Source organism: Colwellia sp. SU-HH01172 (assembly GCF_057553355.1).
In genome coordinates, this window is record NZ_BAAJMB010000006.1 from 1 (window position 1) to 57,671 (window position 57,671).

Consider the following 57,671-nt stretch of genomic DNA (forward strand, 5'->3'; position numbering starts at 1 on the left):
AACTATTAGTCTAATTAACGGACTAATAATAAGGCTATGAGCTTTAAATTAGCCGCTATATTTTCCATCGGTTAAAATTCTTATGTATAAAAACACAGGAGATAATATTGTATTTATACTCTATATTGATTTGCACATAAGAATAATAAAATGTAAATGAAGTTAATTTACGCAGAGAGCATAACAAATGAAAAGACTTATCATCTTGTTAATGCTTGCTGGCATTAGTAATGCAGCCATGGCAAAGGATGTTGCCGAGTATAAACAGGAACGTTTAATTGCCAAAATATTAAACCAACAAGTTAAAAAGCATAGAAGTATACAAAGTAGCGTTCATTCAATCCTTTCACGCTATCCTGAAAAAGTTGATATCGTTATGGCCGTCGCCTTAGATCGGTACCCAGAAAAATATCGACAAATCATGTTAGGTGCATTATCTGCAGAGCCAGTATTAGCATGTGACGTTATTGAACATGCGATTAAAGCCGATGTTGCACCAAGTAGTGAGTTAGTAAAAATTGCTATCAAGGCTGAGCCGGCTTACGCCCAAGAAATTGTTAATACCGCGGTACAGTACAGCCCGAGCCAACTTGAGGATATAGTCAGAGTTGCAATACGCACTGAACCTTACGATATGAGTAATATTGTTAATAATACTGCTGCAAGCTACCCGTCGAAAATGTTAAATATTCTTACCGCCGCATTAACTGCAATTCCAGAGCAAGCAACTAATATAGTAAAAGACATATTAGCCCTATTTCCTTCTGAAGCAGATAGTGTCGTTGCTACAGCAGTTACGCAAAGCGATGATAGTTATAACAATGGGATAGTCAATGCTGCTATAGACTCAGGCGTTGATAGAGATTCGGCAATAGCAGCAGCTATTGCTGGTGGTGCGAAGAAAGAAACTTTAGCCAAGCTAGATAACTAAACAACCACTTCAAAAGGCAGATAATAAAAAGCCCAACAATTATGTTGGGCTTTTTACTTTAATGATTCACTTAATAAATATCAGTAAACTTTAATCAGCTTTGTTCACGTTCAATGGCGCGATAGGCAATATCAGTTCTGTACTCAACACCTGGCCACGAAATTTCTGCCAGTAATTCATAAGCGGCTTGTTGGGCTTGAGTAACATTGTCACCCATCGCCGTTGCACACAACACTCGACCGCCAGCAGTAACAACAGCACCATCTTTTTCCGCAGTACCTGCATGAAAGGTTTTGCGATCATCCGCTTTATTTTTTTCAAGCCCTGAAATAACATCACCTTTTGGATAACTAGCCGGGTAGCCTGCAGCCGCTAGCACTACACCAACAGCTGGGCGCGGATCAAAATCAATGGTCGCTTGATCTAATTCACCGCGACATGCCATTAAACATAATTCAACCAGATCTGAATTCAAGCGCATCATAATAGGCTGAGTTTCAGGGTCACCAAAACGGCAATTGTATTCAATCACTTTTGGCGTACCATCAGCGTCAATCATTAAACCGGCGTATAAGAAACCAGTATAAGGCGCCCCTTCTTTAGCCATGCCTTCAACAGTAGGCAGAATAACTTCATTCATTGCTCGTTGATGAATTTCAGCTGTAACTACAGGTGCTGGAGAATAAGCTCCCATGCCGCCAGTATTTGGTCCTTGATCACCATTGTATGCACGTTTGTGATCTTGGCTGGTGGCAAACGCTAAAACATTTTTACCATCAACCATGACAATAAAACTTGCTTCTTCACCTTCTAGGAACTCTTCAATAACAACGCGATGGCCAGCATCACCAAACGCATTACCTGCTAACATATCTTTAATAGCGTCTTCTGCTTCGGCTAAGGTCATTGCAACAATAACGCCTTTGCCTGCCGCTAAGCCATCGGCTTTAACAACAATTGGAGCACCCATTTCACGTACATACGCAATTGCTGGTTCAATTTCAGTAAAGTTTTGATATGCACCTGTTGGAATATTGTTACGTGCTAAGAAGTCTTTGGTAAAAGATTTTGAGCCTTCCAATTGCGCCGCTTTTGCACTTGGTCCAAAAATCATCAAGCCCTCTGCTTGAAAAGCATCAACAACACCATCTACTAGTGGTTGCTCTGGGCCGACAATCGTTAATGCCACGTCATTGCTTTTCGCAAAATCTACTAAAGCGGAAATATCACCTACTGAAATAGCGACATTTTCCAGCTTTGCTTCTGTTGCTGTGCCTGCATTGCCTGGGGCAACAAAGACTTTTGTTACTGTCTCTGATTGTGCTGCTTTCCATGCTAACGCATGCTCTCGACCACCACTACCAATTACCAAAACATTCATTAACTTAATTTCCTAATTTACACACGCTGCTATATAGAAATGCTATATAGCAGCTCAGTTAGTTTATTTTACAAACTTTAAGGTCATGCGATCGCTTTCGCCAATCGCCATATATTTTGCTTTATCTTGCTCACCTAAACGTAACACTGGCGGTAACGTCCAAACACCTTTAGGATGAACAGCCGTATCTTTCGAATTAGCATTTATTTCACTCGTTGCTGCTAACGTGAAACCCGCAGCTTTTGCTTGCTCGATAGTTTTACTTTGCGAAACATACCCCATGGCTTTTTTCGCATCAACACCTTCAGGTAAGCGATGCTCAACAACACCTAGCACACCACCCTTTTTCAACGCTTTATATGCGTCTTTAAACGCTTGCTCTACGCCAGCATCACGCCAGTTATGCAAGTTACGAAAAGTTAGCACTAAATCAGCACTTCCAGCAGGGGCAAGCTCACTGGCTTGACGTGGTACAAAGTTAGTCAATTCAACTTCACTGAAAACCTCATTGCTTGCCATTTTTTTTACTAATTGCTTTCGTGATTTACTGTAATAGTTATCTTCGTTAGTATCTGGATAGTGAGCACCATATAACTTACCTTTGCCTTTTACAGCAGGTGCCAAAATTTCAGTATACCAACCGCCACCTGGGGTAATTTCAACAACTGTCATCGACGGCTCAAAACCAAAAAATTCTAAGGTTTCTTTTGGATGACGAAATTGATCACGCGCTTTATTTTTATCAGATCTATGATCACCGGCAATGGCTTGTTCAAGTTGCCCATGCTGATGCGCAGTTGCTATACCTGAACATAATAATGTTGCAGAGATGATAGAAGCGGTAAAAACTTTTTTGAGTGTTTGAGCTGTTGTATGCATTGTTATCTTCCATTAACTAGTTATTTTTTTAAACGCTAGTTATAGCAGATTTTCTCAAGATGTTCAGCGTTGATAGATTTATCTTATCGACAAAAATTAGCGCTTGAACTTATCTAAACATTTCTAAATGTTACACGACGAAGAATACCGAGTCGCTGCACTTATGGGATAAATCAAAGTGCCCAGTATAGTTGGGCACTTTTAACCATCACCGTTAATTAGTGACGGAAATGACGCATGCCAGTAAATACCATGGCAATATTGTGCTCGTCAGCCGCCGCAATAACTTCATTATCACGCATTGAACCACCCGGTTGAATAACAGCAGTTATACCGGCTTCAGCGGCAGCGTCTAAACCATCACGGAATGGAAAGAAGGCATCAGATGCCATCACAGAACCTGCAACTTCTAAGCTCTCATCGGCTGCTTTAATGCCAGCAACTTTAGCTGAATATACACGGCTCATTTGGCCAGCACCAACACCTATGGTCATGCTATTTTTAACATAAACAATCGCGTTTGATTTCACATATTTCGCTACTTTCCAGCAAAATTGTAAATCACGCATTTCTTCTTCTGTAGGTTGACGCTTAGTAACAACTTTTAAATCGCTTGCTACAACTTTACCTTGGTCACGATCTTGTACTAATAACCCACCGTTAACACGTTTGTAGTCTAAACCTGTTGTTTGCGTTGACCACTGGCCACACTCAAGTAAACGCACATTAGGTTTAGCAGCAACAATTTGCGCTGCCGCATCAGAAATACTAGGTGCAATAATCACTTCAACAAATTGACGAGAAACTATCGCTTCAGCCGTATCGGCATCCAATTCACGGTTAAAGGCAATAATGCCACCAAAGGCTGATGTTGGGTCAGTTTTAAAAGCTTGTTCATAAGCCGATAAAATACTGTCACCAATAGCAACACCACAAGGGTTGGCATGTTTTACAATCACACATGCGGCTTCATCAAATTCTTTAACACATTCTAAAGCGGCATCGGTATCAGCAATATTATTATAAGATAGTGCTTTCCCTTGAATTTGCTTAGCTGTTGAAACAGACGCTTCTTCAGGATTCGCTTCAACATAAAAAGCCGCGTCTTGGTGTGAATTTTCACCGTAGCGTAAGTCTTGTGTTTTAATAAACTGGCTATTAAAAGTGCGCGGGAATTTATTTTTCTCTTCGAAGTTCACTTCGCTTGCTTCACTGCCATGTGCAGATAACATTTTTCCAAAGTAGTTAGCGATCATACCGTCGTAGCTTGCCGTATGCTCATAAGCAGCAATCGCAAGATCAAAACGAGTATTAAATGTTAGTGAGTCGCTATTAGCATCCATTTCAGCCAAAACACGACCATAATCTTTAGCATTAACAACAATAGTAACGTCTTTATGATTCTTGGCTGCTGCGCGTACCATAGTTGGACCACCAATATCGATGTTTTCTACAGCATCTTCTAAGCTACAGCCTTCTTTGGCAACAGTATTAGCAAATGGGTATAGGTTGACAACCACCATATCAATCGCGCTAATATTATTTTCTTCCATTACGGCTTCATCGACACCACGACGCGCTAAAATACCGCCATGAATTTTAGGGTGAAGTGTTTTTACACGACCGTCCATAATTTCAGGGTGACCTGTGTACTGTGATGCTTCAATAACTTTAATGCCATTTTCAGCAAGTAGCTTTGCAGTACCGCCGGTTGATAAAATTTCGACATTCTTCTGAGCTAAACGTTGAGCAAATTCTACAATACCAGTTTTATCTGAAACACTTAACAGTGCACGTTTGATTGGGCGTGGTGTATCCATGGTTTTTCTAATTACCTATAATTAAAATGATTGTCTGGCCTATGACACATGTCCGTGGCAGTGAGCTTAGCTCATTATCGCTTCCATTATCTTCGATACGCGATATTTCTATCTGAACTGAAAGTTGACTATTTGGATAACTTTTACAGTCCTAATAACAAAAAAGCACCCGAGGGTGCTTTTATCTGACAGGAAAACCTGTCGTAATTCTTAGTTCATACCGTATTTTTTTAACTTCTTACGTAAAGTACCACGGTTGATGCCTAGCAAGTTTGCAGCGCGGGTTTGATTGCCACGAGTGTATTGCATGACTTCTTCAAGCATTGGCGCTTCAATTTCTGAAAGCACAAGGTCGTACATATCGTCAACGTCATTACCGTTTAACTGAGACAAGTAGTTTTTAATGGCTACTTTTGCTTGTGTGCGTAAAGGCGAGGCCTTTGTCTGAGTTTGTAGATCACCAGTAATAAATGGAGAGGAAATATTTTGTTCAAACATAAAGTTCAGACTCTTTCTAAAGTTAAATTATCAAAATACATAGTTAATGCATCAAGCTGTTCTGAAACAGACTCAAGCGCATTAAAAATAGAACGAAACGATTTTCCTTGTTCATGCGTTTGCATGTACCAAGAAACATGTTTACGGGCAAAACGTACACCCATAAAGTCACCGTAAAATTTGTGCAATTCCTTTACATGCTCAATTAAAATTGAACGTACTTCATCCGTTGAAGGTGCAGACAAATGTCTACCAGTTTTCAAAAAATGGTTAATTTCTCGAAAAATCCAAGGTTTCCCTTGGGCACCACGACCAACCATAATAGCGTCAGCCCCAGTGTAATTTAGTACTTGTTCCGCTTTTTCAGCACAAGTAATATCACCATTAGCAACAATAGGAATACTCACCGCATGCTTAATTGCTCGAATGGTATCGTACTCGGCATTACCTTTATAAAAGTCATTGCGTGTTCTACCGTGAACAGCAAGTGACTGAATGCCGTTATGCTCAGCAATGTGAGCAATTTCAATGCCATTGCGAGTGTTTTCACACCAGCCAGTTCGAATTTTCAACGTCACTGGAATATCAACCGCATCAACAACAGACTTTACAATCTGTTCTACTAATGCGGGTTCTTTCAGTAATGCTGAACCTGCTAACTTCTTATTTACCTTTTTCGCCGGGCAGCCCATATTGATATCAATAATTTGGGCTCCTTGCTCAGCATTAAACCGAGCAGCAAAAGCAAGCTCATCTGGATCCGAACCGGCAATTTGCACCGAACGAATACCAGCTTCTTCACTATGCAGCATACGGCGTTGAGATTTTCCGGTATTCCACACTTTCGGATTTGAAGACATCATTTCTGATACTGCCAAACCTGCCCCCATTTGACAGCACAATTGCCGAAATGGTTGATCAGTAATTCCCGCCATGGGTGCAAGCATAGTATTGCTTGCTAGTGTGTATGGACCTATCTTCACGCTGCTGCTTTTTTGAGCTACTAGTCAAAAGGGCGCTAAGTTTACGTGTTTTTTTTCAGATTGAAAAGGATATAAATTGAACAAAACGCGCTTTTTTTCACGTTTTTTATATTGACATTTTATAAAATGTTGATGAGAACAGTTTTTGTACAATTTGATAACAAAAACTGTTCGTTTTTTAAGACATATATCACTTTTAGTTTCGAATACCTGACAAGCGTACCCACTCATCTTTCACAGCCACCGGATCCATTTGACAAAATTGACCGTAAATTTCTTGCAATTGTTGAGCCTGTTCTTCTAATACACCCGATAAAGCAAGCAAGCCGTCTTGTGCAACATACTCTATAATCACAGGCGCAAGTTCACGCAGTGGACCCGCCAAAATGTTAGCGACAACAATATCCGCTTTAAACTCAGGTTGATCTTTCGGGAGAAATAATTCCAAGCGATCTTGACAGTTATTACGTTTGGCATTCTCTAAACTTGCTTGCAAAGCTTGTGGGTCAATATCGATACCAATGACTTTCTTGGCGCCTAACTTTAAAGCGGCAAGAGATAAAATGCCCGAACCGCAACCAAAATCAACCACAGTTTTACCGGTGAGGTCTAAACCATCAAGCCAAGTTAAACACAGAGCTGTAGTTGGGTGTGTGCCAGTACCAAATGCTAAGCCTGGGTCTAACATCACATTTACGGCATCAGGCTCAGGTACATCTCGCCAACTTGGACAAATCCATAAACGTTGGCCAAATTTCATCGGATGAAAGTTATCCATCCATTCACGTTCCCAATCTTTATCCTCAAGCTGTTCAAGCTTGTATGACATATTTTCTTTATCTGGATGAATACTTCTTAAATAATTCAGCACTTTATCCATATCATGGCTAGCATCATATAAGCCCATCACCACAGTATTGTTCCAGTAAATAACTTCATCACCCGGTAAAGGCTCATAAATGGGCGTGTCTTTGGCATCAATAAAGGTTACCGCTTGTGCACCACAAGCACTTAACCAATCACTATATTTTTCAGCAGTTTCTTCATCTGCACTTAACCTAAGTTGGATCCAAGGCATGTTTTTTCTCGTTAGAAATTTTTGCCTAGTTTATCATTCAAAAGCGCGACAACCTACCCAATTGACCATATACTAAAATAAAATCTGTGCTAGAGACTCCTGCAATATCTAATAATAGTTATGCTGAAATACTTTACTTCACATATTCCAATGAGGTTTTAAAAAATGCTAAAAATAACCTTATTTATCTTAAGCTGTTTTTCAACAAGTGTTTTCTCACAGCAATTTCAAATCGTCAGTGAAGAAGTCCCTCCGCTGCAAATGCTAGATGCCGAAAAGCATCCCAAGGGCGCTATGGTTGAAATTGTCAGTGCTATGCTGAAAAAAGCGCAGCTAGTTGCTGATATTAAAATCTACCCTTGGGCTCGCAGTTACCAACTCGCGTTAAATGAAAAAAACACCCTAATATTTTCATTATTTAGAGATAAGAAAAGAGAAGATAAATTTCAATGGATTGGTAAGCTTTATACACTCAAATCTTACCTAGCAACACTAAAGTCCCGATCTGATATAAAAATTGATAGTTTAACGAAAGCGAAAAACTATAGTGTAGGTACTATTCGTGGCGATCTGGCAGAGAGCTTTTTACTAGAGAACAACTTTACTTTAAACGACAACTTATTCGTTAGTAGTAAATATAATGTGCTATGGGAACTATTATATAGTGGCCGCATTGATGCCGCGTTTACCAATAGTGTGCTTTGGCGCTATGAAATTGAAGCCATAGGGCTAGATCCGGACAAACTGCAACTTAATTATCAAGTACCAAACTTTGCCAGTGAACTCTATATTGCCGCAAGCTTAACTACAGATAAAAACATCGTCGACGCGTTATCAAAATCGTTAGATGAAATAAAAGCCGACGGCAGCTATCAACGCATTTTGGAAAAATGGCAGCTGTAAAATTCGGTACGTAAAATAGCGGGAGTTTATATTCACTATTTTTATTAAATAGCAATAACACAAAGCATGTTTTGGTATTGTAAAACTAACACAATAAAACACTACCAAGGATAGATATGCTAGATTTATTACCCGACTTATTTGACCAACACCCACAACAGCTTGAGCTAGCCACTAGCATTTTTAATGATTATGGCGGAAAAAAAATATTCTATGGGGAAATGGTTACGGTTAGCTGCTTCAATGACAATTCAAAAGTTAAAGAGCTGGTCGGACAAAATGGCGTAGGCAAAGTGATGGTCGTTGACGGTAAAGCCAGTACAACTCGTGCCCTACTCGGCGACATGCTTGCCGAGCAAGCAGTTAAAAATGGTTGGCAGGCGATCATTATTAATGGCTGTATTCGTGATGCCGGCACCATTGCAACATTACCGTTAGGGGTTAAAGCACTCGGTTGTTGTCCGATTAAGACTGAAAAATTAGGCCAAGGGGAAACAAACACTGCTTTAACGTTTGCAGGCCTTACTTTTAATCCAGGTCAATATATTTATGGTGATAGTAATGGCTTAGCCATCAGTAAAACACTATTATCCATATAACAAATACAGCTTCGGCGATATAACTTTCACTCAAGCTGTTTGCATGACTAAACGTTAGAGAACAATAACAATGAAATATTTTCCTATCTATCTAGATGCCAAACATATTAATGCGATGATTGTCGGTGGTGGCGAAGTGGCTGCCCGTAAAATAGACTTGTTATTAAAATCGACCACGAACATTTCAATTATGTCGGAAACTCTCAATAGCAGTGTTGAACGTTTGGTCAATCAACACCAGCTTAAGTGGCTTAAACATAACTATCAACCAGGTCATCTCAACAATATCAATATTGTTATTGCCGCAACCGATTGCAGCGAAGTCAATAGTGCCGTAGCTGAAGAAAGCAGTGCATTAAAATTGCTGACTAATGTCGTCGACCAACCTGAACTCTGCAGTTATATCACCCCGGCAATTATTGACCGCAGCCCGATGATTATTTCAATGTCGAGCTCAGGAAGTGCACCCATTTTATTACGCATGCTACGTGAGCAAATAGAAAAAACCTTACCTAATGGCTATGGAAAACTCGCTGACTTCTCATTTAAGTTTCGCGACCATGTTAAAGCACGAGTAAAAAGTATGCGTGACCGACGAACATTTTGGGAACGTACCTTACGTGGCAATATCGGACAAGCTATTTTAGATGGCCAAACAACAATGGCAGAGCAACAACTTATTGCCAGTTTAAAAGAACAAACTGTACAAGCCAGTGGTGAAATAGTATTTATTCATAGTTTAGATGGTAATCCAGATAATTTAACTTTAAAGGCACACCGTGAAATGCAGTTTGCCGACGCGGTATTTTACGATCAAGAAGTGAATATCGACCTTATTGAGTACATTCGCCGAGACGCCAATAAATATCCTCAAGATATTGCTTCAAGTATTTTAATTAACTTTCAACACGCTTTGGAGCTTGCAGAAAAAGGTGACAAAGTAATTTACTTACTTAATGGCAATGTTGAGATCCCAAAAAATGCCGCTTTTACACAAAGTAAAGTAGTAAAAAAACATATTTATAGTGGCAGCTAAAAACTAGTAATTTTTGGCTCTTACTTAACATAACTCTATGATGCTTATGCCACTAATGCCATTGTTATTAGTAATAATACTAGGCTAACAATATATACTTGGTTTCCTATAGAGTTGGTCGTGCTTAGGTCATTATCATGTTTCATTGCTGACTCCATATTTATGATTTATGATTTATGTTTACTTATGAATAGCAATATAGAGTCAAGCTCAGTGAACTAAGTTCGGCACTTTACGCAACTTTACACTCATTGTCCCTTCGCTGCTTAGGAGTGCATACAGCTAATTAAAAAATCACATAAAAATCATCTGCTTAGTTCTTCTTTTCCTCTTTCCCCCTAATAGCTTACAGTGCAGAATAAAACGTTTCATTAATGTATTAACTTGATCGGAAATTCTTGATAGTAGCCATCACTGGTCAATATCGCAATTCGCTCAGATGTAAGAAATGCAACCTGTAAAACCGATGCTCGGCCAATTTTTTCTGCTAACCATTCCGCCATTAACTCACCATCATTAACTCGCCACAGCATAATTTTTTGTTTAGGCGATCCCGTTAAAAAGTATTGCTGATCAGATGAAAATGCCGAATGGTTTATTTCAAGAAACTTAAGATTAGTTTGCAACTCACTTATCTCAGCAGCCTCCTTACGAGCAAATGACCAAAAAGCCCGATCATTTATCGAATCAATGGTGAAGCCTAAATCGCCGTTTTCATCAATATCTAGATGATTAACACGAGTTCTATGTTCGAATGTTCTAAGCTTGTCGCCACTCTCAGTACGCCAAAGCACCGCAGTTTTATCACTTGAGCCGGTAAAAGCTAAGCTACCATCACTAGCTAGAGCAACAGCATTAATATCTAACCTATGTGGTTGGAAAACATTTATCCTGCCTGTTTGAGTATTAATAATACTCGCTTGGCCACTTCTATAACCTAACAATAAAATGCTGCCATCACTAGAAATGGCAATATCGTTAATAATATTATTGTCGGCATACCATTCGTTTACCTGTTGTATTTTGCCATTTTCAACTAAACGATATAATCGAACACTCATTTGGTTGGAGGTATAAAAATATTCCTTACTAGATGATATGCCAAGCAATGCAATATTTTCAGCGCCAGAAGCAGTAATGCATGGTGCTAGTTTTTGATGTTGCTGATTTTCCCAAAGGCAAACCTGCTCAGGCTCGGCAATTAAAGAAAATTGACCATCATCAGAAATTGCCGCCGCCGTTATCGTTGTTTGTGAGTAACGATAAGTTTTAGTCGCGTTTGAGCTTTGTACTTGGCTCGGTGAGCATGCGCTGATAACAACTCCCAAGCAAAACACAGCAATTAATCGAGCAAACAAAAGTCGGCTCAGCACAATTCCCTTAACCTGTTTTTTCATATCTAAATTCAGCATAGCTTTCCTTTATTTGCTCTATTTATCATTTTGTTCTGAGGTTACATCGGTACTTGCAGCATCTTGTTGCGCTTGCTTTAACTTGTTATGCACTAAGTAGCTTACCGGTAGAATCATATACAAAAATGTGAGCAAGCCGATTGCCATAATAGGGCCGATTTGTGTGGCGATAAAATGGTTGCTGTTAATATGAACAAGTGCCCAAATATAAGGAAGAACAACTAAAGCATAGCCCCAGCAAGCCATTTTACGGGGGCTAAAAGGAGATTTTCTGTCGAGGTAAACCAGCAGTGAAATACTAAAAATGGCAATAATTAACGAAGGACTATCAATGAGAAACCAAACCTCGTCAATTTGCGCAATATAATCACTTAGGTTCGACCAAAAGGCACCATCAAAAAATGCCATATGCGCCTGTCCTGTTAACAAGGTTTGCCAAAAGCCAGGGGCATACTCGGATAAGTTATCAGCGTAAGATAACCAAGCAATTAAGGCCAACACCATTAAAAATAGCACTAAAGGTAAAACAATATTTAACTTGCGAATAAAACTTGCTGAGTTAAAAGTTTTATTGAAATATATCAAGCTAGTCTGCATCGCTTGCTGCCAAAACCAGCGATTCGCTGCTTTTGTATTATCTTTAGCTCGCTCACTAAATTCTTCCAGTAAGTCGCCAAGGATCATATCAAGTACTTTACTGGGGAGTATCCAAGCTAATAGCATCATCGCGAAAGTCGGCGGAGTTACTGGGCTAGAAGCAATAAATTTCTCGCTATTATTGTTCATTTTTTACCGCCCTCCAATTAGGGTAAATGGCGTTGCCATATTGCTATTTTTTAATGCTACGTCTTGCCATAGCGCATCCATTGCTGTCCGAGCACGTTTAAGTGCAATTTGCCCTTGTGGTGTCACTTTAAAGAACCGTTTAGCTCGCCCACCTCGTTCAGCCGTTGCTTCTCCAAGCTTACTGCTAACCATACCCTTTTTTTCTAATCGTTCTAAAGTTGAATAAATGGCACCAATAGCGACATTACGATTAATTTCGTTATCCAATAATTGTCTAATTTTAGCCCCATAAGCTTGATCATTTAAGCGCACAAGCGCCAACATTGCCATTTGCTCAAATTCACCAAGAAACTTTTCTTTTTCTGTCATTATCAGCCTCCTCAACAATGAACTACATTGTAGATAATTAAATTAAACTTGCAATTTATTTCTACTACAAAATAGTTTTAATAAAATTTATTGGCGTAAAAATAACTAAGTAAATGCTAGCACCTTACTGGAAAAATAATCTTAACCATTTGAAGATTAATAAATTATTTTTAAAATCCATTAATCTCATTGTCGAAATTTTGATTACCAACCCCCAATATCAATAGACAGCATTTGAATTTAATACACTTTCCTTAATAAATTTACTTGCTATTTTTTTACCTAACCACTACGATCGCAATCGATAATCATTCGCATTTAGATTTCTATTAGTGTTGTAACCAAATAATGTATATAAAAGCTAGCCTATCGGCCTTGGTTTTTGCTTTGCCTATTACGTCAATAGCGCAAACATCACCAAACTCAGATCAAGAAGAACGTATTGTTGTCACTGGAACCCGTACAGCAAAACTATTAACTAACTCACCTGTTTTAGTGGATGTTATAGACGGTGATATTGTTGCTAAAGTAAGCCAGGGCACTTTGGCGCAAGCGCTAAACTACATACCTGGTGTTGTGGTAAAGCGTAGTGTTAAAGACGGCTACAACATACAAATGCAAGGATTCGATGGCGATCATGTTTTGGTGTTAATTGATGGTCAACCTATCATTAGTCCTACAGGCTCTTCTGCCGATTTAGACCAAATTCCAGCCGATAATATTGAACAAATTGAAGTCATTCGCGGTGCCGCTTCTGTTATGTATGGTAGTTCCGCTATGGGTGGTGTTATCAACATTATTACCCGTAAAAGCGATGAGTCGGCATTAAAGTTTGACTATGATCTTAGCCAATATCAGGGCAATACTATTGAAGATGGCGACCTTAATCACACCATTAAAGTTTACGCAAATGAAAACATTAATGGTTGGCAAACGCAGCTAAATGCTTTAGTGATTGACGATCAAGGCTTTGATTACAACAGCAACACCGTCAGTCAAGATGCTGCCAGTGTTGACAAAAAGTTTATTACCTTAGGTACTAGCAAAGACCAGGGTAGCATCGCCACTGATATTAAATATCAATGGTTAGATGAAAAGAAATTACGAGATAGTTCTGCAATACCAGGTCAGAGTGAAATTATTTATTATCAAACTGACTTAACTAAACATCAACTAGACCTTGGTTTAAAAGGCACTAAAGCCAAAAAAGAACCTTGGCAAATTAACTTCAGATATATTGATCATCAAGAAACTAGTGGTCAATCAAATAGCTTGCGTGACACTCATATCCTAATGTCTGAAATTAATGGTCAAACGGTTTTTCAACTAGATAACATTGAATTAGTCACTGGCGGGGTTATCCATGCTGACAAGCTAGATCAGGACAAGCCAGCCGATGGTGTTATTGAGATTAACAATAAAGGTCGTGAGAGCGCCGAAGTATTCGCGCAAGGCAATTGGATAAAAAAAGACTATCAAATATTAGCGGGTATGCGCAGCCAATATGACTCAGATTTTGGTTGGCATAATGCGGTGCGTTTAAGCACCATGAAAAATATTAACTTAACTGATGTAACGCTGCAATGGCGAGCCGGTCTAGGACAAAGTTACCGAGTGCCAAACCTAAAAGAGCGCTTCTATGTATTTGATCATAGCGCACTAGGTTACATGGTATTAGGTAATGAAAACCTTAAGCCAGAAACCGCCGATTCTTTTAATTCAAGCTTAACCATTAACACCAGTTTTGCTGACAACAGTATCGATTTTAGCAGCGATATTAGTGTTCACTATTCAGAAACAGACGATTTAATTGACTCGGTAATCGACCCACAGCAGTCAGAAGAAACTGGCTTATCTATCTACCAGTATCAAAATATTAGCCAAGCAAAAATTCACGGCTTTGATGTTAGTACCGAACTTACCTTTAGCCAATGGCAAATGCAGTTAAATTATAGCTACTTAACCAGTGAAGATCAGGATAAGGAACGCTTATTTTCGCGTCCACGCCATCAAGTGAAATTCAATATTAATTACGACATTGATGCTTATGACATCGAACTTATTGCCTATGCCGTTTATCAAGCAGGTGAAGCTGTACCTGATAGTTATCAAGGTGTAGAAAATAATGAATACACCACCTTTAATGCGGTACTTAATCAAGCGATAACTAACCAATTATCGTGGCGAATAGGTGTCGATAATATTTTTGATGAACACAAAAGCTCATCGGCAAATAGCCAAAATTTATTTGATGCAAGACCTGTTAGCAGCCGCACCATTAGTGCCGGTATTAGCTACCAATTTTAAGAGAATCTCGGAGAAAAACATGAACAATAATTTATCAACGCCATTTAAATTAACCAGCTTAGCACTATGCGTATTATTAACCGCATGTGGCGGTGGCAGCAGCTCGAGCAATGACACAACACCTGAGCCGACACCAGAACCAACACCGACAGCACCAACACAGGGCACCATAATTGGTCCTCACAGCACAGGTAGCGTTAGTGAACCAGTATTCGTTTATTACGACTTAGATGGCAGCGCGGTTGTTGAATTAACCGAAGAACAAGCAGAAACAGATACCGTGTGGGATATTGCCTTTAAACGTAGCGGTATTTACTTAAACCAGCATAGCGACAATGCAATAACCGCTTATGCTACGGGTAATAACAGTGATTTTTTTGATGCCGATGGCAAAGCAATTGCCGCTAGCTTTATCGCTGCAACCGCTGAAACTGAGCTGACTGATTATTTAGCCATAAAAACCAGTGATATTCCAAGCGATGAAACTAAGTTTGTTGGTGATATCACTTCAAACATTATTGAAGGGTTTTACGACTATAACTCTACTACTCATGTCGTTACTGCTGCCGACAGCAAATACTTTATTGCTAACTCTGACGATGCTTTTACTAAATTTAGAGCAACAAGTATCACCACAGCTGGCAGAGGTATCGGCCAAATTACCTTGCAAACGGCATATCAAAGCAGCAGCGATGCCGCATTTGCTGCAGAGCAAGAGCTTACTATTGACGCAGCATTAACTTGCTCGGGTGACGTAACACACGTTTATGTAGATTTTGATAGCAATCAAGAAGTTACTATGGCTGACGAATGGGATGTTAACTTGCCATGCGCGGCAGATAAAACTGGTGCTGATTTCACCATTAACATTGCCGACGATGCTCAAGCTATGCATGATTTTGACAATAGCTATGACGCTATCGACCCAACAGCCGTTGCTTATTATGGCTTCCAAGCCAATAGCTATTCAGTAAAAGCTTTTGATGCGACACCTTGGTATCAATATGGTTTAAATGGTGGTCACTTATTATGGTCACAGTTTGATGTTTACCTAATCAAAACACCAACAAAAACCCATAAAGTGCAAATCACTAGTTATTACGACGCAGACGGTGTTTCAGGAAACATCAGCTTTAGAGCTGATGAAGTTAATGAACTTGCTGGCGAAGGTGCATAAATACCTTAACTAAAATATCAGGCTCAAGGCATCACCTCTCCCGTGCTTTGGGCTTGATTTTTCTTTAATACTAATAACATATTAGGAAAACATTATGATCGCCCAGATCGAACAAACCATGTACCAACTGTCTGACTTTTTTATGGCACCGGTACTTTGTCTCATTGCACTACTTTTTGTTTATTCACTGTTTGCCACTGGCCAATTTTTTAGCCAAAGCATGCAGCGCCGCCGTCATTACAAATCATTCTTACAATTACTCAATAGCAAACTAGGCAGTAATCAAGCATTGAAATTAAATGGCTACCCTATGGCAACGCTTGCCAATGAAGTACCTAATATTAGCCAAGACCAACTTGATGTTGCGGCATTAAAAGAGCTAGAAGGTGTGCGAAATGTCAGTCGTCTTGCGCCAATGCTAGGCTTAATTGCCACTATGATCCCAATGGGACCAGCATTAAAGAGTTTAGCTGACGGCAATATACAAGGTATTAGTGAAAATCTTATTGTTGCCTTCTCAGCCGTGATATTTGGTTTGATCATCGCTTCAATTACCTTTTGGATAGCCTCAGTTAAAAAGCGTTGGATGGTAGAGGAACTTGTCGCCATTATGCCGCTACTTAACCATCAACCCGTTGACAACCAGCAAACAGCTGAAAATAGCACAGCGGCAGAATCAGCTTTGCCAATACAAGCCTTGGAGAAAGATTATGAGGCTGCTTGATGAAGACGAAGGCATTAACCCAGCATTATCCGTGGTCAATTTAGTTGATGTGTTTTTGGTACTGGTTGCTGCATTACTCATTGCCATTGCGCAAAACCCGTTAAACCCATTTCTCGCTGAAGATGTCACCGTCATCAAAAATGAAGGTAAAGATAATATGGAAATTATCGTGAAAAAGGGCAATACCATCGAAAGCTTTAAAAGTGATGGCAAAACCGGTTCGGGTACCGGCAAAAAAGCGGGCACTGCCTATGAAATGGCAGACGGCAGCATGATTTACGTAAAAGAATAGCGATAATATCCAATGAACAACTCTTTAATGAAAATTTCCATATTATTATTTGGCCTGTTTACCTTAGTCGGTAACGTGTTTGCTGAAAACAAAAATAGTAATAAAGAACAAATAGTCGATGAAAACAGCCAAAGTGTGCTGTTCGTTAGCACCGCTCACACCAATACCGCCAAAATTACCTTGTTAAAAAAGGTGGCTGAAGAGAAAAGTAATCAAACTTGGCAGATTGCGCAAAAGTCAGCAAAATCTTTACTGACAACAGCCAACAAAGCTGGCGCTCTAACGGCACTTTTCAACCAATATGATTTAGTCATTCTTGATGCGGTATCAGTACGAGAAGCCAGCGCGGCCTTTGATAACTATGCAAGTGAAATTGCCAAAGTAAACACCAGTGTTGTTGCCTTTAGTTACTTACAAAACCAAAACCTCAATAAAGGCTTAACTAGTGAGAATGCTAGTACCTTACAAGACTATTGGATGAATGCCGGACGTCGTAACCTCGACAATATGCTTAGTTTTATTTCAGCCAATATTGTCTCAGACAAGCCAAGTACATCAACAACAGCTAAGGTTCCCGCACCAATTATTTTTCCACAACAAGGCATTTACCACCCGTCACTACCTAACTTGATCATTAACGATTTAGTGGAATACAAAAAACTGCGCCCAGCCAAACCACAACAAGCTAAAATAGCGGTACTGTTACAACGAGCATTAATTGAGTCTGAGCAAACCCAGTTAATTGATGCCACCATTGCGCAATTAGAGGCCAAAGGTGCTTATGTTGTGCCCTTCTTCTTTGAATTAAGCCCAGTTAGTGGCGACTATAGCCAACTATTGCAAATCCCAAGCACTGAACAAGCTGCAGACAGCCAAGCCATAAGTGATCAAAACTTAGCCATGAAAACCGATGTTGATTTAATCATCAGCTTTCGCAATATTCATTGGGCAAACAAACGTAAAGTCGAATTTGAAAAATTCGCAGTGCCTGTGATGCATGCTATGACTTACTATTCTGGTGATAAAGCCGCATGGGAAAAAGACATGCAAGGCGTTAGTGCCAATATGATGTCATTCACCTTAGTACTGCCTGAAAACGCCGGCGTAGTCGATCCTATGATAGTCGCGGCTATGAATATGACTGATCAAAATGTTGAAATTATTGACTATCAACTTGAGCATTTAGTCAATAAAGCCATCAACGTGGTGAACTTAAAATATAAAGCTAATCAAGATAAAAAAGTGACGGTATTTGTTTGGGGCGACAAAGACGTGGGTGCGTCTTTTATGAATATTCCTGAAAGTATTGAAGCCATTAGTCAGCGCTTAACCAATGAAGGCTATCAAACTGCTGAGCGTGATGCCGAGTATTTTGTTGCTAACGCGAAAAAAATCCTCAACCCTTTCTATCGTGATTATCAGTTAACGGAATTATTAGACAATGATTTAGCTGAACTAATGCCCATTGATCAGTACCTAACCTGGTTCAATGCCCTACCCGCTGAATTAACCCAAAAAATAAACGATCACTGGGGTAAGCCACAAGATAACTTTATGGCGGTAGAGAAAGATGGTAAACACTATTTCATTTTGCCGCGCATTCGTAATGGCAATATGTTAATTATGCGCCAGCCTCCGCGTTCAGATAATAAGAATGACGAGAACATGATTTATCATCAAGGCCTTGTGCCGATTAACCATTTCTATCTTGCCGCTTATTATTATGCCCGCGAATACTGGCAGTCAGACGCGATTGTGCATTTAGGCACCCACGGCTCACAAGAATACCTAGGCGGGAAAGAACGTGGATTATCCATTTATGACCAAGGCAATTTAGCGGTCTGGGATACCCCTGTGGTTTACCCATTTATTGTTGATGATGTTGGTGAAGCCATGCAAACCAAACGTCGTGGCCGAGCAACCGTTATTTCACATATGACACCACCTTTCGCTGCTGCAGGTTTAGAAGGTGAAATCCGCAATTTACATGAATTGATGCACCAATATAAACAGCTTGATCAAGGTGGCGTAAAACAAAAAACTGCTGCGCAACTTACCAAGTTATGCTTCGATACCAATATTTGTAAAGATTTAGGCTGGCAGCAAGAACGCATTGACCAAGAGTTTGATAAATTTATTGATGCCTTGCACATGCATTTAGAAGCATTGGCAACAGCGAACCAGCCTTTAGGTTTACATACCTATGGCTACATTCCTGAGCAGCCACTGACTATCTCAACTTTAGTACAAATGTTAGGTAACGACTTTACTCAACGTGCCAGTGAGTTTGAACATGACAACTATGCTAAAAGCTTAGTCGGTGAACATCACGACGACGATGAAGACGAAAGCGCCGCTCATAGCCATACCTACCATGAGAAGAGTCCTGAAAAAGGCCCTAGAGAAATCGCTAGCAAAAGCGCTGAGACGAAAAGCATTGCCAGCCCTGACACTGCACAAGAAAATGACATAACACGCTTATCAGGTTATTTAACCGTTAAAAATTATATCATTGATGCTGCTGATCAAAATGCCCAGCGTCCGGTTGCGCTTAGCGAACTTTCAACTGAGCTACAAGCAGATATTGAACGCGGTAAAGCACTATATAACAGCATGGCAAATATCCATGAACTCGATGCTATGGTGGACTTTCTTAGCGCTAAATATATCCCGGTTAAATCAGGTGGTGACCCAATACGCCACCCTGAATCATTAGCCACTGGCTATAACTTATTTGGCTTTAATCCTTCACGCGTTCCTACCCAAGCCGCTTACGAACAAGGTAAAGAACTGGTGGAAGAAATGATTGCGAACTACTACCAAAAGCATCAAGCCTACCCTGATAAAATGGCCTTTTCTTTATGGTCAATTGAAACGATGCGTCACTACGGCGTACTTGAATCGCAAGTACTATATGCCATGGGTGTAAAACCTAAGTGGAGTAAAAGCGGTCGCGTTATTGGCACTGAAGTTATTCCTTATAGTGAATTAAAACGCCCACGTATCGACGTGGTGTTATCGGCGACAGGTTTGTACCGTGATGCTTTTCCTAATGTCATGCAAATGTTAGCAAAAGCCGTTAATCAAGTGGCCGCTTTAAAAGAAGACAACAACTCGATTTGGCAAAATAGTCAGAAAGTAAAAGCTAATTTATTAGCGGAAGGCGTCGAAGAAAAAGAAGCCGAATACTTATCAACCATACGTATTTTTTCAAATCAATCAGGTGATTACGGTACCGGCGTTGATGATGCGGCTTGGGCAAGTGATACCTGGGAAACTGACAAGAAAATATCTGATAACTACTTAGGAAAAATGGGTTATTTCTTCGGTGCTGACAATAGCCGTTGGGGCGAAAAAGGCGAAAATACTGATGGCAAAGATATTCAGTTATATGCCAAGCAATTATCAGGCACCGACATTGCCATGTTTGCTCGCTCTTCAAATCTCTTTGGCATGCTAAGTACTGACGACCCATTTGAATACTTCGGTGCGTTAAGCTTAGCAGTACGCAATATTGATGGTAAAAGCCCTGACATGGTAGTGGCAAATTTACGTGATGCTAAAAATGCCAAAGCAGAAGATGCCGGATTATTCCTCGCCAAAGAATTGCGTACTCGCATGTTTCACCCTCGTTGGATAAAAGAGTTACAAAAAGAAGGCTATTCTGGTGCCGTGTCATTAGCGTCAAAAATGGATAACTTTTTCGGTTGGCAGGTGGTCGATCCTAACTTGATCAGGAACGATCAATGGGACGAGTATATGGATATTTACGTTAACGACAAACTCGCTTTAGAACTTGATGAATGGTTTAAAGAAATTAATCCCGACGCCTTTGCTCGTATGATGGAGAGAATGCTGGAAGCAGAACGTAAAGACTACTGGCAAGCAGACCCTGAACGTTTAAAGCAGCTTGTTGAGCAATATATTGCTGTCGTTAATAACAATGATTTAGTCATTTTAAACGATGCAGTAAAAGCGCATGTTAACGAACTTGCTCAAGGTTATGGCTTAGCACCACTGGCGGCACAAACCATGGAAGCCATGGCAGCAAGCGCAAAAGCACAGCAAGAAATCAATAACCAGCAACTTGCTGAGCAAAGCCAAACAGAAAATGCTGAACAACAAGTTGAAGGACAAAAACTGGAAAAGCAAACGGTGCAAACCATTGAACCAGATAATGTTATTTATTACAGCTTAGCAGGTATCTTGTTACTGATACTATTTGGTGCACTTTGGCAGGTTAGAGCCGCAAAGCCAAATAAACAGCAAATTTACTTACTATCAAGCCAGCAAAATCAAGCGCTAGATAAAGCGGCGTAATACCGACTTAACTTAGTATAAAAAAAAGGCAGTATCATTAAAATGAAACAGCCTTTTTCATCTACTTTACTGCAAAAAACGTTAAGCTACTTTCTAGCCACTAAATGCACTGCACTGGTAGACCGCTCTATAAATGCACCTTCACAATAAGCAAAATAATATAACCACAGGCGTTTAAACTGCTCATCGTAACCAAATGGCGTCAATTCTGACCAAGAAGCCAAAAAGGCTGCTCGCCAATGTGCTAAAGTTTTTGCGTAATCTAAACCAATATCGTCAATGATCTCAGTGACTAAATCAGTATGTTTAGTTAAATTTTCAGACAATACGGTAATAGAAGGCAAAAAGCCACCAGGGAAAATATAGCGTTGAATAAAATCAACATTATATTTATAGTATTCAAAACGCTGGTCAGCGATGGTAATTGACTGGATCAGTAACTTACCACCTTTTTTCAGCCGTTGATTACATTGTTGAAAAAAGCTCGGCAAGTATTCGTAGCCCACCGCTTCAATCATTTCAATGGAAACCAACTTATCGTACGCACCGGTAAGCTCTCGGTAATCTTGCTTTAACAAGGTTATTTTATCGCTTAAGCCTAATTGCTCAATACGATTTTTAGCATATTCATGCTGTGCATCTGATATGGTGGTTGTCGTTACTTTACAGCCATAATTTTGCACTGCATAAATTGCTAAGCCGCCCCAACCTGTACCTATTTCTAATAAATGGTCACTTGCTTTAAGCTCTAAACGCTGGCAAATAGTTGACAGTTTATGCAGCTGAGCTTGTGCTAGATTAGTTTTTTCATCTGGATAAATCGCAGATGAATACATCATTTCAGGATCAAGAAAGCGGGTGTAAAGTTCATTACCTAGGTCATAGTGCGCAAGAATGTTCTTTTTAGAACCGGCTTGGCTATTACGATTACGGCGATGCAGCAAAGCGTACTTAAGCTTTGTTAACCAAGGCTTTCGCTGTTCAAGCGCATCGGTTTGTTGCTGTCCGCGCGCGAATATCCGTATCACTGCCGTTAAGTCAGGACTACTCCACTTACCGGCAATATAAGCTTCGGCTGCACCTATGCTGCCGCCTTTGACAAAATCACGATAAACACTAGCATCATGGATATTAATACGACCCTGTATTGAGTCACCATTTACAACTTCAGGAAAAAGAAAATGCTGGCCATTGTCGATTATTTCAACTTGCCCATATTGCAATTTTTCCAATACTGAAAACACGACATTACGACAACGTTTATCTAGCCAATTAGCTGGTTTTCTTATTTTTAATCCTGAAACTTGTTCCACTACTCCACTCCTGATTTATAATTTTTTGCTTTAAGTGACGCTACTGATGATGTTTTAGTTACCGTTGATTTGAGCTCCGTCGGCTGGCCTTTTTGATAGCCGATAAAGGGTATACGTTTGACAAACAGCTTTAGTGCTTGCCAATAGATACCCAGCACTATTTTTAATGTCATCGCTGGTAAATTGCACCACAGTTGCCAAAACGCTTTGCTAGTAAATGGCACTTTGCTTAAATTCATCGTGGCATCAAATATTTTCTGTTTGCTATTCGCTATACTTTCATCCTCTTTGCTTTTGTCATGATTATCACCATTAAGATGGTTTTCGATACGGATAAATAATTTATCGCTATTATCCATCGGCGGTATGAACAACCATTGATAACGCATGTGCAAATCCATAAAAGGTGAGACATGAAAATTTTTATTGGTCATATGTGCTACAGAATTTTCATCGTTACTAATTTGGCCTAAAGGCACTAAATAATAATGCCGTTCATTCCACGGCGTGTTACTCACTTCCACCAATACTTGCCGACAATTTTCATCAGCGTCATAGCAAAAGTAAAAATTGGCCGGACTAAAATAAAGCCCTAAACACCGCACTTGAACCAACATGGTAATGCGACAAATGTCTGCCATGCCATCTTCACCATTCGACAAAGCGGCTACTTTATTCTTTATACGTTGCTTTAGGCAGTCGGGTTCACCTTTGAGATAATCTTTTTCTTCAAATCTCAATAAGTTGAACCAAGAAAAACCAAATATGCCTTTCGGGCGTTGTTTGCTTGCCATCTCGTCAACATCTAAGGCCAACATATACAGCTTATAGGCGAAACTATGCGCTTTAGGGCTAAAGCGTCGGTGGCTAATTTCGCCACGATAAATATAACTATGTTGCGATTGCTCAGCCATACCGTTGCTTCACTTCACTTTGTTGTAAGTAACAATCAAAGCGTTGTGCAACATCAACCGCACTCCTAACGCCATCTTCATGAAAACCGCTGTACCAATAAGCACCAACATAATGCGTATGCTGTTTGCCGCAAATATCCAAACGTTGACCTTGGGCATAAATAGAAGCCGTGGTAAAAACCGGGTGATGATAGGTAAATTCTCGTATTATTTTACTCGGCTCAATATCTTCTCGCTGATTTAAGGTCACGCAAAAAGTATGTTCACTATTTAGCCCCTGCAAAATATTCATATTGTAGGTAACGCTGGCAGGCTTAGTACGGTTTGAACTTAATTGATAATTCCAACTGGCCCAAGCTTTTTGTCTTTTCGGTAAAAGCTTGATATCAGTATGCAGCACGACTGAATTTTCACTATATGGCATAGCGCCCAGTATTTCCTGTTCTCGTTCACTGGCATCATCAAGTAATGCTAGGGCTTGATCAGAATGACAAGCAAAAACTACCTCATCAAATGATTGCACCTCGTCATTAGTAAAATGTAATTGTACCTTGTCATTTTGACGGGTAACCGCAGTAATATCGGCATTAACATGAATATTGTCAGCAAATGATTTACTCAATGGCGCTAAGTAGCTTCTTGAACCACCAGGAATAACATACCATTGCGGGCGGTCAGCAATATTGAGTAAGCCATGATTATGAAAAAATTTAACAAAAAAATGAAATTGAAATTGTTCCATTTGCTCTAAAGAGCTAGACCAAATAGCCGCCCCCATAGGTAAAATATAATGCTCTGCGAAATAGTCGCTAAAGTTATTTTCTTGTAAAAACTCTCCGAGAGTTAATGTTTCACTGTAGTTTTTCTCTTGATAGTTTTGCTTACATAACTTATTAAAGCGCAGTATTTCTTTCACTAGCAACCAAAATTTTGGTTTGACGATATTGCGACGCTGAGCAAAAAGTGTGTCTAGGTTATGACCATTGTACTCCAAGCCGGTGTCGATATTGTGCACCGAAAAACTCATTTCGGTTGCTTGTTTACCGATACCAATTTCATCCAACAAGGCCAAATAATTTGGGTAGGTTTTATTATTAAAAACAATAAAACCAGTATCAATGGCGTACCATTTATCGGCAACTTCGACATCGACAGTCGCGGTATGGCCACCAATATCAGCGCCTTTTTCAAAAACACTAACATGGTGTTTTTTTGATAATAAGTAGGCTGCGGTTAAGCCAGAAACACCAGCACCTATAACGGCAAATCGCTTCATACTTTGTTGCTCCTTAAAATAATACCTTGCCAAACAAAGTCGGGACATAAGGCCAGTAGCTTCAACGCTACGGTTAACCTTTTCGGAAAATGTAAATATGATTTTCGGGCACCAACCCCTTGGTAAATACGACTAGCAGCTTGTTGGCTAGAAAGTAAAAATGGCATAGGAAAATCATTTTTATCGGTTAATGGTGTTTTGATAAATCCAGGGTGTACTAACGTCACCGCAATGTTTTCTGCTTTTAGGTCGACCCTTAAGCTTTTTGCTAAATAATCTATTCCGGCCTTTGAAGCGCCGTATGCCTCCGCGCGAGGAAAAGGCAATAATGTTGCACTAGAGCTGACAAAAACAACTTGCCCGCCAGCAGAAACTTTCGGCAGAAAGTGTTCTAGTAAATAACCTAACGACTGTAAGTTTGTCGCGATAACACTAGCAAATAATTGTCCGTCAAACTTTTTAACGTCATCAATGTAACGACAATCGCCAGCATTGAGCATTAAAATATCAATACCGTCAATCTGATTAAGTTTATTAGCCGCTTGAGCAACTTGTTCATTATCAGTGATATCAAACGCTAGCGGGATAACATTGTTATTGCGTTGTGCATATTGCATTAGTTTTTCTTGATTACGACCACACGCAATAACTTGATAACCACTGGCGGAATAATGATTTAGTAACGCCTCACCAATACCCGAGGTAGCGCCAGTAATCAAAATGGTACGCTTAGTGTTCATTACCTTGTTGCCCTATTTTTAAGCCAAGAAATGATGCGACCCAATAACGGTATTTGTTCATAGAGCATGGCACCTAAATCGAGATAATCATGATGATAAATAACTTTATCGTCGACGCCTTTAATATGCGAACTCCCTTGCACATGGACAATTTTACCGCCATTCAAACGCGGGTGTTGATAGCTCATTTTCCAGTACACTGCCGCTTCGTTACCTTGCTCAAGCACATGTTCAATTTTAAATTCACAATAGCTAAGCTGCTGATAGAGTTGGTCAAAATAGTGCCTTAAATTATCAAGACCCATCAGTTGATGCATAGGATCAGTAAAGACAACATCTTGATGATAAATATCAGCGAGAAGGTGTAAATTGTCAGTCGAGAGCTTTTGATAAATATTAATAAAGTTAGCCAACCAAAGCGCATGTTCAGGGGCATGATTAAGCTCTTCAATTGCTTTAATTTCTTGCTTTGACATAAGTACTCTTATTTAATTTCCGCATTAATCCGTTTACGCATTGGCAACAACTATCGATAAAATTCAATAGCGGCTAATCGAGCAGTTTTATGTTCGACAATGGCTGGCCAGTAAATGGCTAAATTTTCCTTGGCAATATATGCATGTGGAAAGTGAATCTGCTTACTTGGTACATCCGCCAGCTCTGGTAAATACTTACGAATGAATTCACCATTTGGATCAAACCTTTCACTTTGTCTAATCGGGTTAAAAACACGAAAATAAGGTTGAGCATCACAGCCCGTACTCGCAGCCCATTGCCAGCCGCCATTATTAGCAGCCAAGTCACCATCAATAAGTTTTTGCATAAAGTATTTTTCACCCCAGCGCCAATCGATTAGTAAGTGCTTGGTTAAAAAACTTGCCACGACCATACGCAGGCGGTTGTGCATCCAGCCCGTTTGGTTAAGTTGCGCCATTGCGGCATCGACTAGCGGATAACCGGTTCGCCCTTCACACCAGGCACGAAAGTATTCAGGGTTATTTGGCCAAACAGTGGTGTTGTATTTATTGTTGAAGCATTGATGTTTAGATAACTTTTCTTGGTGAAATATTAAATGCCGATAAAACTCGCGCCAAATAATTTCATTTAACCAAACAAATTCATCACTATCTGCGGCAAGTAAAATATCAGGAAAACGCTGGCTCATTAACACCAAAAGATACCTTGGACTAATGGCACCAATAGCTAAATAAGGCGAAAGGCCAGACGTAGCTTTAATGGCAGGAAAATCACGTTCTTGTCCGTAATGCTGCACTTTATTTTGAAAAAAAGTAGGAATAACCTGTTGCTCTACTTGTTCTGCTAATGGCCAAGCCTTTGACTCACCAGTGCAAGTAAGAGGTGCTAACAGCGCTGCTAAAGCATGGTTTTGGCCTGGTATCGTTGGTTTACCTAAGTAGTTGAAACCGTGCTGTTTTACATAAGAAAGCCAAGCACATTTAAATGGCGTAAAGACTTTATACATATCACCGGTTTTGTTGAGTACTTTACCTTTTTCAACAATAACATCACTTTCAAATAAGCGCAGCGCGACACCTTGCTCTACACAGGTTTTGTCACGCAGGTTTTCATTCACTTCTAACTCTTTATTGGCAACCACTTCGCTAATGTTATGCTGATGGCAATAGCACTTTAAAAATGCAACTTGCTCTGAAAAATCATCACAGTATTCCACTTGCAAAACAATGTTTAGCAACAACAATTGTTGCGCAAGGGCATTAACATGGCGCTTAATTAAATCAATTTTAATCGGTGACCAATCATGCGCTTGCCATTGTTTTTCACTAACAAAAAAAACAGCCTTACCAACTTCCGAGTCACTTTGTTGCTCAAGGAAGTAATGTAAGGCTGGATTGTCATTTATTCTAATGTCGTTGCGAAACCAAAGTAACAAAGATTTTCCTTAGCGGCTAAAAGCCTAATAAATAAGTTTATTAGTATCCGTAGCGTAACTTAAGCTCGGTTGGGTAAGGGTCTAAATAAGCCTGTTGCGCTATATACGACTTAGGGTGTTGTAATAAATAATGCTTTATCAAGGTTAACGGCACCATTAATGGCATCAGGCCAGTACGGTATGCATGAATATGCTCTGAAAGCTCTTGTCGTTGCACTTTATTCAAATCTTTAGAAAAGTAACCTTGAATATGCAATAAGGTATTAGCATGATTTTTACGGCTTGCTTTCAGCTTTAATGCTGTCATTAACCCCAAAATATATTGCCCCGCCATCTCATCCACAGCCAAATCAGCCCTTGCTAACAATCGTCCCAATGTTTTATAGGCCACAAGGTTATGACTCATCAAGGTATATTTATACTGGGCGTGAAAGTTCATCAGCTTATGCTTGCTAACACCTGATGCTACTAGTGCTTGCCAGCGACGATAGGCATAAACACGAGCAACAAAATTTTCACGAATAATCGCGTCATTAAGTCGACCATTTTCTTCACAAGGTAATAACGGGTTAGCTTGCATAATTTCATTAGAAAAAACACCGACACCATGAGCTTGCAGTTGATTCCCTTCTGGCGAGTAAACTTTAACGCGTTCCATGCCGCAGCTCGGGCTTTTAGCACAGAAAATATAACCACTGAGATTTTTCGACATGCTAGCAACTTTTTTGCCGTAGGCCTTGATGGCTTCGGTAACATCACCTGAACCATCAGGACGCGAAACTTTGATCATGTACTCATCTTTGATCAAACGTATAGTTGGTCTAGGCACGGGTAAACCTACCGCCACTTCAGGGCAATAGGCTTTAAAGGTCACATGTTGACCTAACTCATGCATGCAGAAGTTTGACGGTTTATTACTGGCGTCAAAACGAACTTTTTCACCATTTAAACAAGCACTAATGCCGACAATAATATCTTCTTTTTTGAATTCTTTAGACATAACCATCTCCAACTAATAGATGAAAGAGCCAATAGGGTTTAGTAACTTATTGATGCCCTGTGTAAAGTGCAGTGAGTTGTTAGCAACGGTGTAACACAAGCAACCATGCTCTGAAACCGGATGATGTTGATGACGTTTATCCAACATTATAAAGTCGCCTGCCACATACTCTCCTTGCTCATCAGTAAACGAACCTGCCAATAATAAGGTTAACTCAAAGCCATTATGAGTATGTTCGGGTACAGAGCCTCCGGGATCAATGTGCAATAAACTGGTATGAATTTCACCTTCATCTAACTGCAAACGCGCTCTTGATAATTTACCAATTTGAGCCGTTTTACCTAATTCAACATTACGTATCGCTTTTGGTAGCACATACTGGCTACCTTTAAATTCGATAGCTTGCTCATTGTTCTCTATTTTTACAGATTCAATTTCGTCAGAAGCGGTAATTTCATCAATAATGCTATCAAAGTCTAATTCTGCAATTTCAGCCATATCTTCTGCATCATCAACAACGAATTTATGTAAGAAGTTTTGTTCAAAACTGGCTTCAGCAACTTGCTCGGTCAATTGGTTGATTTTTTCTTGGCATTGAGAACACATATCAGCATGAATCGCAATGCCTGCCGCTAATGAAGCCGGTAAGTCACCATTAACAAAGCTCTGTAATAACTCAAATTTAGGATGGTGCTTAATCATGTTGCTCTCCTAGTTTGCTCTTAAGTTTGCCAAGCGCGAGTCGAAGCCGCGATTTTACTGTTCCCAATGGCAAATTAAGATGCTCGGCAAGTTGCTCTTGTGACATCTCTAAAAAGTAAAAACCTTTCACTACTTGCTGCTGATTTTCAGGTAATGTCTCAATTACACCTTGTAAATTACGGCTTTGAATATGGTCATTAAAAGTATCTTCTTCAGTGTTCATGGACTCTGCAAGCGGCCAAATATCATCACTGAGATTATCTTCTTTATTGGCTTTTACTTTACGTAACATGTCAAAAGTAACATTACGCATTATGGTATAAACCCAAGTTGTCGCTGCGCCTTTGCTGTCGTCAAATAAGTGCGCCTTACGCCAAACGTTGGACATAGTGTCTTGTACAACTTCTGCCGCTTGCGCTTGGTTATTAAATTTACCTTGGGCAATACGCTTTATTTTAGGGGCAAAAAACTTAAACACCGCGGTAAACGCTTGTTTGTCTCGGTTAACAGCTATTGATTTAAGCCATTGACAAAGTTGAGGATGATCGATTTTATTAGTCATGTTACTAGGTGTAACAGCTGCTTGACGACTTGGCAACTCTGATTGAACAGACGGCATAACGTTTATCCATTATTTCCACTTAATACGCTATACGCATTGATATTAGGAATAGATCACATTTTTTTTAATCTTTTTTACTGACTTTTAAATATCTTGGTTAATTTTGCTTATTTTCTTCTGAAAGTATAATCCCCTGGATAAACTGCATAGCACGATAAAATGAGTCAGGCGCAATAAAAGCACTCTTTTCTTCAAGTTTTACCGGCAGTAACTCTAACCAACGAGCCACTATCCAGCTCGCTTGTTGAAAGTACTTATCGGCGTACAAAACATCTAGCTCACTGTTGTTAATAAAAACCTGTTTTAATGATGTCGCCATTTTCTCGCTAGTTGCGTCGACACTAATATCTGGCCAGTGCTCTCGGCTACTGACTTCACCATGATGTAATTGGTCTTTATCCTGCTGCATCTTATTGATATCGACTAAACATTTACAACGAACATCAATCAATAGCAGGCCGTTATCACTTTGGTCAAAGTCAATAATTTCCACCCAACTCCCGGTCATCAAATCAACTGACTTAAGTGTTTTAGCTGTAGGTAAAATAACAAAGCCATTATTTTTCATCGCTAACGAAACCATTTTTAAATAGCGCGCTTCAAAAATACGCAAGCGAGTAATGCCTTGTGGCAGCAGAAAAATGGGCAATGGAAAAATAGGTAAATTGATTGTTGGCATAAAATTAAAGTCGATACTGCGAATGAACTGATAACGAGTTATACGTGACCAAGCAAAAAAACGATCAAAAAAAAGCCCCTATACTAAGAAGCAATAGTAAGGGGCAAAAGGACACAGCAATAAATTGATAGGTTAAGTGCTTATTAATCCGTGATAACAGTGTCAATAACGTGGATAACACCATTGGTTGTATAAATATCGGTAACAGTGACATTAGAGCCTTGTACCTGCAACGCCACTTGTTCTTGTGACACCTTCCACCAAACATCATTTACGCCTTGGCCATTCATATCACCCGATTGAGTATCGTCAGCATATAAATACAGTGGGCGCCCTAGATAAGTTACTTGCATGCTACCATCGTCACGCATCACCATCGACAAGCCTTTAATGTTGTCAACTTCACTATCGGTTACCAGCACTGGTGGCCAGTTGCTTGCACACTCGTCATTACAAGTACTTCCTGCCGTGCCTAAGTCGTTGTCAAATACATATAAGGTGTAACCATTTTTACCTGAATTCATACCGCCAACTAATATTTCGGCGGCGCTGTCATAGGCCACTTCGTCATTACTGGCATTGCTTGTTTGACTAAAATTGACTAAAGCCACGGCAATATTTTCACTGCTAGCTGCCTCTACCATTGCGCCATTAGCTGCGAAGGCTGCCAATGAGTTAACCTCAGCGCCGCTGATCACATGAGTTAACAACACATTAGTTAATGCACTAGTATCGGCAAGTAAAGCAGTTAGCGCGGAAGATTCTATTTTTGCAAAAGCAGCATTAGTCGGCGCAAATACCGTAAAGGTAGCACTTTCATCTGCGAGAGTGTCCACTAAGTCGGCAGCGGTTAAGGCCGCTACTAAGGTAGAAAAGTTGTCATCTGCCAGGGCTACATCGACAATACTCATGGTCGACTCAGCTTTTACTGTTGGCGGTAAGATAACTTGATCGACGACATGTATAACACCATTGTTAGCCATCACATTAGCTGTTGATACAGCAGATTTGTTAATAAAAAGTGCAGCGTCGGCTAATGATAGCGTCGCCATTTGTTCATTCGCCATGGCAACCATTTTGTTGTCTGATTGGGCAATAGTAGCGGCAGCATCTTGCAATACCGCAGCACCAGATACTACGTGATAGAGTAAAATATTGCTTAAAGCGTCGGGGTCAGCCAGTAGCGCATCAATAGTTTCTTGCCCTAAAAGCGCAAAAGCAGCGTCCGTTGGCGCAAATACGGTAAATTCTTCGTCAAGGTTTGCCAATACAGTCTCTAAACCCGTTGCTTGTAGCGCTGCAACTAAGGTTGTGAAGCTGCCGTTATTAACCGCTACCTCAACTATACTATTAGTCGGTGCTGGTACTTCAACATCAGCCACCACCACCATATCAATCACATGAATGACGCCGTTATTAGTGTATATGTCTTTAACGCTAATATTCGCACCGCCAAACATTAAGCTGTCTGTCGTGCTATTAATGGCAACGGCGATTTCTGCCCCTGACAAGGTTTCAGCTGACATACCATTTAATGTATATGCGCTCACAGAAGGCACTTCACCGGCAACAACATGCTGCAATAAAATGCTTGTTAAGGCATCGGTATCTGCCAATAAAGCGGCAATAGTGTCAGCGCTAATTGAAGCAAATGCAGCATCGGTTGGGGCAAATACGGTATATGATTTGGTTTCATCGGCGAGTGCGCCATCAAGCTCGGCAACCTGCAAGGCCGTAACTAAAGTGGTGAAATTTCCTGCGGCGACTGCAGTTTCAACAATATTCATTGTTGGTTCGCCTTTATCCGCAGGAGGAAGCAGCACAGCGTCAATAACGTGAATAATACCGTTATCGGCTTGAATGTCTGTCATGGTGACGGTAACGCTATTCACCAGCAAGTTATCGCCATCAAGTGATAAACCAACGTTATCACCATTTACCATCGCGACTGTCATGCCCGCACTTGCAATCGCTGCCGCGGCGTCAACCTCACCACTAATAACATGGTAGGTCAAAATATCGGACAAAGTGTCTATATCAGCAAGTAAGGCGTCAATGGTATCTTGACCCAACAGTGCAAAGGCATCGTCTGTTGGCGCAAACACAGTAAAGCTGCTTGCTGTGTCAGCTAACGTGGCATCTAATCCTGTTGCCTGCAAAGCCGCAACAAGTGTTGTGAAACTGCCATTTGCTACGGCAACATCAACAATAGTGTTAGTAACTGCGGGAGGTGGTGTAACTACCGTGACCTTTTTATCATCGTCATCGTTACAAGCTTGTAAAAATAACAAGCTTATAATGGCTATTCCTAATACTTTTAAATTTTTCACCTGTTTACCCTCTTTTTTATACGCTTCTTTTAATTTCAGCTAGATCTACGCGGTTAAAAATCAAACAGATCATAAATAAAGTGAATAAAAGTATTTATTTTTATTAGATGATCTGTACCGTAAATTGCTGCGTATTAACGTGGTCGGGTTGCGCTAAAAACGCTATGTAAGAGTTGATTGGCCAGTATATTGCGAGTATCTAAAAGTAATCATTGATAAGTTAGGATGAGAGGCTAGTAGCAGAAAGCTAATGAAGTTTAAGTTTACCTAATAATGACTCATTAAAAGCCATGCTGTAATGAGTTGCCAATAAATTTCTAGTATTTTATAGGCATTTTTTAACGGCTGATTGTTTGTCAAAAAATAAGGTGATTTCGGCAAGTGTAACGCCAAACTTTTTCATTTTGGTGCGATTAAATACACGGTATTGATCAACTTGATACATCCAATCATCAAGCGAAAACTGTATCTCATCACCGTCAATGGGCACCAGTAGCTCATACTGCCATTGAAAGGCAAAGCCAACTTGTTGACCAAAAGCTTGTCCAACAACATCTTCGGCGCTGCCCTGATATTTACCTTGCACAAGTTTCGTCAACTGCCAATTACGATAGCTTATCTCGCCATCAGCAAAATAAAACACTTCTTTGAGTTCACCTTTATTGTCTTGCCATTGTCCGTTTAGTTCTACACAAAAACGCCGAGTGACATTGTCGGTATAATCTTGCACCATACCCCAGGCTATAAGGTTACCGGTGAAATAGGTTTTTATGTCGAAGCTTGGTGATCTTGCTTGATAGTCTTCTAACTGCGTTGTACAACTCGACAATGACAATACCATCAGCAATAACAGATTGAATTGGTACATCCTACTCATATTAATTCCCCGAGTAATTGTTGGCGTAGTTTTGGCTCGCTGGTATTTTCATCTAACCAAATACGCAGAAATAAATCAACGAACTGCTCACTTTCAATTTCACCGACTTTTTGCTGATTAAAGTAAAACACGGTAGTGGCAGTATTGGTGAGTAAAGTGAGTTGATCGCCGGCTTTAATATCTGGCCAGATACTTTCTAGTGCTAGCAAGTAAGGCATATATTGCTCTTCATCTATCGCTAAATGTTGCCACTGAGCAAGGGTATTATCTAATAGTTCCTGTTTACTGATGTCACGTAAATATTGTATTTCAAATATCGAATGTTGACAGTGACCACTTAGTGGCAATTTGCCGTCAGAAGTGAACAATTTACTTTCATAAATATCCCAAAAAAGTATCGAGAGTTTAGCCTGACCTAATAATTTGAAGCCTTCCATTTCGCGCTGCTTAAGCAACTTTATGTTCTCATTGGTAGCCATTTTAAATAACGGGCAGTTACTGGCGGCGACTGCAGTGTCGTGCTTTATGTCTGCCGCGTAGCTTGATAAATACATGCTAGAACATAGCGTTAGTAGCCAAATTAATGTACCTATACTTAATCGCTTATCGAACATAATGTTCTTCCTCGATAAAAAGTCCGTCACTAATTGTAAAAATGAGCACCATTAAAGGCCCCCATAAACAGGCAAGCAACAGGTAGCTAAAGCCAAGCGATTGAGTTAGGTAAACCACTGAAAAGTTTGCACCGGCCAAGTAACTTAACGGCGCAAAAACTCCACCCAGCAGAATTTGTCGCATTTTCGACGACGCTAAAAAACCTAAACTATGTCGAATGGTGGCTGCGAAGCAAAACCAAAGGGTGATTAACCAAAAAGGAATATGTTGAGTGTCAGGAAAAATAAAAAAGCCTGAATATACTAAAGTGCTATCGAGTAATACCCCAGTAACAGCCACAATGACAATAAGTGGCAGCTCGTTTTTTTCTGCCTGATAATACAGGTGCAGCATCAGCAAAATTAAAGCAGCTGGAATAAAAATATTACCGAATAAAATCAGACCAAACCAAGTTAAATTGAAGCCAACTAAATTAACTAGGTTCGACTTATTCACCAACGTTAATAAATTTTTCATCGCTCATTATCATTACGTTTATATTAAGCTGTTATACGTAGTCACGCTGAATTTAGATTAATCAATTGATGAATATTAAATAGAGTATGTGTAATAAGTGCTTTCTCAACCTTAATACTTAGCTGACTTTACTCAGGGAAATGATGACTCGGGTTTCTCCACTATCAGCCTGCAACTTTATAGCACCCTGACAAGCATTAGCAATAAGTTTGGCCGCATAAGTGCCTAACCCCGTACCAAACTCTTTGCCCTTAGTGACATATTTTTCAAAAAACTCGTGCTTAATTTCTGCTGGAACTTCACCTAAATTAAAAATTGTTATTTCCATCATTTCACTTTTTACCGACTCAAAAAAAGCTACCGTTGCGCCGCGAGGAGCAGCTTCTATGGCATTAATATACAGTTCAGTAAACATGGTTCTTAGTAGTAAAGCATCGCCTTTTATTCTAATACCTCGAGAAATGTGATTATCAACTTGCAGCGATTTACTAAACTGGTCTCGGCTATATTCTGTGATAATGTCAGCAACTAAGCTGTGTAATTCAATCGCTTCAAGGTGAGGTCGAAAGTATTTATCTTCTAACTTTAAAATAGTATTCAAGGATTCAACGATTTGACTGATATTGCGGGTTGAAAGAGCAATCGACTCCATTTCCATGGCTAGTTGCTTACTACTTAAGCTACGCTGGCTTACCCGCTGCACCGCCCCTTTTATTTTACTAATGGGTGAGCGAATGTAATTAAACAGTATGCGGTCAACATTCTCTTTCAGCTCAAACTGATGAATGTGTTGATTAACTCGTTGATCAAGTACTTTAAAGCCATCCATTTTTGGCATCATAACATCAAGCAAAATAAGATCAGGAGGCGAGTTTTTGCAGATATGCAGTGCTTTAAAACCATCTAAGGCAAACTTCACCCTCGCAAACGCTTTTACACATTCGCTGGCGACTTCAATGTTATTTCTCTCATCATCAACAATTAATATTGTAGCGCGAGTAATGAAGAACTTATAAATGCTAACTTTATCACCGACACTATGATTGCTGATTAATCGCCTTGCACAATAAACCTATAACTATTGGCTCATTGTGCAGCACATTCACATTTTATCCGCTTTGAATAAGCGCTATATTTTAATAGGCGCCAGCAGCATAAGTTAGCTCATAGCTATGGCTGTAAATTTCAAGAATATTGCCAAATGGGTCTTCCATATAAATCATACGGTATGGCTTTTCGCCTGGATAATAATAGCGAGGTTTTGCCATGCGCTTCTTACCGCCAGCAGCAACAATTTTTTCAACTAACTCTTCAAGATTCGGATCTTGAACACAAAAATGAAATACTCCAGTTTTCCAATACTCAAAATTATTTTCTGGATTTTGCTGATTTTTAAATTCAAATAACTCAACACCAATGCGATCACCAGTCGACATATGGGCAATTTTAAATTTTTCCCAATTGGCACCAAAAACATCGGTACACATTTCGCCAATAGCACTATCATCTTCCGTTATTTCTATTGGCTGCATAATTAAATACCAACCTAATACTTCGGTATAAAATTTCACGGCTTGTTCTACACTTGGCACTGATATTCCAATGTGTGAAAACGTTCTTGGGTAAGCTTTGCTCATATCAATTTCCTCTTTAATCTTGATAGGAAAATTATAGAACAGGTGGTAAAGTATAAAAAATTATCATTTATTATAAATATAAGTACATTTTGTTATGATGAATCTTGCCTGGTTAAAAACCTTTTGCACGCTTGCGGATGTGGGGCATTTCACCCAAACGGCTGACATTCTTTTTATGACTCAATCTGGGGTCAGTCAACAGATAAAAAAATTAGAGCAACATTTACATACTGAGTTGTTAATTAGGGAAGGCAAATCTTTTTCTTTAACCCCCGCCGGCAACAAACTTTATCAACAAGGAAAGCTACTTTTAGAAAATTTTCAGGTTTTAGAGCAATCACTGGTAGAAAATGATCAATTTGCTGGCACAATAAAAATCATGTCGCCCGGCAGCATTGGCATAAAACTCTACCCTTATTTACTCGATATTCAACGTCAACATCCGAAATTAATTTTTCAATATCAATTTGCGCCAAATAACAGTATTGAAAATGCCATCATAAACCATCAATGTGATTTAGGGTTAATGACCATTGACAGCCACCAGAGCCATATTCATAGTCGTCATATTGCCAGCGAAAACTTAGTGCTAGTTACCGAGAAAAATCTCTCGCAATGCGATTGGCAACAGTTACTTAACATAGGTTTTATTTCCCACCCTGATGCTGCTCACCATGCCAACAAGCTGTTAAGTGAAAATTTTAACGAATTTCAACATGTAGAACAGTTTAGACAAGTTGGTTTTTCTAATCAGATCCACTTGATACTTGAGCCTGTATCTCGGGGAATAGGCTTTACGGTTTTACCAATAAATGCCGTCAGAGCATTCTCAAATCAATCAGCCATCCGAATACATCATTTAAAAACCCCCGTCAGCGAAGCCATATATCTCTGTGAAAACCGAGCGGTCTTTAAAAGTAAAAGCCAATTATTAGTAAAAGAGCTGGTAGAAAAATACTTAAAGAATTAAATCTCGACTTTCTTCTGCCTAGCAATGTTTATCGCGCTATAGCACTCGTTATCAAAACCAACCCATATTTAAAATCAGAGTTTTCTGGCAAGAGCTTGGTTTATAACAATTAAAATTATAGAAAACAGGCAGTTTTAAAATTTTAGGTTACACTAAATTGAATAGATGAATCTATTTAACATGGAATATTAGTAATGCCTAATAATAAAAACATTAAAAAGGAACAACAGCAAAGTAATCCCGCGCTTGATGAGCTTGGCCAACTTAGACAAATTGTTTTTGGTGAAGCAGAAAAACAGCTACAAGCGAAAATTTCATCAACTCGCGCAGACTTGGAAAAAGCCCTCAGCAAGCAGAACGACAATATCAATCAACGTTTTAATAATTTTCAGCAAGCTATTGATGAGCGCTTTGAAGCATTAGATCAGCGCCTTTGCCTATCAGACAAAACTCATGATGATAATGACACTACTATCCAAAATGATTTAGCAAATTTAGCATCCGAACAGGAAATGTTTGCCACATCAACTTTACAAGACTTTAAAAACATCGAGCAATCACTGGATAATGAGAGTCATGCCCTGACCAAAAGTTTTAATGAGCAAATCGAACAATTAAAATCGCACCTCGACGATGTCTCAAAAGAACTGAGTTCATCTAAAACCGATAGAAAAACACTTGCTAACTTGCTATCAACCATGGCAACTAATTTAGAAGATGACCAGCTATAATGGCCATAGAGACAACAAAAGAACCACTTGAGTCTAACCAGCAAATAAAGCAAGTACGAAAAATAATACTCGGTGAAGAAAATCACTTAGTTACAGAAAGTATTAGAAAAGAAGCTCGAACTATTGTAACTGACGTCGTCACAGAAGCGCTGCATGACCGACAAAAAAAAGACAGTTCAGTTAACAAAATATTACAGCTGCTAATAGAAGACTCAGTTCAAGACTCAGTAACCCACAACAGTGAACGCTTGATCAGTTCGCTATATCCGCTCGTTGGTAGTTTAGTTAGAAAATCTGTTGCTGCTTTTCTTAGTGACTTTATCGAAAAAACAAACCAGTTACTCGAAAACAGCCTAACGATAAAGGGACTAAAGTGGCGCTTCAAAGCATGGCAAGCTGGGGTCAGCTTCGCCCAGTATGCTGCATCACAAACCTTCGTATACCGTGTTGAACATGTTTTTCTTATTCATCGAGAAACAGGTCTGCTATTAAACACTATTGCGCTAACTGACCATGGAAAAAGTGACGCCGATATGGTCTCGTCGATGCTATCAGCGATTAATGATTTCGTTGCCGATTCATTCCTAGCAAATGACGATGGTCAAAAAGAACAGCTGCAAAATGTCAGCACCGACAACTTCAACTTACTGATTAAGCCAGGGCCAAGTGCCCTAGTTGTTGCTGCAGTAATAGGAAATCCGCCTCAACAACTGAGTGAGCAATTACAAAAAACGCTGGAAAACATTCACCACCTTTATGTCGATGAACTCAATAATTTTGATGGCGACGATCGCCACTTTGCCAATGCAGAAAGCTTACTTCGCGACTGTTTATTGTCTGAACACAAAGTGGAAAGTAACAACAAAAGAAAACCTTGGCTGGCCATTGCGGCATTATTTATTGCCTTTATTTTTATCGGTTTTCAAATACTCAGTTGGTCGAAAAGCCAACAGCTGCATGAAGAATTAATGCAATTAGAAAATGAGCCGGGCATTATTATTCGCAAACTAACCATTAATAACCTAGATAATATTGAGGTCGATATTTTACGGGATCCTAGTGCAATAAATATTGCACAGTGGTTAGAAAGTCATCATTTTGATGTTAAAAAATTCAGTATTTTAGAGCGAAATTATCATTCATTGTCGCCACAAATCTTGTTATCTCGAGCCGAAAAAATCATCGGTTCTTTCCCTCATGTAACATCAACTTGGCAAGAAAACTCGCTATCTTTAGCTGGTAAATTAAGCATTATTGAATCAGAGCAATTATTAAGCAAGCTAGCCGTTGCCGGCTTTACTGAAGGGCTAAATTTAAATACTGAGAATTTACAGTTAATGTCAACTCACCAAATAGCCACAAGTAGGCAAGTTAAGCAGCAACTTTTTGATGACCTCATCGGCAGAATTTCCTCTACACAACTCAATTTTCCGGTTGCCGGCGAGAAAGTCACGGCTCAGATGCAAGTGCCATTAACGCGTATTTTTCAATATATTCGCCAATTAGAGCTTTTAGCCGATGAGCTTGACATCAATATTGGTTTGTTAGTTATCGGTTGCAGTGACAATACCGGTAATAAAATCACCAATAAAGCATTGAGTCTAAAAAGAGCCGAAAATACAGCACAAACATTAATTGATAAGGGTTTGAGTAAAGACAAAATTTTTACCGCAGGGCTCGGGCAAATAGATATTAAAGTGATTAAAAATACCGCAAGAAAAGTCATGTTCAATGTGATATATATAAATAAAGCACAGCCCACTAGCTAAAATAGTGGCGATTATTCAAAGAAATAAATGCAAAAAACTAACTTTAGTATTTGCTGTGGTTTGCAACGTAAATCAAATAAGAAAGCTTAGCTGAAAATGGAGATGACGCTATGATTCAAAAAAAGATTTGCCTTTTAGGTGCATCAAGCGTCGGAAAAACAAGCTTGGTCAAACAATTTGTTGAGGGTATCTTTAGTGAAAAATACCAGACAACAATTGGTGTTAAAGTTGATAAAAAAGCCCTGATAGTCGATGACGATGAAATTAATTTCATGTTGTGGGATATCGAAGGGAACGATAGATACAATGTTTTTGAAGAAAGGTACCTACGCGGCGCTGCTGGCTTTATTATCGTTGTTGATCAAACACGTGCCTCATCGTTGATTGAAGGGTTAGATATTCACACCTTGGCTAAACATGTCACCTCTTGCCCCGCAATACTTGCAATAAATAAAAGTGATTTACCGTCTACTTGGCATTTATCCTCGCAAGAACAAGAGGCGTACGACGATCTTTTCGATCTACGATTTAACACAAGTGCAAAAACTGGCGAGCAAGTAGAAAATATGTTTTTAGCATTGGCGGAGCTATTGCTTAAGGACAAGAAAAATGACATCACTACTTAATAAAGTACTCAATGCGCTTGATCACGTTGTTTTGCAAGTGCTAGATATCAATACCGGCGAAGTAAAGCTAGTCGCTGGTGAAGGTAAATGGATTACCGAGCTTTTTCCAGCATCAACTAATCAACAAAGCTTTATCATTAAAGAAGAAACGCCTTTTTTATTGGATTTTTTGGTTGATGCAAGATTAATATGGCAGGCCCCGCACGATGGTAAAATTCGTTCTGGACTATGGACAGAAATTACCACTAGAAATACTGAATTACACTTAGAAGCGACTGCAATTAAGCAACAGCATGAAAATATATTGTTGATAACCAACCAGTTAGAAGACTATCAATTTCAACAAAAGACCAAGCAACTAGCGCGCGAAATTCTGCTCTCGAATGATCGTTTATTTTTACAAAACGAGTATTTGCAAACCCGTTTACGCTCTATCTTAAATAAGCCCCCCGAGCAGGATAATATTATTTTAACCTTGACTAAGGTTATCGAAAATGCAGAATTTGCCGTTATTATTACCAAAGGTGATTTCTCTCCTATTATCGAAAACTCAGCCGCATTAAGCCTTTTTGAACAATGTTCATATACCAGTTCACTGCCGTCTAGACCAATCGATATCATCACCAAATTGATGAAAAATCAATTGCCTGAATTTGAGCGCATCATCACAACTAAATCCAGCTGGGAGGGCGAGTTATGTTGGATATCTCCACCATCAACTTTGAAATGGTTAAAAATAGGCTTATATCCGGTAAAAAATAAACTCAACGAACCAGAAAGCTGGATAATTTTTGTCAATGACATCAGCACAATCAAACACTTAGTACAGCGTAATGAAAAGCTTGCTTTGCAAGATATGCTGACTGAATTGCCCAACCGTTTTTCTTTTTGGCAAACATTAGAGCAACAAATTGCCACCCGCAATCCTTTTTATCTGCTCTATGTCGACATCAATGAATTTCGCCGTCATAACGAATTTTACGGGCACCAAGAAGGTGATAAGTTACTGGTTGAATTCGGTAAACGGATTAAAAATGTCATCAAAGAATCAGACTTTATTGCCCGAGTCGGCGGTGATGAATTTGCCATTATTCTGACCAATATTGCCGATCAAATCTCATGTGAACAGGCAATACAACGTATTATTGAAACAATAAATAAACCTTTTAATACCAATAAATCAGAAAGCTTTCATGTCAGTGTCAGTATCGGCGCAGCAAATTTTCCAAATGATGCAAAAAGCGTTGAAGAGCTGATGAAATTTGTCGATTTAAGTGCTTACAATGGCAAGAAAAATAAGAAGAATTCTTTGCAGTTTTATTCTCAGTCCATCAAAGATGCATCACATCAGTTAATAAAAATTGAACAAGAATTAAGACACGCGATTAGAAATGAAGAGTTTGAATTATATTTACAACCCATCGTCGATTTAAAAACCAATGCCATTACCAAAGCAGAAGCGTTGATCCGCTGGAATCATCCTGAAAAAGGCTTGGTCACCCCTGAGCAATTTATCACTATCGCAGAGAAAAGTGATTTAATCATCACCATCGGTGAATGGGTAATAAATCGTGCATGTCAGCTCGTGAAGAAAATAAACCGACAAGGCTTTAATATCACCATTTCGGTAAACCTATCCCCTGCTCAGGTCATTGATGCCAACTTATTTTCATACCTGCATCAGTGCATAATAGAATATCAAATCGAGCCATCATTATTAGAATTAGAGGTGACTGAGGGAGTGCTGGTTGATGATTATTCAAAAGCAAGAAAGTTACTTAGCAATGCCCGAACTATTGGCATGACCGTCTCCGTTGATGATTTTGGCACAGGTTATAGCTCATTAGCTTACCTTAAAAAGCTGCCATTAGACTTTTTAAAAATTGACCGCTCATTTATCAAAGATATTGTTAACGATGAAAACGACAAGGCAATAGTACGTGCGGTTATTGCGATGGCACATAACCTCAATTTATCTGTGACTACCGAAGGTGTGGAAACTAAAGAGCAGTTGAAATTCCTGATAAAAAATTCATGTAACTCTGTGCAGGGCTATTTATTTAGTCGCCCAATACAGCTCGACGCTTTTATCAAACTTATTAACGAGCAAGCATTGCAAGACAATATAAGTACTAAGCTGTAATGAATAAAACTTAAATATGCACCAAGATAGACTGCTGATCCTTCTTGGTCATTTTACTCACCACCAACAGGTACGAATTATCCATCATGCGTTCAATTTCTCCCGGCGGGATTGAGCCATCGAGTATGATGGTATTCCACTGGGCTTTGTTCATATGATAGCCAGGAATAACAGCGCTAAAAATATCACGAAGCATAATGGCTTCATCAGGGTCACACTTTAGATTGATACAATAGTGCCCGGCCATTTTGCCATCGGTATCCTTTTCATTGCCTTTACCAAGGGCGAGTGTTGCAAACATTTTATTTTTCACACGAAACACCTTCACGTCATCACCGAAGGGGTAATACATCGAGGTTTCGATTTTACTTAATAAATAGCTTTCTGCTTGTATGTGATCCATTGATTGCCCTAAGACGCAATTAGCTAAAACATTACTTTAATCAAAAATTAGCCATAAAAAAACCTAGCTCGCTAGGTTTTTTCAAAATAGATAGAGAGCTATTAAATTCTGCGCTTAACGGCAAAACCAATTAGCAGTAATGAAAACAGCAATAAGGTATTTGGCTCGGGAACTTTAATAAATGCCGTATCAACAATACGAACGTCATCATCATCACCATCAGCCCAAATCATAAAGGCTGAACCAATTAAATTGTCAGGAGCAAAGAACACTCCCTCTTCATCAAACATTAATGATGCTTGTGTATCAAAAAATATATCTGTTGTTGCAATACTCGTTGGCGTTAAAAACGTAACAAGAGAAAAATTTAAATCATCATTCTCACTTAGGTAATCGGCATAAAAGCCTAATATATTCACCTCTTCTGAAAATGAAAACAGTAAACCTTCATCCAGATCCCCTAAGTCGCTAGATTGCCCACCATCAAGGTGAGAACCATCTTGATCATTAGATTTAACACCTAAACCAGAGCTACCTTTGTATACACCGTAAGGCCCAAACAATAATTGCCAATCGCTTAATATGTCTTGATTGCTATTAACATTGGTGGTCCAGGCACTAACCGTTAAGGTCACACCATTTTCAGTAAAAACAAACTGTTCAGCCACACCTTCATTTGTCCCGATAAAATCGATGACATTAATAATATTGGCAGATGATGACATTGATGATATCAGCAATAAAGTACCGATAAACTTGATAAATCTCGTAAACATTGACGCTCTCGTTATTTGCAAAAATGGACTAATAAAGCCATTTAGCAGCCTTAAAAAGACATTCAATAGCAAAAAGTACACCAACAAAGCAAAGCATTGTTAATTATGACTTTTATTAAAGAATTTCAGTGGGTTTTAGCAAGATGTAAAGTTAGCTGACAAGTATAGTTCATTTAGTGAGCAGGCTGTTAAATTAAACAGCCTGAAAAATATCTATTTCAATGCCTTAAAAGTTCTACTACGAATATCGTTCTGTAACATTAAGGGTGCTATAAGTGACGATTTCTCTTTCCGCCTTATCAGCGATAACTGACTAAGGTTGGAATCGTTAAAATGTTCTTCCCAAAGCGTTTCAAGCCAACATAAATCGCTAAAAGCACGAATAATATCAGCGCTAAGGTTATTGATGACTGAAAAGGTTTTGTAGCAAAGGTAGCCATTTGATAGCTCGCCGTTGCTGCCATATAGGCTAAACTGAAGCTCCATAATGCCGCAAAAACTGCCCATCGCGTACCCACTTCATTTTTAATTGCCCCCATTGCCGCAGCACATGGCGTATAAAGTAATATAAATAACAAATAACTAAACGCCCCTATTTTGCCAACAAAAGCCGCCTGCATAATCGTGATGGTGGTTTCTTCTACACCTTGTGCTTGTGCTGCAACTTCAATGCTTGAGACATCGCCAATATCAGTACCAAGTGGATCGTCAGCTTCAATACCTTGCAGATTATCACTAATACTCGCTATCGCTTGCTGCCATAAGTCAGTTATAGATTCTGGCTCTGTAGACTCTTGCTCAGCGGGTGAATATAAACTGTTAAACGTTGCCACTAGCGCTTCTTTGGCAAACAGCCCGGTAATAATGCCGACACTTGCTTGCCAATTATCTTCTTTTACCCCTAATGGTGACAAGAGTGGCGTCAACACTTGTGCACTTTGGCTTAACAACGAGTCCTGCGTGTCGTGATGACCAAATTTCCCATCAGTGCCAAGCGAATTAAAAAAATTCAAGATACACACCACTAGCACAATGGTTTTGCCAGCACCAAATATAAAGGAACGTGTGCGCTGCCAAACCCTTTGTAATAAGAAAGTCAGCTTCGGCAATTCATATAGTGGTAATTCCATAATATTGATGGAGTTGCTGCCCATCAATACCGTTTTCTTCAGCAATAACCCCGTACATAACGCCGCGGCGATACCAATAAGATATAAAAGAAAAACAATATTTTGTCCTGACTGTGGAAAGAATGCAGCAGCAAATAGTGCATAAACTGGTAGTCGCGCACCACACGACATAAATGGCGACATCATCACGGTAGTAATTCTTTCCCGTTCGCTGTCTAAGATACGCGCCGACATTACTGCCGGTACCGTACAACCAAAACCAACAATTAACGGTACAAACGCTTTACCAGGTAAGCCTATTTTTTGCATTGCGGTATCAACAACAAATGCCGCTCGAGCTAAATAACCACTACTTTCCAACAATGATAAGCCAATAAATAAACAAGCAATAACCGGTATAAAAGTCGCGACAGTTTGTATGCCGAGCCCTACCCCTTGAATAACTGTGCTAAGCCAGTCAGGCAAACTAAATGATGCCAAAAAATGTAAGGGGTAATCAACAAACACTGCGCCAGCTAAAATATCAAAAAAGTCGATAAAGGCACTACCGACATTAATGGCAAACATAAACAGTAGGTACATCATGGCAAGGAAAATCGGCACACCAAGCACCGGATGTAGCATCCACTGATCAAGCTTATCACTTATTGAAATGTCTTCATTTACCTTCTCAGTGGCCGCCAATAAAGTTTGTTGAATAAAGTTATACCTTGCCTGCATGACCATCAGAGCGCTTTGGTTTTCTGACTGACACGATGTTTCTTTACTGCAAACCTTTCGTTCTAATTCGAGTGGAATACCTTGATAGTTTTTTAGTACACTTGGTAGCGTAATAACCTGCGATTTTTTCGGTTTGCTCGGCAATTGCTGTAATTGTTGAATTAACTTTTGCGCTGCTGATTTCCCGATACTGGTATCACTGATCACAGGGCAGCCCAATTGTTCAGATAATTTTGCCAAGTCTATTTGTGCCGCTTCTTTTCGATCACTTTTATTTAGCACCACAACCATAGGCACACCAAGTTCTAGCAGCTGTGTGGTTAAATAAAGTTGACGTTTTAATTGCGTTGCATCAACAACATTCACTAAACAATCAATATTTTGCTGCTGAATAAATTCTTGGGTTATCGATAAGTCTTTACCTTGCTGAGTTTTTTGCGCAAGCGAACTCAGCCCAGGTAAATCGGTTATTAAGGTTGTTTTTTTATTTAACTGACACTGCTGTTGCTTGGCCGCAACGGTTACGCCAGTCCAATTGCCAGTTTTTTGTTTTGCGCCCGATAATGCGTTAAATAAACTACTTTTACCGGAATTAGCGAAGCCGACGAGTGCTAAGTGTTGTGTAATCATGGAGTCAGCAGCTCGACTTTAATTTGTTTAGCAATTGCTTGAGGTAATGACATTTTGGTACCGTGCATATAAAAAGCCAATGGACCGTTAAATGGCGCTTTATGCGCTAACGATATTTTAGTTTTTAAGGCAAAGCCCTGCTCGATTAGCTGAGCGGTTAAATCAAAGTTATCTGGCAAGTAACTGATACTTGCGGGCTGGTTTACAGATAATTCAGATAAGGTCATGGCAACATCAACAAACGATAATAGTTATCATTTGATAATACTAAAACAATGATTAAGCAACAACAAAATAACTAGCGCTATTAACACTAGTTTGATCTAACACATGGTTCTCAGGTTCAGTCACTGAAAATGACTAATAATCGCACGGGAACAAAGGTCGGCTTTAACACTCCTAAGCTATGATAAGTGAAAAATTTTGTAATATTGTTCAACAAGCTATGCAATACATCGAATAAAACGGTGCTATTGTCGGATAAAAGATGACAAATTACTTAACGATGTCACAATAGCTTGGTAATAAAAAAAAAGGATATTCAATGAAAGTAATTTTTGCTCTGCTTTTAATGTGCGTTAGTACATTAAGTAATGCAGTTGAGCAGGCCGAAGAAATTTTTAAACAGCTGGCTCCTTCGCTGTATCAAATTCGCCTAATAGACAAAGCCAGTGGCGAAAAATCATCAATCGGCTCAGGGTTTCAAATCAGCAGTGATGGCTTAATTGCTACCAATTATCACGTAATTTCTGGCTTTGCTCGCCACCCACATAAATACAACATCGAATATCTCGACAACCAAGGTAATAAAGCATCACTGACCTTACAAAGTGTTGACGTTATTAATGATCTCGCTATCGTAAAGCGTGACGTTATCGGCGAAATGCCTTTTTTCGACATTGCTAAAATGGCCCCGATTAAAGGTGAAGAATTATATTCCTTAGGTAACCCCCATGATTTAGGCATGATCGTCGTGCCGGGTACCTATAATGGTTTGAAAAATGAATCGTTTAATGATCGCATTCATTTTACCGGCTCAGTCAACTCAGGTATGAGCGGTGGACCTGTCGTTAATAAAAATACTCAGGTGGTTGGTGTCAATGTTGCCACATCAGGCAATCAAATCGGCTTCCTCGTGCCACACGATAAGCTATTAACGCTATTTAAAGAATATAAATCTAGCGCACCCAAAAGTATTGAACAACAAATGGCTGCACAGTTAATGCGCAACCAAGAAAAGCTTATCAACACCGTTCTCAATAGCGATTGGCAACTAAAACAACTCGGCCGAGGATTAATTCCCACCATAGATGTTCCCTTTATTCGCTGTTGGGGTGAATCAAATTCAGATAAAACCGATGCGCAAATTATGGCTGCTGTCGCCAATTGTGATCTTGATGAAAATACCTATATTTCTTCCGACTTTTTCACTGGCTCTCTAGAAATGGAGTATCGCTACATGGAGTCGAATAAAATTGGCAGTACTAAGTTTTACCATATTTTCGAACGTCAACTAAATCAAGTCGCACCAGGAAATAAAGCTGGTAAAGATGACGTCACCGAATATCAGTGTCATCACGACATTGTTATGCCAGAGCAAAGTAATATTAATAGCAAAGCGGTATTTTGTACCCGCGCTTACAAGGCTTTCCCAGATTTATATGATGTCCTTTACATAGGCATTTCGGTTGACCACGAGCAATATGCCCTACTTAGCCACTTTACCCTTTCAGGTGTGGCACAAGATAGCTCTCTGGCATTTTTGGCTAAGTTTATGGAGTCGGTCAAATGGAAATAATTATTGAAGAAGTCACCTATGGCCACAAACTATTAGGCCGTCATAAGTATTCAGCAAATACCATTAATATCGGCCGAGGCTATGATAACGACCTGATTATAAGTGACCCGCACGTTTGCGCCGACCATTTGCAATTAACATTTGATGGTGAAAATTGGCTAGTGAGTGATCAAGGCTCGATTAATGGCAGCTACCTCAGTGGTAGTAAAGAAAATATTATTCAGCACAAAGTAAAATCTGGCGATATTATTAGCATCGGCAAAAGCCAAGTTCGTTTTGTCTTTCCTAATCATCCGGTTACAAAAAGTATCGCTATTAGCCCATTTGAAAGCTTAATTAATTTGGCCCGTCATCCTTTTGTTTTGGCCTTGAGTATGACAGTGTTCGCCTGCATAGCGTGTTGGATTATTGACTTAAACAATGCCAAAGAAGTTAGTTTAACCCAAATGTTAGTACCAACCATAGGTTTAACACTGGGTTTTGCCTTGTGGCCTGCATGTATCGCTTTGGTATCACATTTGACCAAGCACGATGCCCACTTCTGGACCCAAATCGGTATTAGCTTTATTTTCTTCAACTTAATGTGGCTCAGCGATATTCTTGAAAACGTTGTGCAATTTAATACCTCAAGCAACTTTTCGATGCTTTGGCTGATCACCATCATTCCGTTGGCATTAGCTTTTGGGCTATCCTGGCTAAATTGTTATGTTGGATTTCACATGACACCACGTCGACGGAATCTAGTCTCAATCGGCTTAGTGGTATTACTCTTTGGTGGCAGTTTTGTCGTGAAAATGAGTAAAAAGCCTGATTTCAATCCACGCCCACAGTTTAATACTACGATAATGTCACCAAACTTTTTGTTTACGCCAAGTAGTAACGTGGAATCTTTTGTTAGTGATAGCTCAGCGCTATTTGAACAAGCGACTAAAATAGCTGAGAAAGATAAGAAAGATTAAGATTTTCAATATGCTAATACCTCAATGGGCAAGAAGCCTATAAGAACAAGGTATATGTATTGGAGCGAGTACAAAAAAGCCTGAGTATACTCAGGCTTTTTTAATGATAAAATGTAGAACGAAATTAAGGTTTAGCAATAAAACCAACCGCTTGATAAACCTCCGCAAGCAACTTGCTGGCACGAGCAGACGCTTTTTCAGCACCTTTACGCATCACTTCGTCTAAGTAGTCTTGGTTATTACGAATTTCGTGATAACGCTGTTGAATTGGTGCTAGTAAAGCCACAACCGCTTCGGCAACATCACCTTTTAAATGACCATACATTTTATCTTCATATTCAGGTACTAATTCTTCAACGGTTTTACCTGTAGTACATGATAAAAGTGATAACAAATTAGAAACACCCGGCTTTTCAGCAATATCGAAATAGATATTCGCTTGCTCGTCAGAATCCGTTACTGCACGTTTAATCTTCTTAGTGATCTTTTTAGTATCTTCCAATAAACCAATAAAGTTTCCAGGGTTAGTATCAGATTTCGACATTTTTTTAGTCGGCTCTAATAAACTCATTACGCGTGCACCAAACTCTGGAATATAAGGCTCTGGTACTTTAAAAGTTTCACCGTGCAAGTTATTAAAACGTGTTGCTATATCACGAGCTAATTCCAAATGCTGCTTTTGGTCATCACCGACAGGAACCTGATTGGCGCCGTATAGTAAAATATCAGCAGCCATTAATACTGGGTAAGTGAACAAACCAGAATTCATATTGGCTTCAGACTTTGAAGACTTATCTTTGTACTGAGTCATACGGTTTAACTCACCCATTTGGGTGTAACAGTTTAACACCCAGCTCAATTGCGCGTGCTCTGGCACATGCGATTGAATAAAAATGGTACTTTTTTCAGGGTCAACACCACAAGCTAAATACAAAGCTAAGCCATCTAATGTCGCTTTACGTAATGCTTCTGGTTCAGGACGAACGGTAATGGCATGTTGATCAACCAACATGTAATAACACTCATGGCTGTCTTGCATGTTCACCCATTGCTTTAACGCGCCAAGGTAATTACCAATAGTTAACTCGCCTGACGGCTGGCAGCCACTTAATACAATAGGTTTACTCATTTATTATCCTTCAATTATGCTTATTTCAATGTTTTCTAATTAATTATTTAACTTTTGCTAATTCTGCACGCATTTCATCAATAGCAACTTTGTAATCTGGCTTTGAGAAAATGGCTGAGCCTGCGACAAACATATCAGCGCCAGCTTGAGCAATTTCAGCAATATTATCGGCTTTTACGCCACCATCAACTTCCAAGCGAATATCATAACCACTGGCATCAATTTTTTCGCGGACTAAACGCAGTTTATCTAAGGTGGTCGGAATAAAAGATTGACCGCCAAAACCAGGATTTACTGACATTAATAAAATAACGTCTAATTTGTCCATGACAAAATCTAAAATATGTAGAGGGGTTGCTGGATTTAACACTAACCCCGCTTTACAGCCATTATCTTTAATTAACTGTAATGTTCTATCAACATGGTCACTGGCTTCCGGATGAAAAGTAATAATATCTGCGCCAGCTTTGGCAAAATCAGGAATTAAACTATCAACGGGCTTTACCATTAAATGCACATCAATCGGGGCAGTAATGCCGTAGTCTCTTAACGACTTACATATCATAGAGCCAAAGGTAAGGTTTGGCACAAAGTGATTATCCATTACATCAAAATGAACAACATCAGCGCCTGCGCTAAGTACGTTTGCAACATCTTCACCCAAACGGGCAAAGTCTGCAGATAAAATTGATGGAGCAATTAAAAATTCAGACATGGTGAGACCCTCGATAAAATCAGCGCTACTTTAACTTAATTACGCTAATTTTGCGACTGAGATCAGCCAGAAAAATCGATATAAAAAAGAATAAAACTCAGCAATTTCTGAAATATTACGTATATTTAGCATTGAAGCTATGCACTTTTTTTGTACATCAGCTTATTGTCTTGCACCATTACGGTACAAGAACGATATTAAGGACAAAGAATAACACCCTAGGAATACCACTTAACCTACTGATAAAAAGTAATTTTATAAAAACATTAGTACTCAGGCATTGTCTTTGCAATGTTCTTAGCAATTATAAAACTTAGTGGACTCAACATGAAAAAAACGCTTACCTCTCTATCAATATCAATGTTATTAGCAACTTCCGCACTTACCGCCACATCAGCTGTCGCGGTTGAAGGCTTATCAGCAAATGCTGCTGCATCCAGTAACTATTTGTGGCGTGGAGTAACCCAAACCACCAACTCTGCCGCCGTATCTGGTGGCATAGATTATGAAAATGCCTCAGGATTCTCCGTAGGCACTTGGGCATCGAATGCTGATTGGGCTGAAAACATGACCTATGAACTTGATGTTTATGCTGCCTACTCTAATGAATTAGATAATGGTTTAGGCTACAGCGTCGGATATATTTATTATGCTTATGATAGCGATGCCGACTCAGATTTCAGTGAAGTGAATTTTTCACTTTCATACGATGCTTACTCAATTACCTACAACACTTTAGTTGATTCGGATGCTGATGGTGATTTTGGTGACGACACTTATATTTCAGCCGATGCGGCCTTTGAAATTTCAGAAGGCTTAGAGCTCGGCCTTCATGTTGGCAGTTATGATTTTGATGCCGGAGGCGATTATGTTGACTATGGCATTAGCCTAAGCAAAAACGGTTTTACTTTTGCTATTTCAGATACCGATATTGATGGTGCTGATGGCGATGTAAATTTTGTTGTTAGTTATAGCGTTGATTTAGACCTTTAACATAGCAAATCAATTATAGCGCGCGTGTACTTTGGCCATATTTAAGGTACACGCGCTGTATTTCACCAATTCAAAAAACAACTCTCGAGCACATTAATTTAAGCCTTTAATTTTAACTTGTTGCTGACGATGTGCCAATTGCTGACAAACCTTAACTAAATCAGCATGAATACCGCCTGCGGTAACATCTCGCCCGGCACCAGGGCCTCGAATAATCAAGGGGTTTTGCTGATACCAGTGACTTTTAATTTGGAAAACATTATCGCATGGCGTTAACTGGGTAAACGCGTGCTGATAACTTAATTCTTCTAAGCTCACTTTTGCCCGTAATCTGCCATCTTCCTTAACAAATTTAGCAACATAACGAATACCAGATGATTTTTCTTTTGCTTGATTCAAACGTAGTAAAAATAAGTCATCAAGCTCTTCTGTTCTCGCAAGAAACTCATTCAATGGCAGATCACACAGTGATTCTGGCACTAGACTTTGGCAATCAATATCTTCAAGTGAAAGCTCAAAACCTGCCGCTCGCGCCAATATTAATAATTTACGCTGTACATCTCGGCCAGATAAATCTTCTCGCGGATCAGGCTCGGTAATACCTTGCGCTAGAGCATTGGCCAACAATTCTGAAAATGGTGTTACGCCATCATAATATTGAAATAGCCAAGATAAAGTACCCGAGAAAATACCAGAAATTTCAGTGATCACATCACCGCTATTGATTAACTCTTCAATAGTTGAATTAATCGGTAAGCCTGCCCCTACTGTGGTGTTACCCAACCAATAGCTATTATGTTCTTTCGCTGTACTAAGCAATTGTTGATAATTTTCAGTTGGCGACGAGGCCGCCCATTTATTAGCGCCAATAACATGAATGCCTTGCGCGAAAAATTGTTGATATAATTGACTAAACGCTTCACTTGGTGTGATATCAACAACCACTAATTCATCATAAGGGTGGTTGGTTAACCAATCTAATAACTGCTCACCTTCATAAGCTTTTGCTTGTTGTTGGTAATGCTCCAACGCGTTACTAACATCAATACCATCAGTATTAATTAGGGCTTTTTGTGAACCGACTAAACCAACCAAGTGAAGATTTTCCAATGCTGGTAAACCTGCTAACTGTTTTGGCAGTATTTCTAAAAATCGCTGACCGATATTACCTAAGCCTGCAACAACCAAGGCGATATTTCTGGCATCCTTAGTCATGTCACCGTGGATATTATTCAGTAGCTCTCCGGTGCAAGCCTCCGGCAAAACCGCTATATAACTGTGTTGGTTTTCTGCATGGACAAAATGCAATGTTCGCTGATGCCTTAGCGCTCTTTTAAACCTTGCTCGCATACCACCTTGTTGTGCCACTTGATATCCAACCGTGGCAACAATAGCGACAGGCTTAAATGAGACTTCAGTATCATGACTTGCCAGCCATTGGCTTAACGCCTTTTGTTGCTCTTGAGTCACCACCAAGTAACCGTCATCTAGGTTATAGCACACAGGGGTAAATTCTTTCACCGCGCGAGCACCCGATTCTCCAAAAAAGCTAACTGACGTAGCAAGGATCAAATCATTTAAATAGGTCACGGAAAGCTCTTGTTTGGCAATTTGGCCAAACTTACCAATTTCGCTGCCACTAACCTCTGGCGCAAAACTACTGGCAACATGTAAATGGGTATTGTGATTTTTTAACGGCTGTAAGGTTTTTGCGTGTAATACCGGATTACCTAAACGCCCCAACTCATTTGCAACCGCATTGGGTAGACGATGTAATTTTCTTGCCAGCGGTACCACTCTTGGATCGGCGCTGTAAATACCATCAACATCTGTCCATAAAGTAACATTACGAGCACCAGACAGAGCCGCCATAATAGTTGCAGAATAGTCACTGCCATTACGACCTAATGTGCAAGCTTGTAATTGCTGGTTGCGAGCAATATAGCCAGTCACTATCACCAGCTGATTTGGCTGTTGCAACGGCGAAAGTTTCTCGGCACTGGCAAGATAATCAATGGCACAAGTTTTCTCATTGCTTAGTAATAAAAAATCTCTCGCATCTAGCATATAGCTAGGACAAACGCTTTCGTTTAATACCGCTGATAATAACCGTGCTGACCAAACCTCACCTAATGCCAGCAAATCGTTTTGATGCTTGCTAGGATTGCTTAGTAAATGCGCTGAGATATTGGCAATATCGTCGTTCAGTAATGCTTTTAGCCTTGCCGCACTACTTGCATTGAGTAATTCTTCAATCAGTGCCACTTGCGAATCACTCAGTGCGACAATCGCATCAGCTAATGTTTCGGGTAGTAGTTCAACCACTAAATCGGTTTGATTTCCTAAAGGCTCTGCTTGTTTAAGCTCATAATGTTCTAGTGCCAATTGATAAATAGCAAATAATGCATCTGTTGTATCGCCGTTAGCAGAAACGACAATAACGTCATTGAGTTGGCAATGCTGACGAATAATATCAGCGACACGCTCAATACACCCCGTGGTTGCTAAACTACTGCCACCAAATTTATGTACATTACAAGCAGCTTTAGCCAACTGGTTTTTTGTGGAAGTAAGCTCCACAGCTGAATTTACGTCTGTCATTTTATTTCCAAGCACATGCGCATGTTTATCTAATTAAAAATTATCTTGAGACTATTTCGGTTGTATTTGACTAGCGGTAAGTGCCTGCGCTAAATCTGCTAAGATGTCGTCTATATCTTCAATCCCAACTGAAAGGCGCACTAAAGACTGAGTAATACCTGCGGCAAGTTGCGCTTCAATTTCCATGCCTGCATGAGTCATGGTTGATGGATGGCTGATCAAACTTTCTACACCACCTAATGATTGCGCTAAGGTAAAAAATTCAAGTTTATCAAACAGCACCTTTACTGCTTCAACACCGCCTTTAAGTTCAAAGCTCATCATGGCGCCAAAGTCATGCTGCTGTTTTTTCGCTAAGTCATGCTGCGGATGATCAACTAGCCCAGGGAAATACACTTTTTCCACCGCCGGATGTTGTTGTAAAAATTCAGCAACGGCGTTAGCGTTAATTTGGTGCTGCTTCATACGTATCGGTAAAGTTTTTAAACCGCGCAATGCTAAAAAGCTATCAAATGCTGAACCGGTAATACCGATACAATTCGCCCACCAAGCAAGCTCTTCACCTAAGGCTTGCTCTTTGGTCACTAATACTCCGCCGACAACATCACTATGACCGTTAATATATTTAGTGGTTGAGTGAAAGACAATATCAGCACCTAATAACAAAGGTTGCTGCAATGCTGGCGATAAAAAGGTGTTATCAACAGCAACCAAGGCGCCAGCTTGATGAGCTTGTTGAGTAATATCTTCCATATCCACCAAACGCAGTAACGGGTTACTTGGCGTTTCAATTAGCACTAGTTTAGGTTTTGTTGCTAAGGCCTGTGTTAATGCCGCTTGATCATTTTGATCAACAACAATTAACTTAAACTGCCCACGCTTGGCAAGGTGGGTAAACAATCGAAAACTGCCGCCGTAACAATCATGAGGAATAACCACAGTATCATCGGTATTTAGCAACTGACAAATCAGATGTACGGCTGACATCCCCGTGCTAGTAACAATACCTAGCGCCCCTTGCTCTAAATCAGCAATAGCCTGAGCGAACGTAGCACGAGTAGGGTTACCCGTACGTGAATAATCAAACTGACGCTTTTCATTAAAACCTTTCAGTGCATAGGTGCTAGAAAGGTGAATTGCAGGAATAACCGCACCATGATGTTGGTCACTATTAATACCTGCACGAACCGCAGTTGTGGCAATTTTTTTCTCGCTCATGTGTGCTCCAGTATAGACACTTTTCTATATAGATGTTTGGACGTCTATAAATCTAAACGGTTTAAAGCGTGCGGTCAAGCACTTTAGACATCTAACCTTCTACACATTCGTTATTGACTCACGCCTCACAACCAGTAAAATTAGCCGTCAAGAATAAACTTATAACTTACTGGTATACCAGATAAGCTAATTATAGGTTTTTCATAATCATTTAAGCATAGAGGAATATTCATGGCAGAGTGGAATGGCGAGTATATTAACCCTTACGCCGAACACGGGAAAAAAAGTGAACAAGTAAAAAAGATCACCGTGTCTATCCCTTTACGTGTGTTGAAAGTGCTAACCGATGAAAGAACACGTCGTCAGGTAAATAACTTACGTCATGCAACCAACAGCGAACTATTATGTGAAGCATTTTTACATGCTTTTACTGGCCAACCTTTGCCAGACGATGGTGACTTAGCAAAAGACAATACACAGAAACTACCGGCCAGTGTTCGTAAAGCTTTAGAAGCACAAGGTGTGACTGACTTTAGTGAATACGAAACGGAAGTAGAAGATTAAAGCGGAACGAGTATCCAAGAGATTAAAAAAAGGCGCTTTAAGCGCCTTTTTTGTTATTTAATATTTATACTTTCAATTTACTAATTTGCATTATTTAACTGTAATAAATCCCATTTAGTGCCATATAAATCTTTAAAAACTACCACAGTGCCGTACTCTTCGACGCGCGGCTCTTCGTTAAATTCAACGCCTTGAGCCTTCATGTGTTGGTAGTCGCGCCAAAAGTCATTGGTTTGTAGAAAGAGAAAGACTCGTCCGCCGGCTTGGTTGCCAATAGATTTTTTTTGCTGATCATCACTGGCTTGCGCTAGCAACAAATTTGTGCCGTTTGAATTTGGTGGGGCGATTTGCACCCAGCGCTTGCCAGCACCTAAATCGCTATCTTCAATAAGCTGAAAGTTTAGTTTTTTGGTATAGAACTCAATAGCGTCATCATAGTTTTCAACAACTAAGGCGATATTCGATATTCTTTGTGTAATCGGAGATGTCATACTAATTTCACTTTTACGTCATGGCAGGCAAGTAGAGTTATTTTACCGTATTTTAACACTAACAATAAGTAAGGATAACTGATTTATCGAGGTGATTGATACTGTGCACGCCAATGTGATTTACTGCAGCTGTATTGCAGGCCTTAGCTTTTTCCAAAAAAAAGGCGCCCCATCGACGCCTTGGTTAAATAACCCAATCTACACACCAAATTAGTTTGAGAAAAATTTCGTCTCCGTTACTGCTTTTACTTCCGGCTTATCGCTAACACTGACTTCCAGCGACACTTCACTAACTCGGCCTTTAATACCATCAGCTGCCATAGTTAAATGTACTGGCACATTGGCAATTTCTCCTGCTTTAATCAATATGTTTTTATCTGCACTTAAGCTAACACTACTGTTTAGAACATTGACATTAAAGTGGCGATCTATTTGTGACTTATTAGTAATTTTCAATAAATAGCTATTCGTAACATTATCCTCAAAATCAAGTTGATAAAGTGCCGCTCTGTCTCTAAGCACTGAAAACTCAATTGGCACCCGAACCTGAATGGTATAGGCCATAAAACACATAGCTAATATCGATAAAACACCGTAACCAATTATTTTTGGTCGTAATAACTTTGCTTTTTTACCCAGTAAGGCGTTTTCACTGGTGTAGCTAATTAATCCTTTAG

53 protein-coding genes (1 of these 53 running past the window's edge) are annotated in these 57,671 nt (G+C 39.6%); 18 read left to right on the top strand and 35 right to left on the bottom strand.

Annotated features, from left to right (window positions below; all coding sequences use genetic code 11):
• Window positions 1–187 precede the first annotated feature (187 nt).
• On the top strand, window positions 188–931 hold the full coding sequence (locus tag AC27JP_RS15125; RefSeq protein WP_487116553.1) for a hypothetical protein: 744 nt from the start codon (window positions 188–190) through the stop codon (window positions 929–931).
• Window positions 932–1,025: 94 nt separating this feature from the next.
• Here the strand turns inward: AC27JP_RS15125 and purD are convergent, their stop codons facing one another.
• The 6 genes from purD to prmA form a co-directional block, all read right to left on the bottom strand.
• Window positions 1,026–2,312, bottom strand: a complete 1,287-nt coding sequence (gene purD, locus AC27JP_RS15130; RefSeq protein WP_487116555.1) for a phosphoribosylamine--glycine ligase — start codon at window positions 2,310–2,312, stop codon at window positions 1,026–1,028.
• Window positions 2,313–2,375: 63 nt separating this feature from the next.
• The gene (locus tag AC27JP_RS15135) at window positions 2,376–3,191 is read right to left on the bottom strand and encodes a class I SAM-dependent methyltransferase (protein ID WP_487116557.1); all 816 of its coding nucleotides are present in this window, start codon (window positions 3,189–3,191) and stop codon (window positions 2,376–2,378) included.
• A gap of 218 nt (window positions 3,192–3,409) precedes the next feature.
• A complete protein-coding gene (purH, locus tag AC27JP_RS15140) occupies window positions 3,410–5,011 on the bottom strand; it encodes a bifunctional phosphoribosylaminoimidazolecarboxamide formyltransferase/IMP cyclohydrolase (RefSeq protein WP_487116559.1) in 1,602 nt (533 codons plus the stop codon).
• A gap of 210 nt (window positions 5,012–5,221) precedes the next feature.
• Complete coding sequence (gene fis / locus AC27JP_RS15145) at window positions 5,222–5,509, bottom strand: DNA-binding transcriptional regulator Fis (protein WP_044832893.1); 288 nt, start codon at window positions 5,507–5,509, stop codon at window positions 5,222–5,224.
• Between the two features lie 5 nt (window positions 5,510–5,514).
• Window positions 5,515–6,492: a tRNA dihydrouridine synthase DusB gene (gene dusB, locus AC27JP_RS15150; protein WP_487116561.1), complete on the bottom strand. Its 978-nt coding sequence runs from the start codon at window positions 6,490–6,492 to the stop codon at window positions 5,515–5,517.
• A gap of 196 nt (window positions 6,493–6,688) precedes the next feature.
• Window positions 6,689–7,570, bottom strand: a complete 882-nt coding sequence (gene prmA, locus AC27JP_RS15155; RefSeq protein ID WP_487116563.1) for a 50S ribosomal protein L11 methyltransferase — start codon at window positions 7,568–7,570, stop codon at window positions 6,689–6,691.
• A 165-nt stretch (window positions 7,571–7,735) separates the two neighbouring features.
• Here prmA and AC27JP_RS15160 point away from each other — a divergent pair, with 165 nt between their 5' ends.
• From AC27JP_RS15160 to AC27JP_RS15170, 3 genes are all read left to right on the top strand, one after another.
• Entirely contained in the window at window positions 7,736–8,473 is a 738-nt protein-coding gene (locus tag AC27JP_RS15160) for a substrate-binding periplasmic protein (protein WP_487116565.1), read from the top strand.
• A 116-nt stretch (window positions 8,474–8,589) separates the two neighbouring features.
• Window positions 8,590–9,072 carry a putative 4-hydroxy-4-methyl-2-oxoglutarate aldolase gene (locus tag AC27JP_RS15165; protein ID WP_487116567.1) on the top strand — a complete coding sequence of 161 codons (483 nt, stop codon included), beginning with the start codon at window positions 8,590–8,592 and terminating at the stop codon, window positions 9,070–9,072.
• A 70-nt stretch (window positions 9,073–9,142) separates the two neighbouring features.
• Window positions 9,143–10,108, top strand: a complete 966-nt coding sequence (locus tag AC27JP_RS15170; RefSeq protein WP_487116569.1) for a precorrin-2 dehydrogenase/sirohydrochlorin ferrochelatase family protein — start codon at window positions 9,143–9,145, stop codon at window positions 10,106–10,108.
• 371 nt (window positions 10,109–10,479) lie between these two features.
• Here the strand turns inward: AC27JP_RS15170 and AC27JP_RS15175 are convergent, their stop codons facing one another.
• The 3 genes from AC27JP_RS15175 to AC27JP_RS15185 are packed head-to-tail and all read right to left on the bottom strand — an operon-like array spanning window position 10,480 to window position 12,675.
• The gene (locus tag AC27JP_RS15175) at window positions 10,480–11,520 is read right to left on the bottom strand and encodes a WD40 repeat domain-containing protein (RefSeq protein WP_487116571.1); all 1,041 of its coding nucleotides are present in this window, start codon (window positions 11,518–11,520) and stop codon (window positions 10,480–10,482) included.
• An 18-nt stretch (window positions 11,521–11,538) separates the two neighbouring features.
• Window positions 11,539–12,306: a hypothetical protein gene (locus AC27JP_RS15180; protein WP_487116573.1), complete on the bottom strand. Its 768-nt coding sequence runs from the start codon at window positions 12,304–12,306 to the stop codon at window positions 11,539–11,541.
• Window positions 12,307–12,309: 3 nt separating this feature from the next.
• The gene (locus tag AC27JP_RS15185) at window positions 12,310–12,675 is read right to left on the bottom strand and encodes a PadR family transcriptional regulator (RefSeq protein ID WP_487116575.1); all 366 of its coding nucleotides are present in this window, start codon (window positions 12,673–12,675) and stop codon (window positions 12,310–12,312) included.
• 348 nt (window positions 12,676–13,023) lie between these two features.
• On the opposite strand from AC27JP_RS15185, the gene AC27JP_RS15190 reads away from it, so the two are divergent.
• The 5 genes from AC27JP_RS15190 to AC27JP_RS15210 all read left to right on the top strand — a co-directional run bounded on the left by AC27JP_RS15190 (window position 13,024) and on the right by AC27JP_RS15210 (window position 21,495).
• A complete protein-coding gene (locus AC27JP_RS15190; RefSeq protein WP_487116577.1) occupies window positions 13,024–14,982 on the top strand; it encodes a TonB-dependent receptor plug domain-containing protein in 1,959 nt (652 codons plus the stop codon).
• A gap of 19 nt (window positions 14,983–15,001) precedes the next feature.
• Window positions 15,002–16,159, top strand: coding sequence for an HmuY family protein (locus AC27JP_RS15195; protein ID WP_487116579.1), 1,158 nt, complete (start codon window positions 15,002–15,004; stop codon window positions 16,157–16,159).
• Between the two features lie 94 nt (window positions 16,160–16,253).
• Window positions 16,254–16,883: a MotA/TolQ/ExbB proton channel family protein gene (locus tag AC27JP_RS15200; protein WP_487116581.1), complete on the top strand. Its 630-nt coding sequence runs from the start codon at window positions 16,254–16,256 to the stop codon at window positions 16,881–16,883.
• The gene (locus tag AC27JP_RS15205) at window positions 16,870–17,175 is read left to right on the top strand and encodes a DUF2149 domain-containing protein (protein ID WP_085300332.1); all 306 of its coding nucleotides are present in this window, start codon (window positions 16,870–16,872) and stop codon (window positions 17,173–17,175) included. Before AC27JP_RS15200 ends, AC27JP_RS15205 begins: the two co-directional genes overlap by 14 nt.
• A 27-nt stretch (window positions 17,176–17,202) precedes the next feature.
• Window positions 17,203–21,495: a cobaltochelatase subunit CobN gene (locus AC27JP_RS15210; protein ID WP_487116583.1), complete on the top strand. Its 4,293-nt coding sequence runs from the start codon at window positions 17,203–17,205 to the stop codon at window positions 21,493–21,495.
• An 86-nt stretch (window positions 21,496–21,581) separates the two neighbouring features.
• Here AC27JP_RS15210 and AC27JP_RS15215 read toward each other — a convergent pair whose 3' ends face one another.
• The 16 genes from AC27JP_RS15215 to AC27JP_RS15290 all read right to left on the bottom strand — a co-directional run bounded on the left by AC27JP_RS15215 (window position 21,582) and on the right by AC27JP_RS15290 (window position 36,628).
• Entirely contained in the window at window positions 21,582–22,808 is a 1,227-nt protein-coding gene (locus AC27JP_RS15215; RefSeq protein ID WP_487116585.1) for a class I SAM-dependent methyltransferase, read from the bottom strand.
• Complete coding sequence (locus tag AC27JP_RS15220) at window positions 22,808–23,722, bottom strand: DUF1365 domain-containing protein (protein ID WP_487116587.1); 915 nt, start codon at window positions 23,720–23,722, stop codon at window positions 22,808–22,810. Before AC27JP_RS15220 ends, AC27JP_RS15215 begins: the two co-directional genes overlap by 1 nt.
• Window positions 23,715–24,998 carry an NAD(P)/FAD-dependent oxidoreductase gene (locus tag AC27JP_RS15225; RefSeq protein WP_487116589.1) on the bottom strand — a complete coding sequence of 428 codons (1,284 nt, stop codon included), beginning with the start codon at window positions 24,996–24,998 and terminating at the stop codon, window positions 23,715–23,717. Before AC27JP_RS15225 ends, AC27JP_RS15220 begins: the two co-directional genes overlap by 8 nt.
• Complete coding sequence (locus AC27JP_RS15230; protein ID WP_487116591.1) at window positions 24,995–25,738, bottom strand: SDR family NAD(P)-dependent oxidoreductase; 744 nt, start codon at window positions 25,736–25,738, stop codon at window positions 24,995–24,997. The genes AC27JP_RS15225 and AC27JP_RS15230 overlap by 4 nt, the downstream gene beginning before the upstream one ends.
• The gene (locus AC27JP_RS15235; protein ID WP_487116593.1) at window positions 25,738–26,214 is read right to left on the bottom strand and encodes a nuclear transport factor 2 family protein; all 477 of its coding nucleotides are present in this window, start codon (window positions 26,212–26,214) and stop codon (window positions 25,738–25,740) included. Before AC27JP_RS15235 ends, AC27JP_RS15230 begins: the two co-directional genes overlap by 1 nt.
• Window positions 26,215–26,264: 50 nt before the next feature.
• Complete coding sequence (gene phrB, locus AC27JP_RS15240; RefSeq protein ID WP_487116595.1) at window positions 26,265–27,650, bottom strand: deoxyribodipyrimidine photo-lyase; 1,386 nt, start codon at window positions 27,648–27,650, stop codon at window positions 26,265–26,267.
• Window positions 27,651–27,690: 40 nt separating this feature from the next.
• Window positions 27,691–28,650 (bottom strand): YbgA family protein, encoded by a 960-nt coding sequence (locus AC27JP_RS15245; RefSeq protein WP_487116597.1) that lies wholly within the window; start codon window positions 28,648–28,650, stop codon window positions 27,691–27,693.
• 12 nt (window positions 28,651–28,662) lie between these two features.
• Window positions 28,663–29,352 carry a ChrR family anti-sigma-E factor gene (locus tag AC27JP_RS15250; RefSeq protein ID WP_487116599.1) on the bottom strand — a complete coding sequence of 230 codons (690 nt, stop codon included), beginning with the start codon at window positions 29,350–29,352 and terminating at the stop codon, window positions 28,663–28,665.
• Window positions 29,345–29,971 (bottom strand): sigma-70 family RNA polymerase sigma factor, encoded by a 627-nt coding sequence (locus AC27JP_RS15255; RefSeq protein WP_487116601.1) that lies wholly within the window; start codon window positions 29,969–29,971, stop codon window positions 29,345–29,347. The genes AC27JP_RS15250 and AC27JP_RS15255 overlap by 8 nt, the downstream gene beginning before the upstream one ends.
• Window positions 29,972–30,071: 100 nt before the next feature.
• Window positions 30,072–30,653, bottom strand: coding sequence for an LON peptidase substrate-binding domain-containing protein (locus tag AC27JP_RS15260; protein ID WP_487116603.1), 582 nt, complete (start codon window positions 30,651–30,653; stop codon window positions 30,072–30,074).
• 143 nt (window positions 30,654–30,796) lie between these two features.
• Window positions 30,797–32,983, bottom strand: a complete 2,187-nt coding sequence (locus AC27JP_RS15265) for a fasciclin domain-containing protein (protein ID WP_487116605.1) — start codon at window positions 32,981–32,983, stop codon at window positions 30,797–30,799.
• Between the two features lie 325 nt (window positions 32,984–33,308).
• Window positions 33,309–33,860, bottom strand: a complete 552-nt coding sequence (locus tag AC27JP_RS15270; RefSeq protein ID WP_487116607.1) for a DUF3833 domain-containing protein — start codon at window positions 33,858–33,860, stop codon at window positions 33,309–33,311.
• On the bottom strand, window positions 33,857–34,474 hold the full coding sequence (locus AC27JP_RS15275) for a chalcone isomerase family protein (RefSeq protein WP_487116609.1): 618 nt from the start codon (window positions 34,472–34,474) through the stop codon (window positions 33,857–33,859). Before AC27JP_RS15275 ends, AC27JP_RS15270 begins: the two co-directional genes overlap by 4 nt.
• Window positions 34,464–34,991, bottom strand: coding sequence for a DUF2878 domain-containing protein (locus tag AC27JP_RS15280; RefSeq protein WP_487116611.1), 528 nt, complete (start codon window positions 34,989–34,991; stop codon window positions 34,464–34,466). The genes AC27JP_RS15275 and AC27JP_RS15280 overlap by 11 nt, the downstream gene beginning before the upstream one ends.
• 118 nt (window positions 34,992–35,109) lie before the next feature.
• On the bottom strand, window positions 35,110–36,042 hold the full coding sequence (locus AC27JP_RS15285; RefSeq protein WP_487117005.1) for a hybrid sensor histidine kinase/response regulator: 933 nt from the start codon (window positions 36,040–36,042) through the stop codon (window positions 35,110–35,112).
• 85 nt (window positions 36,043–36,127) lie between these two features.
• Complete coding sequence (locus AC27JP_RS15290) at window positions 36,128–36,628, bottom strand: lactoylglutathione lyase family protein (RefSeq protein WP_487116613.1); 501 nt, start codon at window positions 36,626–36,628, stop codon at window positions 36,128–36,130.
• A gap of 94 nt (window positions 36,629–36,722) precedes the next feature.
• Between AC27JP_RS15290 and AC27JP_RS15295 the strand changes: the two genes are divergently transcribed.
• The 5 genes from AC27JP_RS15295 to AC27JP_RS15315 all read left to right on the top strand — a co-directional run bounded on the left by AC27JP_RS15295 (window position 36,723) and on the right by AC27JP_RS15315 (window position 42,867).
• Entirely contained in the window at window positions 36,723–37,598 is an 876-nt protein-coding gene (locus AC27JP_RS15295; protein ID WP_487116615.1) for a LysR family transcriptional regulator, read from the top strand.
• 194 nt (window positions 37,599–37,792) lie between these two features.
• On the top strand, window positions 37,793–38,329 hold the full coding sequence (locus AC27JP_RS15300) for a hypothetical protein (protein ID WP_487116617.1): 537 nt from the start codon (window positions 37,793–37,795) through the stop codon (window positions 38,327–38,329).
• Window positions 38,329–40,098 carry an OmpA family protein gene (locus AC27JP_RS15305; RefSeq protein WP_487116619.1) on the top strand — a complete coding sequence of 590 codons (1,770 nt, stop codon included), beginning with the start codon at window positions 38,329–38,331 and terminating at the stop codon, window positions 40,096–40,098. Before AC27JP_RS15300 ends, AC27JP_RS15305 begins: the two co-directional genes overlap by 1 nt.
• Window positions 40,099–40,208: 110 nt before the next feature.
• The gene (locus AC27JP_RS15310; RefSeq protein WP_487116621.1) at window positions 40,209–40,724 is read left to right on the top strand and encodes a Rab family GTPase; all 516 of its coding nucleotides are present in this window, start codon (window positions 40,209–40,211) and stop codon (window positions 40,722–40,724) included.
• Complete coding sequence (locus AC27JP_RS15315; protein WP_487116623.1) at window positions 40,708–42,867, top strand: putative bifunctional diguanylate cyclase/phosphodiesterase; 2,160 nt, start codon at window positions 40,708–40,710, stop codon at window positions 42,865–42,867. Before AC27JP_RS15310 ends, AC27JP_RS15315 begins: the two co-directional genes overlap by 17 nt.
• 10 nt (window positions 42,868–42,877) lie before the next feature.
• Here AC27JP_RS15315 and AC27JP_RS15320 read toward each other — a convergent pair whose 3' ends face one another.
• From AC27JP_RS15320 to AC27JP_RS15335, 4 genes are all read right to left on the bottom strand, one after another.
• Complete coding sequence (locus AC27JP_RS15320; protein WP_487116625.1) at window positions 42,878–43,270, bottom strand: MmcQ/YjbR family DNA-binding protein; 393 nt, start codon at window positions 43,268–43,270, stop codon at window positions 42,878–42,880.
• A gap of 101 nt (window positions 43,271–43,371) precedes the next feature.
• Entirely contained in the window at window positions 43,372–44,046 is a 675-nt protein-coding gene (locus AC27JP_RS15325; protein ID WP_487116627.1) for a PEP-CTERM sorting domain-containing protein, read from the bottom strand.
• 299 nt (window positions 44,047–44,345) lie between these two features.
• Window positions 44,346–46,526, bottom strand: coding sequence for a ferrous iron transport protein B (gene feoB, locus AC27JP_RS15330; protein ID WP_487116629.1), 2,181 nt, complete (start codon window positions 46,524–46,526; stop codon window positions 44,346–44,348).
• Window positions 46,523–46,753, bottom strand: a complete 231-nt coding sequence (locus tag AC27JP_RS15335; protein ID WP_487116631.1) for a FeoA family protein — start codon at window positions 46,751–46,753, stop codon at window positions 46,523–46,525. The genes feoB and AC27JP_RS15335 overlap by 4 nt, the downstream gene beginning before the upstream one ends.
• A gap of 317 nt (window positions 46,754–47,070) precedes the next feature.
• Between AC27JP_RS15335 and AC27JP_RS15340 the strand changes: the two genes are divergently transcribed.
• Complete coding sequence (locus AC27JP_RS15340) at window positions 47,071–48,324, top strand: S1 family peptidase (RefSeq protein ID WP_487116633.1); 1,254 nt, start codon at window positions 47,071–47,073, stop codon at window positions 48,322–48,324.
• Window positions 48,315–49,283, top strand: coding sequence for an FHA domain-containing protein (locus AC27JP_RS15345; protein WP_487116635.1), 969 nt, complete (start codon window positions 48,315–48,317; stop codon window positions 49,281–49,283). Before AC27JP_RS15340 ends, AC27JP_RS15345 begins: the two co-directional genes overlap by 10 nt.
• A gap of 124 nt (window positions 49,284–49,407) precedes the next feature.
• Here the strand turns inward: AC27JP_RS15345 and trpS are convergent, their stop codons facing one another.
• Both trpS and rpe read right to left on the bottom strand, forming a co-directional pair.
• Window positions 49,408–50,412, bottom strand: a complete 1,005-nt coding sequence (gene trpS / locus AC27JP_RS15350) for a tryptophan--tRNA ligase (protein WP_487116637.1) — start codon at window positions 50,410–50,412, stop codon at window positions 49,408–49,410.
• A gap of 43 nt (window positions 50,413–50,455) precedes the next feature.
• Window positions 50,456–51,127, bottom strand: coding sequence for a ribulose-phosphate 3-epimerase (gene rpe / locus AC27JP_RS15355; RefSeq protein WP_487116639.1), 672 nt, complete (start codon window positions 51,125–51,127; stop codon window positions 50,456–50,458).
• A 327-nt stretch (window positions 51,128–51,454) separates the two neighbouring features.
• Between rpe and AC27JP_RS15360 the strand changes: the two genes are divergently transcribed.
• Window positions 51,455–52,120 carry a TorF family putative porin gene (locus tag AC27JP_RS15360; RefSeq protein ID WP_487116641.1) on the top strand — a complete coding sequence of 222 codons (666 nt, stop codon included), beginning with the start codon at window positions 51,455–51,457 and terminating at the stop codon, window positions 52,118–52,120.
• A 93-nt stretch (window positions 52,121–52,213) separates the two neighbouring features.
• On the opposite strand, the gene metL is transcribed toward AC27JP_RS15360, so the two are convergent.
• Both metL and metB read right to left on the bottom strand, forming a co-directional pair.
• Window positions 52,214–54,721: a bifunctional aspartate kinase/homoserine dehydrogenase II gene (metL, locus tag AC27JP_RS15365; RefSeq protein ID WP_487116643.1), complete on the bottom strand. Its 2,508-nt coding sequence runs from the start codon at window positions 54,719–54,721 to the stop codon at window positions 52,214–52,216.
• A gap of 51 nt (window positions 54,722–54,772) precedes the next feature.
• Window positions 54,773–55,939 (bottom strand): cystathionine gamma-synthase, encoded by a 1,167-nt coding sequence (gene metB, locus AC27JP_RS15370; protein ID WP_487116645.1) that lies wholly within the window; start codon window positions 55,937–55,939, stop codon window positions 54,773–54,775.
• 231 nt (window positions 55,940–56,170) lie between these two features.
• On the opposite strand from metB, the gene metJ reads away from it, so the two are divergent.
• Entirely contained in the window at window positions 56,171–56,503 is a 333-nt protein-coding gene (metJ, locus tag AC27JP_RS15375) for a met regulon transcriptional regulator MetJ (protein WP_487116647.1), read from the top strand.
• A gap of 80 nt (window positions 56,504–56,583) precedes the next feature.
• On the opposite strand, the gene AC27JP_RS15380 is transcribed toward metJ, so the two are convergent.
• Both AC27JP_RS15380 and ccoG read right to left on the bottom strand, forming a co-directional pair.
• Entirely contained in the window at window positions 56,584–56,994 is a 411-nt protein-coding gene (locus tag AC27JP_RS15380) for a VOC family protein (RefSeq protein WP_487116649.1), read from the bottom strand.
• A 210-nt stretch (window positions 56,995–57,204) separates the two neighbouring features.
• Window positions 57,205–57,671, bottom strand: partial view of a cytochrome c oxidase accessory protein CcoG gene (ccoG, locus tag AC27JP_RS15385; protein ID WP_487116651.1) — the 3' portion only. 913 nt of this gene lie beyond the right edge of the window; only the last 467 of its 1,380 coding nucleotides appear in the window; the start codon falls outside the window, past its right edge; its stop codon occupies window positions 57,205–57,207.

What these genes read in the sequence shown, in the direction of transcription:
- prmA (WP_487116563.1), bottom strand. Translation starts at nt 7,570, where the DNA reads ATGCCTTGGATCCAACTTAGGTTAAGTGCAGATGAAGAAACTGCTGAA.
- AC27JP_RS15160 (WP_487116565.1), top strand. Translation starts at nt 7,736, where the DNA reads ATGCTAAAAATAACCTTATTTATCTTAAGCTGTTTTTCAACAAGTGTT.
- AC27JP_RS15180 (WP_487116573.1), bottom strand. Translation starts at nt 12,306, where the DNA reads ATGAACAATAATAGCGAGAAATTTATTGCTTCTAGCCCAGTAACTCCG.
- AC27JP_RS15270 (WP_487116607.1), bottom strand. Translation starts at nt 33,860, where the DNA reads ATGAGTAGGATGTACCAATTCAATCTGTTATTGCTGATGGTATTGTCA.
- AC27JP_RS15220 (WP_487116587.1), bottom strand. Translation starts at nt 23,722, where the DNA reads ATGGCTGAGCAATCGCAACATAGTTATATTTATCGTGGCGAAATTAGC.
- AC27JP_RS15200 (WP_487116581.1), top strand. Translation starts at nt 16,254, where the DNA reads ATGATCGCCCAGATCGAACAAACCATGTACCAACTGTCTGACTTTTTT.
- AC27JP_RS15230 (WP_487116591.1), bottom strand. Translation starts at nt 25,738, where the DNA reads ATGAACACTAAGCGTACCATTTTGATTACTGGCGCTACCTCGGGTATT.
- metJ (WP_487116647.1), top strand. Translation starts at nt 56,171, where the DNA reads ATGGCAGAGTGGAATGGCGAGTATATTAACCCTTACGCCGAACACGGG.
- AC27JP_RS15205 (WP_085300332.1), top strand. Translation starts at nt 16,870, where the DNA reads ATGAGGCTGCTTGATGAAGACGAAGGCATTAACCCAGCATTATCCGTG.
- AC27JP_RS15170 (WP_487116569.1), top strand. Translation starts at nt 9,143, where the DNA reads ATGAAATATTTTCCTATCTATCTAGATGCCAAACATATTAATGCGATG.
- AC27JP_RS15345 (WP_487116635.1), top strand. Translation starts at nt 48,315, where the DNA reads ATGGAAATAATTATTGAAGAAGTCACCTATGGCCACAAACTATTAGGC.
- metB (WP_487116645.1), bottom strand. Translation starts at nt 55,939, where the DNA reads ATGAGCGAGAAAAAAATTGCCACAACTGCGGTTCGTGCAGGTATTAAT.
- AC27JP_RS15325 (WP_487116627.1), bottom strand. Translation starts at nt 44,046, where the DNA reads ATGTTTACGAGATTTATCAAGTTTATCGGTACTTTATTGCTGATATCA.
- feoB (WP_487116629.1), bottom strand. Translation starts at nt 46,526, where the DNA reads ATGATTACACAACACTTAGCACTCGTCGGCTTCGCTAATTCCGGTAAA.
- AC27JP_RS15135 (WP_487116557.1), bottom strand. Translation starts at nt 3,191, where the DNA reads ATGCATACAACAGCTCAAACACTCAAAAAAGTTTTTACCGCTTCTATC.
- AC27JP_RS15225 (WP_487116589.1), bottom strand. Translation starts at nt 24,998, where the DNA reads ATGAAGCGATTTGCCGTTATAGGTGCTGGTGTTTCTGGCTTAACCGCA.
- AC27JP_RS15190 (WP_487116577.1), top strand. Translation starts at nt 13,024, where the DNA reads ATGTATATAAAAGCTAGCCTATCGGCCTTGGTTTTTGCTTTGCCTATT.
- AC27JP_RS15275 (WP_487116609.1), bottom strand. Translation starts at nt 34,474, where the DNA reads ATGTTCGATAAGCGATTAAGTATAGGTACATTAATTTGGCTACTAACG.
- AC27JP_RS15210 (WP_487116583.1), top strand. Translation starts at nt 17,203, where the DNA reads ATGAAAATTTCCATATTATTATTTGGCCTGTTTACCTTAGTCGGTAAC.
- AC27JP_RS15380 (WP_487116649.1), bottom strand. Translation starts at nt 56,994, where the DNA reads ATGACATCTCCGATTACACAAAGAATATCGAATATCGCCTTAGTTGTT.
- rpe (WP_487116639.1), bottom strand. Translation starts at nt 51,127, where the DNA reads ATGTCTGAATTTTTAATTGCTCCATCAATTTTATCTGCAGACTTTGCC.
- AC27JP_RS15280 (WP_487116611.1), bottom strand. Translation starts at nt 34,991, where the DNA reads ATGAAAAATTTATTAACGTTGGTGAATAAGTCGAACCTAGTTAATTTA.
- AC27JP_RS15295 (WP_487116615.1), top strand. Translation starts at nt 36,723, where the DNA reads ATGATGAATCTTGCCTGGTTAAAAACCTTTTGCACGCTTGCGGATGTG.
- AC27JP_RS15340 (WP_487116633.1), top strand. Translation starts at nt 47,071, where the DNA reads ATGAAAGTAATTTTTGCTCTGCTTTTAATGTGCGTTAGTACATTAAGT.
- AC27JP_RS15175 (WP_487116571.1), bottom strand. Translation starts at nt 11,520, where the DNA reads ATGCTGAATTTAGATATGAAAAAACAGGTTAAGGGAATTGTGCTGAGC.
- AC27JP_RS15235 (WP_487116593.1), bottom strand. Translation starts at nt 26,214, where the DNA reads ATGTCAAAGCAAGAAATTAAAGCAATTGAAGAGCTTAATCATGCCCCT.
- AC27JP_RS15335 (WP_487116631.1), bottom strand. Translation starts at nt 46,753, where the DNA reads ATGACCTTATCTGAATTATCTGTAAACCAGCCCGCAAGTATCAGTTAC.
- AC27JP_RS15255 (WP_487116601.1), bottom strand. Translation starts at nt 29,971, where the DNA reads ATGCCGTCTGTTCAATCAGAGTTGCCAAGTCGTCAAGCAGCTGTTACA.
- purH (WP_487116559.1), bottom strand. Translation starts at nt 5,011, where the DNA reads ATGGATACACCACGCCCAATCAAACGTGCACTGTTAAGTGTTTCAGAT.
- AC27JP_RS15315 (WP_487116623.1), top strand. Translation starts at nt 40,708, where the DNA reads ATGACATCACTACTTAATAAAGTACTCAATGCGCTTGATCACGTTGTT.
- AC27JP_RS15165 (WP_487116567.1), top strand. Translation starts at nt 8,590, where the DNA reads ATGCTAGATTTATTACCCGACTTATTTGACCAACACCCACAACAGCTT.
- AC27JP_RS15305 (WP_487116619.1), top strand. Translation starts at nt 38,329, where the DNA reads ATGGCCATAGAGACAACAAAAGAACCACTTGAGTCTAACCAGCAAATA.
- AC27JP_RS15300 (WP_487116617.1), top strand. Translation starts at nt 37,793, where the DNA reads ATGCCTAATAATAAAAACATTAAAAAGGAACAACAGCAAAGTAATCCC.
- trpS (WP_487116637.1), bottom strand. Translation starts at nt 50,412, where the DNA reads ATGAGTAAACCTATTGTATTAAGTGGCTGCCAGCCGTCAGGCGAGTTA.
- AC27JP_RS15260 (WP_487116603.1), bottom strand. Translation starts at nt 30,653, where the DNA reads ATGCCAACAATCAATTTACCTATTTTTCCATTGCCCATTTTTCTGCTG.
- AC27JP_RS15310 (WP_487116621.1), top strand. Translation starts at nt 40,209, where the DNA reads ATGATTCAAAAAAAGATTTGCCTTTTAGGTGCATCAAGCGTCGGAAAA.
- AC27JP_RS15185 (WP_487116575.1), bottom strand. Translation starts at nt 12,675, where the DNA reads ATGACAGAAAAAGAAAAGTTTCTTGGTGAATTTGAGCAAATGGCAATG.
- AC27JP_RS15360 (WP_487116641.1), top strand. Translation starts at nt 51,455, where the DNA reads ATGAAAAAAACGCTTACCTCTCTATCAATATCAATGTTATTAGCAACT.
- fis (WP_044832893.1), bottom strand. Translation starts at nt 5,509, where the DNA reads ATGTTTGAACAAAATATTTCCTCTCCATTTATTACTGGTGATCTACAA.
- AC27JP_RS15250 (WP_487116599.1), bottom strand. Translation starts at nt 29,352, where the DNA reads ATGATTAAGCACCATCCTAAATTTGAGTTATTACAGAGCTTTGTTAAT.
- AC27JP_RS15125 (WP_487116553.1), top strand. Translation starts at nt 188, where the DNA reads ATGAAAAGACTTATCATCTTGTTAATGCTTGCTGGCATTAGTAATGCA.
- AC27JP_RS15320 (WP_487116625.1), bottom strand. Translation starts at nt 43,270, where the DNA reads ATGGATCACATACAAGCAGAAAGCTATTTATTAAGTAAAATCGAAACC.
- purD (WP_487116555.1), bottom strand. Translation starts at nt 2,312, where the DNA reads ATGAATGTTTTGGTAATTGGTAGTGGTGGTCGAGAGCATGCGTTAGCA.
- AC27JP_RS15290 (WP_487116613.1), bottom strand. Translation starts at nt 36,628, where the DNA reads ATGAGCAAAGCTTACCCAAGAACGTTTTCACACATTGGAATATCAGTG.
- metL (WP_487116643.1), bottom strand. Translation starts at nt 54,721, where the DNA reads ATGACAGACGTAAATTCAGCTGTGGAGCTTACTTCCACAAAAAACCAG.
- AC27JP_RS15245 (WP_487116597.1), bottom strand. Translation starts at nt 28,650, where the DNA reads ATGTCTAAAGAATTCAAAAAAGAAGATATTATTGTCGGCATTAGTGCT.
- AC27JP_RS15195 (WP_487116579.1), top strand. Translation starts at nt 15,002, where the DNA reads ATGAACAATAATTTATCAACGCCATTTAAATTAACCAGCTTAGCACTA.